49 protein-coding genes, 1 tRNA gene and 1 pseudogene (1 of these 51 running past the window's edge) are annotated in these 57,671 nt (G+C 41.9%); 20 read left to right on the top strand and 31 right to left on the bottom strand.

Annotation, left to right across the window (positions count from 1 at the left end; genetic code table 11):
• The 5 genes from afpA to EQO05_RS16140 form a co-directional block, all read left to right on the top strand.
• A protein-coding gene (gene afpA / locus EQO05_RS09575; RefSeq protein ID WP_128505969.1) for an archaeoflavoprotein AfpA crosses the window boundary here: on the top strand, positions 1–632 show its 3' portion. 4 nt of this gene lie to the left of the window's left edge; the window shows 632 of its 636 coding nt (coding positions 5–636); its start codon lies off the left edge, out of view; it ends in the stop codon at positions 630–632.
• 52 nt (positions 633–684) lie between these two features.
• Positions 685–1,191 (top strand): ferritin family protein, encoded by a 507-nt coding sequence (locus tag EQO05_RS09570; protein ID WP_128505967.1) that lies wholly within the window; start codon positions 685–687, stop codon positions 1,189–1,191.
• 23 nt (positions 1,192–1,214) lie between these two features.
• Positions 1,215–2,423 carry an FprA family A-type flavoprotein gene (locus EQO05_RS09565; protein ID WP_128505966.1) on the top strand — a complete coding sequence of 403 codons (1,209 nt, stop codon included), beginning with the start codon at positions 1,215–1,217 and terminating at the stop codon, positions 2,421–2,423.
• Positions 2,424–2,676: 253 nt separating this feature from the next.
• Positions 2,677–2,814, top strand: a complete 138-nt coding sequence (locus EQO05_RS15550) for a hypothetical protein (RefSeq protein ID WP_164888522.1) — start codon at positions 2,677–2,679, stop codon at positions 2,812–2,814.
• A gap of 367 nt (positions 2,815–3,181) precedes the next feature.
• On the top strand, positions 3,182–3,310 hold the full coding sequence (locus EQO05_RS16140; protein WP_255420847.1) for a hypothetical protein: 129 nt from the start codon (positions 3,182–3,184) through the stop codon (positions 3,308–3,310).
• Between the two features lie 463 nt (positions 3,311–3,773).
• On the opposite strand, the gene EQO05_RS09560 is transcribed toward EQO05_RS16140, so the two are convergent.
• The 9 genes and pseudogenes from EQO05_RS09560 to EQO05_RS09520 form a co-directional block, all read right to left on the bottom strand.
• Positions 3,774–4,367, bottom strand: coding sequence for a cyclase family protein (locus EQO05_RS09560; protein WP_240664536.1), 594 nt, complete (start codon positions 4,365–4,367; stop codon positions 3,774–3,776).
• A gap of 176 nt (positions 4,368–4,543) precedes the next feature.
• Positions 4,544–5,536 (bottom strand): isocitrate/isopropylmalate dehydrogenase family protein, encoded by a 993-nt coding sequence (locus EQO05_RS09555; protein WP_128505962.1) that lies wholly within the window; start codon positions 5,534–5,536, stop codon positions 4,544–4,546.
• A 64-nt stretch (positions 5,537–5,600) separates the two neighbouring features.
• Positions 5,601–6,161 carry a manganese efflux pump MntP family protein gene (locus tag EQO05_RS09550; RefSeq protein WP_128505960.1) on the bottom strand — a complete coding sequence of 187 codons (561 nt, stop codon included), beginning with the start codon at positions 6,159–6,161 and terminating at the stop codon, positions 5,601–5,603.
• Between the two features lie 455 nt (positions 6,162–6,616).
• Positions 6,617–7,063, bottom strand: coding sequence for a hypothetical protein (locus tag EQO05_RS09545; RefSeq protein ID WP_128505958.1), 447 nt, complete (start codon positions 7,061–7,063; stop codon positions 6,617–6,619).
• Positions 7,064–7,698: 635 nt separating this feature from the next.
• Positions 7,699–8,577: a hypothetical protein gene (locus EQO05_RS09540; RefSeq protein WP_128505956.1), complete on the bottom strand. Its 879-nt coding sequence runs from the start codon at positions 8,575–8,577 to the stop codon at positions 7,699–7,701.
• Between the two features lie 96 nt (positions 8,578–8,673).
• Positions 8,674–9,171, bottom strand: a complete 498-nt coding sequence (gene hacB / locus EQO05_RS09535) for a homoaconitase small subunit (protein WP_128505955.1) — start codon at positions 9,169–9,171, stop codon at positions 8,674–8,676.
• A 178-nt stretch (positions 9,172–9,349) separates the two neighbouring features.
• A complete protein-coding gene (locus EQO05_RS09530; protein WP_128505953.1) occupies positions 9,350–11,872 on the bottom strand; it encodes an oligosaccharyl transferase, archaeosortase A system-associated in 2,523 nt (840 codons plus the stop codon).
• A gap of 476 nt (positions 11,873–12,348) precedes the next feature.
• Positions 12,349–12,516, bottom strand: a pseudogene (locus tag EQO05_RS09525) (hypothetical protein); the annotation flags it as partial.
• Positions 12,517–12,712: 196 nt separating this feature from the next.
• Positions 12,713–13,867: a glycosyltransferase gene (locus EQO05_RS09520; protein WP_128505950.1), complete on the bottom strand. Its 1,155-nt coding sequence runs from the start codon at positions 13,865–13,867 to the stop codon at positions 12,713–12,715.
• Positions 13,868–13,945: 78 nt separating this feature from the next.
• Between EQO05_RS09520 and EQO05_RS09515 the strand changes: the two genes are divergently transcribed.
• From EQO05_RS09515 to EQO05_RS09505, 3 genes are all read left to right on the top strand, one after another.
• Complete coding sequence (locus tag EQO05_RS09515; RefSeq protein ID WP_128505948.1) at positions 13,946–15,046, top strand: glycosyltransferase family 4 protein; 1,101 nt, start codon at positions 13,946–13,948, stop codon at positions 15,044–15,046.
• Between the two features lie 104 nt (positions 15,047–15,150).
• Positions 15,151–16,212, top strand: coding sequence for a glycosyltransferase family 1 protein (locus EQO05_RS09510; protein WP_128505946.1), 1,062 nt, complete (start codon positions 15,151–15,153; stop codon positions 16,210–16,212).
• Positions 16,213–16,459: 247 nt separating this feature from the next.
• Positions 16,460–17,296: a glycosyltransferase family 2 protein gene (locus tag EQO05_RS09505; protein ID WP_128505944.1), complete on the top strand. Its 837-nt coding sequence runs from the start codon at positions 16,460–16,462 to the stop codon at positions 17,294–17,296.
• Positions 17,297–17,424: 128 nt separating this feature from the next.
• Here the strand turns inward: EQO05_RS09505 and EQO05_RS09500 are convergent, their stop codons facing one another.
• The 9 genes from EQO05_RS09500 to EQO05_RS15545 form a co-directional block, all read right to left on the bottom strand.
• Positions 17,425–18,627 carry a glycosyltransferase family 4 protein gene (locus tag EQO05_RS09500; protein ID WP_128505942.1) on the bottom strand — a complete coding sequence of 401 codons (1,203 nt, stop codon included), beginning with the start codon at positions 18,625–18,627 and terminating at the stop codon, positions 17,425–17,427.
• Positions 18,628–19,009: 382 nt separating this feature from the next.
• On the bottom strand, positions 19,010–20,164 hold the full coding sequence (locus EQO05_RS09495) for a glycosyltransferase family 4 protein (RefSeq protein ID WP_128505940.1): 1,155 nt from the start codon (positions 20,162–20,164) through the stop codon (positions 19,010–19,012).
• A gap of 174 nt (positions 20,165–20,338) precedes the next feature.
• On the bottom strand, positions 20,339–21,151 hold the full coding sequence (locus EQO05_RS09490; protein ID WP_128505938.1) for a glycosyltransferase: 813 nt from the start codon (positions 21,149–21,151) through the stop codon (positions 20,339–20,341).
• A 319-nt stretch (positions 21,152–21,470) separates the two neighbouring features.
• Positions 21,471–22,970 carry a flippase gene (locus tag EQO05_RS09485; RefSeq protein ID WP_128505936.1) on the bottom strand — a complete coding sequence of 500 codons (1,500 nt, stop codon included), beginning with the start codon at positions 22,968–22,970 and terminating at the stop codon, positions 21,471–21,473.
• A gap of 297 nt (positions 22,971–23,267) precedes the next feature.
• Positions 23,268–24,644, bottom strand: a complete 1,377-nt coding sequence (locus EQO05_RS09480; RefSeq protein ID WP_128505934.1) for a mannose-1-phosphate guanylyltransferase/mannose-6-phosphate isomerase — start codon at positions 24,642–24,644, stop codon at positions 23,268–23,270.
• A gap of 298 nt (positions 24,645–24,942) precedes the next feature.
• Positions 24,943–25,695 (bottom strand): arsenite methyltransferase, encoded by a 753-nt coding sequence (gene arsM, locus EQO05_RS09475; protein ID WP_128505932.1) that lies wholly within the window; start codon positions 25,693–25,695, stop codon positions 24,943–24,945.
• A gap of 33 nt (positions 25,696–25,728) precedes the next feature.
• Positions 25,729–26,061 (bottom strand): helix-turn-helix transcriptional regulator, encoded by a 333-nt coding sequence (locus EQO05_RS09470; RefSeq protein ID WP_128505930.1) that lies wholly within the window; start codon positions 26,059–26,061, stop codon positions 25,729–25,731.
• Between the two features lie 367 nt (positions 26,062–26,428).
• Positions 26,429–26,563, bottom strand: coding sequence for a hypothetical protein (locus EQO05_RS16135; RefSeq protein WP_255420846.1), 135 nt, complete (start codon positions 26,561–26,563; stop codon positions 26,429–26,431).
• Between the two features lie 76 nt (positions 26,564–26,639).
• Positions 26,640–26,780 carry a hypothetical protein gene (locus EQO05_RS15545; protein WP_164888521.1) on the bottom strand — a complete coding sequence of 47 codons (141 nt, stop codon included), beginning with the start codon at positions 26,778–26,780 and terminating at the stop codon, positions 26,640–26,642.
• Between the two features lie 590 nt (positions 26,781–27,370).
• Here EQO05_RS15545 and EQO05_RS09465 point away from each other — a divergent pair.
• Both EQO05_RS09465 and gltA read left to right on the top strand, forming a co-directional pair.
• Positions 27,371–28,216 carry a sulfide/dihydroorotate dehydrogenase-like FAD/NAD-binding protein gene (locus EQO05_RS09465; protein WP_128505928.1) on the top strand — a complete coding sequence of 282 codons (846 nt, stop codon included), beginning with the start codon at positions 27,371–27,373 and terminating at the stop codon, positions 28,214–28,216.
• A 17-nt stretch (positions 28,217–28,233) separates the two neighbouring features.
• Positions 28,234–29,643 (top strand): NADPH-dependent glutamate synthase, encoded by a 1,410-nt coding sequence (gene gltA / locus EQO05_RS09460; protein WP_128505926.1) that lies wholly within the window; start codon positions 28,234–28,236, stop codon positions 29,641–29,643.
• 113 nt (positions 29,644–29,756) lie between these two features.
• Here the strand turns inward: gltA and EQO05_RS09455 are convergent, their stop codons facing one another.
• The 3 genes from EQO05_RS09455 to EQO05_RS09445 all read right to left on the bottom strand — a co-directional run bounded on the left by EQO05_RS09455 (position 29,757) and on the right by EQO05_RS09445 (position 35,471).
• Complete coding sequence (locus EQO05_RS09455) at positions 29,757–30,164, bottom strand: NUDIX domain-containing protein (protein ID WP_128505925.1); 408 nt, start codon at positions 30,162–30,164, stop codon at positions 29,757–29,759.
• A gap of 469 nt (positions 30,165–30,633) precedes the next feature.
• On the bottom strand, positions 30,634–31,266 hold the full coding sequence (locus EQO05_RS09450; protein ID WP_128505923.1) for a sarcinarray family MAST domain-containing protein: 633 nt from the start codon (positions 31,264–31,266) through the stop codon (positions 30,634–30,636).
• Positions 31,263–35,471: a hypothetical protein gene (locus EQO05_RS09445; protein ID WP_128505921.1), complete on the bottom strand. Its 4,209-nt coding sequence runs from the start codon at positions 35,469–35,471 to the stop codon at positions 31,263–31,265. Before EQO05_RS09445 ends, EQO05_RS09450 begins: the two co-directional genes overlap by 4 nt.
• A 231-nt stretch (positions 35,472–35,702) precedes the next feature.
• On the opposite strand from EQO05_RS09445, the gene EQO05_RS09440 reads away from it, so the two are divergent.
• Positions 35,703–36,053, top strand: a complete 351-nt coding sequence (locus EQO05_RS09440) for a hypothetical protein (protein ID WP_128505919.1) — start codon at positions 35,703–35,705, stop codon at positions 36,051–36,053.
• Positions 35,998–36,507 carry a transposase gene (locus EQO05_RS09435; protein ID WP_128505917.1) on the top strand — a complete coding sequence of 170 codons (510 nt, stop codon included), beginning with the start codon at positions 35,998–36,000 and terminating at the stop codon, positions 36,505–36,507. Before EQO05_RS09440 ends, EQO05_RS09435 begins: the two co-directional genes overlap by 56 nt.
• 340 nt (positions 36,508–36,847) lie before the next feature.
• On the opposite strand, the gene EQO05_RS09430 is transcribed toward EQO05_RS09435, so the two are convergent.
• From EQO05_RS09430 to EQO05_RS09400, 7 genes are all read right to left on the bottom strand, one after another.
• Positions 36,848–36,919, bottom strand: a tRNA-Arg gene (locus tag EQO05_RS09430).
• Between the two features lie 265 nt (positions 36,920–37,184).
• Positions 37,185–37,727 (bottom strand): nitroreductase family protein, encoded by a 543-nt coding sequence (locus EQO05_RS09425; protein ID WP_128505915.1) that lies wholly within the window; start codon positions 37,725–37,727, stop codon positions 37,185–37,187.
• Between the two features lie 75 nt (positions 37,728–37,802).
• Positions 37,803–38,810: a ketol-acid reductoisomerase gene (gene ilvC, locus EQO05_RS09420; RefSeq protein WP_128505913.1), complete on the bottom strand. Its 1,008-nt coding sequence runs from the start codon at positions 38,808–38,810 to the stop codon at positions 37,803–37,805.
• Positions 38,811–39,095: 285 nt separating this feature from the next.
• Positions 39,096–39,581, bottom strand: coding sequence for an acetolactate synthase small subunit (gene ilvN, locus EQO05_RS09415; protein ID WP_128505911.1), 486 nt, complete (start codon positions 39,579–39,581; stop codon positions 39,096–39,098).
• Positions 39,581–41,347, bottom strand: a complete 1,767-nt coding sequence (locus EQO05_RS09410; protein WP_128505909.1) for an acetolactate synthase large subunit — start codon at positions 41,345–41,347, stop codon at positions 39,581–39,583. The genes ilvN and EQO05_RS09410 overlap by 1 nt, the downstream gene beginning before the upstream one ends.
• Positions 41,348–41,630: 283 nt before the next feature.
• Complete coding sequence (locus tag EQO05_RS09405) at positions 41,631–43,121, bottom strand: (R)-citramalate synthase (RefSeq protein ID WP_205793771.1); 1,491 nt, start codon at positions 43,119–43,121, stop codon at positions 41,631–41,633.
• A gap of 626 nt (positions 43,122–43,747) precedes the next feature.
• Positions 43,748–44,821, bottom strand: a complete 1,074-nt coding sequence (locus EQO05_RS09400) for a M42 family metallopeptidase (protein ID WP_128505906.1) — start codon at positions 44,819–44,821, stop codon at positions 43,748–43,750.
• A 463-nt stretch (positions 44,822–45,284) separates the two neighbouring features.
• Here EQO05_RS09400 and EQO05_RS09395 point away from each other — a divergent pair, with 463 nt between their 5' ends.
• The 6 genes from EQO05_RS09395 to EQO05_RS09370 all read left to right on the top strand — a co-directional run bounded on the left by EQO05_RS09395 (position 45,285) and on the right by EQO05_RS09370 (position 50,952).
• Entirely contained in the window at positions 45,285–45,638 is a 354-nt protein-coding gene (locus tag EQO05_RS09395; protein ID WP_128505905.1) for a prefoldin subunit beta, read from the top strand.
• Between the two features lie 137 nt (positions 45,639–45,775).
• On the top strand, positions 45,776–46,783 hold the full coding sequence (locus tag EQO05_RS09390; RefSeq protein WP_128505904.1) for a bifunctional oligoribonuclease/PAP phosphatase NrnA: 1,008 nt from the start codon (positions 45,776–45,778) through the stop codon (positions 46,781–46,783).
• Positions 46,784–47,272: 489 nt separating this feature from the next.
• Positions 47,273–48,577, top strand: a complete 1,305-nt coding sequence (locus tag EQO05_RS09385) for a phenylacetate--CoA ligase family protein (RefSeq protein ID WP_128505903.1) — start codon at positions 47,273–47,275, stop codon at positions 48,575–48,577.
• Between the two features lie 313 nt (positions 48,578–48,890).
• Positions 48,891–49,328, top strand: a complete 438-nt coding sequence (locus EQO05_RS09380) for an ACT domain-containing protein (protein ID WP_128505901.1) — start codon at positions 48,891–48,893, stop codon at positions 49,326–49,328.
• A gap of 269 nt (positions 49,329–49,597) precedes the next feature.
• Positions 49,598–49,951, top strand: coding sequence for a DUF2103 domain-containing protein (locus EQO05_RS09375; protein WP_128506060.1), 354 nt, complete (start codon positions 49,598–49,600; stop codon positions 49,949–49,951).
• A 23-nt stretch (positions 49,952–49,974) separates the two neighbouring features.
• A complete protein-coding gene (locus EQO05_RS09370; protein WP_128505899.1) occupies positions 49,975–50,952 on the top strand; it encodes a methanogenesis marker 12 protein in 978 nt (325 codons plus the stop codon).
• 39 nt (positions 50,953–50,991) lie between these two features.
• Here EQO05_RS09370 and EQO05_RS09365 read toward each other — a convergent pair whose 3' ends face one another.
• The 3 genes from EQO05_RS09365 to EQO05_RS09355 all read right to left on the bottom strand — a co-directional run bounded on the left by EQO05_RS09365 (position 50,992) and on the right by EQO05_RS09355 (position 53,033).
• Entirely contained in the window at positions 50,992–51,591 is a 600-nt protein-coding gene (locus tag EQO05_RS09365; protein WP_128505897.1) for a TIGR00288 family NYN domain-containing protein, read from the bottom strand.
• 402 nt (positions 51,592–51,993) lie between these two features.
• The gene (locus EQO05_RS09360; protein ID WP_128505895.1) at positions 51,994–52,416 is read right to left on the bottom strand and encodes a hypothetical protein; all 423 of its coding nucleotides are present in this window, start codon (positions 52,414–52,416) and stop codon (positions 51,994–51,996) included.
• Positions 52,410–53,033, bottom strand: coding sequence for a rhomboid family intramembrane serine protease (locus EQO05_RS09355; RefSeq protein ID WP_128505893.1), 624 nt, complete (start codon positions 53,031–53,033; stop codon positions 52,410–52,412). Before EQO05_RS09355 ends, EQO05_RS09360 begins: the two co-directional genes overlap by 7 nt.
• Before the next feature lie 1,615 nt (positions 53,034–54,648).
• Here EQO05_RS09355 and cdhA point away from each other — a divergent pair.
• Positions 54,649–57,075, top strand: coding sequence for a CO dehydrogenase/acetyl-CoA synthase complex subunit alpha (gene cdhA, locus EQO05_RS09350; RefSeq protein ID WP_128505891.1), 2,427 nt, complete (start codon positions 54,649–54,651; stop codon positions 57,073–57,075).
• A gap of 2 nt (positions 57,076–57,077) precedes the next feature.
• Complete coding sequence (cdhB, locus tag EQO05_RS09345) at positions 57,078–57,590, top strand: CO dehydrogenase/acetyl-CoA synthase complex subunit epsilon (protein ID WP_128505889.1); 513 nt, start codon at positions 57,078–57,080, stop codon at positions 57,588–57,590.
• Positions 57,591–57,671: the final 81 nt, after the last annotated feature.

The raw sequence follows: 57,671 nt of genomic DNA, 5'->3' as shown, positions 1-57,671 counted from the left end.
TAGAATCGTTAAATAAGGAAATTAAACGAATCGCATGGGGGATAACAGGTTCGGGAGACCAGATGATTGAGACATACAGCATTCTGGTAGACATCAAGAACCGGACAGGGGTTGAGGCAATGGTTTTTCTCTCCAAGGAAGGCGAGACCGTAATGAAATGGTATCATCTCTGGGACAAAATCCAGACCGATTTCCCAAACTTCAAGGTCGATGCAGGCCCCAATTCCCCATTCATTGCAGGCCCGCTGCAGATGGGATACTACGATTTCCTGCTGATAGCCCCGGCAACTGCCAATACTGTTGCAAAAATTGTGTACGGGATTGCAGACACCCTTGTTACAAATGCAGTATCTCAGACTGCAAAAGGAAAAACACCTATTTTCATCCTGCCTGTAGACCAGAAAAGGGGAAGTGTGAAAACCGCTGCACCCAGCGGCAGAGCTTTTGAGCTTACCATGCGCGAAGTAGATGTTACAAACTCGGAAAGACTTGCACGGATGGAAAATATCACAGTACTTGCAAGCCCCTATGAGATCTATGATATATTCGGAATTGAGCGGCCTTCTGAGGATATAATAGTAAAAGTGAAAGAACGAAAGAAGACGAAAGTTAAGAAAGAAGCAGGAAAATGAGCACTTTAAAATGGGAAATTGAAAAAATAAGGTATCAGAGGGGGTAAAGGATATGAATAGCGCGTATCGAAATGTAGTGGAGGAAGTAAAAAACCTCAAGGGAATTGAAGAAGCCGTAGCTCTGGCAATCGAGAGAGAAAAAGAAGCAAGGGACTTTTACCTGAGTAAAGCTGCTTCGATGGACGATCCTAAATTTAAAGAACTCTATGAGTACCTGGCAGCTGAGGAAGTAAAGCATCTTGGCTACCTAGAAAGCTATCGTGATAAGAGAGAGTTGCCCGCCATAAGTACGGAAATTCCTAGCGGTCAGTCTTTCACCCCTGAGTTTGATTTAGGGCGTACAAAAGGTGGGGAGGTCACGCTTGGAGATGCGGGCATCCTTCTTGCAGCCCTGAGGCATGAGAGAAAAAGCGAGGATTTCTATACTGAAGTCGCAAAAAGGGTTGAAGATGAAAGCCTGAAAAATTTCTTCCAGATGCTGGCAGGCTATGAAAGAGGCCATTACGAGATGATTGACAGCTTCCTGGATGAAGTTACCAGATTCAGAATGCAGACCTGAAAGGCAGCACGAGCTGTGAGTATATGGATGCGGAAGAAACAGGTGGAGTCGTCGAACTCTCCCGCGGAGTTTACTGGGTAGGAGCAATAGACTGGAATGGCAGGGATTTTCATGGGTTTACTACCCCTGGAGGAACAACCTATAATTCCTACCTTGTTATAGGGGAAAAGACAGCTCTTATAGATACGGTAAAGGCTCCTTTTACAGGGGAGATGCTAAGGCGCATCGGTCAGATCATCGATCCCTCAAAACTTGACTATATCATAATAAACCATATGGAGCCTGACCACTCCGGATCTCTGGCCGACCTTAAAAACCAAACAAACGCGAAGATTCTCATTACAAGAAGGGGAATCGATATTCTTAATGGTTATTTTAGGGACTCGGGCAGTGAGAATTGGGACATTGGGATTGTAGCAACTGGCGACCAGCTGGATCTGGGTGGGAAAACCCTCATGTTCCTGGAAGCTACAATGCTGCACTGGCCTGACAGTATGGAGACTTTTCTGAAAGAAGACAGGATTCTCTTCTCAAACGACGGTTTCGGGCAGCATATAGCAACCTCAAAAAGGTATGATTTCGAGGTAAGAGATATTCTCCCTGAAGCAGCCGAATACTATTCAAACATTCTCATGCCTTTTCATATACCTCTTCTTCGATATCTAGGAGTACTGGCCAGACTGGAAATAGAACCCCTGCAGATAGCTCCTTCTCATGGGATTATATGGAAGCAGGACCTGCCGAAGATCCTTGAGGCTTACAGATCATGGGCAAACGGTGAGGTTAAGGAAAAAGTGCTTGTGATATATGATACTATGTGGGGCAGCACAGAAATAATGGCAAACGAAATTGCCGAAGCTGTCCGGGTCGCCGGTGTGGAGGTAAAACTGCTTAATCTCCGGAAGAACCCGAGGAGCCATATCATGAAGGAGCTACTTGATGCAGCTGCCTTTGCTGTAGGTTCGCCGACCCTTAATAATGGGCTTTTTCCAACGGTCGGCGACTTCCTGGTATATCTTAAAGGCTTACGTCCCCGGAAGAAAAAAGCTATGGCATTCGGGTCTTACGGCTGGGGAGGAGGAGCGGTAAAAATAATAGAGCAGGAACTGAAAAACGCAGGAATTGAAGTATTTGAGCCCGGACTTCAGGTAAAGTACAGGCCATATGGAAAAGAACTGGTGAGATGCCAGAAGCTTGGAGAGAAGCTCGCAGCTGCCGCAAAAGAGCAGTAGTAATTATCCTGGCTGCCTTTAAAAACTTGTTCTGTCTAACTCTTCTCCTTTTAAAACTTATCTTATCTTAATTCTCCTTTTAATATTTTTCTTCGTTATATTCTATTTTTTTATAAATGTTTAAAATAGGCTTTCAGTCTCAGTAGCCATATAATCCGGAAATCTTTGCCCGGAATCCTTTAAAAATACTTTCACCTTGCTAGGCTGAGGTTAATAAATACTAAAGTAGTTTTGGAAATAGAGGTGTAATATAATGGAGGAAATATTCAAAGGTCTTGTCGAACGTGCGCAGTATTATGAGCAGTTTGAAAGTTACAGGAACATATACCCTTCGGAGTATTTTGAAGACTTGCCTGCACTTAGATTAAAGGCTCAGGCAATAAGTATATGAGATTGATTTATTAACCCCCAGCCCGAGGGTAGTTTGATTCACATAGTAAAAGCTGTAAATTAAAATGCTGCAAAGTCTCTAAAGAACTGGAACGTTGGGAAGTGAGTTTCAACAAAAAGTAATTTAAAAGTAAGCTTTAAGGAAGGTCAGAAAAAAATCGGCAGTACAGGAGAATATCCAGCAGATAAAAGGCGGAGAGAAACTCGCTTTCAACCGGTTCCATTTCAGCCTGAAAGTCCTGCCTCAATTCCACAGGATAAGTTTAGAGGTTGACATGTTATAACTATTTTTGGGAAGGTCTGCCGGCACAACGGCAAACATTTATAGGTATGAGAAAGAAATATCATGTGGGTCAGGGGGAATCCATATGAATGAGTTTTTTGAGGAGATAATCGAAAGAGCCCTTTATTATGAGCAGTTTGAACTTTATAGGGAGTATAAGCAAACCTTCCAGAGAAATCAAACGGGGAAAAACAAGTCCGGAAAAAAGGAATAATCAAGTAAGTGAAGAGGAAAAGAGAGCTTAAGTTTTAAACTTAAGAAAAACAGAAAAATACGCCAGACTTAAATAGGAAGGGCTTTCTGGAACAGGAAAGTTGCCCCTTCCAGCTATTTTTCAACACCTGCTTTAGTATCTTAAGATAATCTACCGGCTTTTGCAACTTATAGAATTCTGATTTTTACCTCAGATCTTTTATTTAGATCTTTTATTTTACAGTCTTTTATTCTATAGTTATCTTTAATTTTTATTTTCTTTTATCTTACCTGCTTTTTAACTCATTTTACCTGTTTCTTATGTGTATTTTAGCTGCTTTTTAACTCATTTTATACTATTTCTTATGTTTATTTTAGCTGCCTTTTGATTTTATTTTATGCTATTTTATGCTTTTATAATATTTTATACTATTACCATTTTATACTATTACCATTCTATGAATTCCTGTTACTTATAGTGCATATTACTCCTTAACCAGCATCACTCTCGCCGGAGCTCCATCTGTATTTATTCGGAGAGGCAGACCTAAAAATGTATACTCTCCTTCATGCACACCGGCAAGGTTGAGTCCTAAAAACAAAGTAGCGTTATTGATAAGGATTTCGCGGACTTCGTCGTCCCCTTCAGGTTTTTTAACGCTAAGATAATCAAATCCCAGGGTTTTGATTCCGGCATTGACGAGGTATTCAGCTGCGTCCATTTTAAGGTGCACGTAATTTTCAAGGAATTTCACGTAACCCAGAGCCGAGTTTCTGGTCTTTAGAAGCACTATCTCTCCAGGCTGTATTTCAAACGCTTCAAGATCCTGCCTGCGAATCTCGTTTTCCACATGAATAAGATCAAAGACTCTGCATTTTCCGTAAAAATGATCAAGAGGCAGATCAGCAGCTCCTTCTCTTCCTTCACGAAGATGCAGTCTTGATTCTACGTGAGTACCTGTATGACTTCCCAGAGTCAGGATAGACTCGTTTACCTTATCCCTGGGGATAGAGGCATATCTCTCAATAGAAGGTTCCGGCTTTCCCGGATATACAACCATTTCTTCCGTAATAGGCAATGAGACATCGAAAAATTGGCGCAGAACAAAACCCCCATTCATCCGTCAGTTATACATCGGAATTAGAGTGCAGTATTTTTGACAAAAGTCTAACTGCATCCTATTAGAAAAAGGGTCTAAAACATTAAAAGCTCTCCTCTGGCAGGAGGGATCACCAGCCTGCCTGATTGAACTTTTCACACATTTTTAACTATATATTCCGCAACCGCGTTTCCGACTTCTATTGTGCTTGCCGTTCCTCCAAGGTCAGGAGTGATGATTTTCTTTTGAAGCACATGGGCTATTGCCTCATCTATAATTCGGGATCGGGACTCCCCCATCCATTCCAGCAGCATCTTTACGCAGAGAATTGCGGCAAGCGGATTTGCAATGCCCTTTCCGGCAATATCGGGCGCGCTCCCATGCACAGGCTCGAAAAAAGCATATCTATCTCCTATATTGGCACTCGGGACAAGGCCAAGGCTTCCGACAAGAGCTGCACACATATCACTCAGGATATCTCCGAAGAGGTTTGTTGTAACCACAACATCATACCTTTCAGGGTGCATGATAAGGCTGTACGCCATCGAGTCAACAAGCATATCCCCATATTCTATGCCATAAGCAGCAGCGGTCTTCCTGCAAACATCGAGGAAAAGTTTGTCGGATTTGAGGACATTGGATTTATGGACAATGGTCAGCCTGTTCTTCCTTTCTTTTGCAAGCTTACAGGCGTATTCGGCAATCCGCTCGGACCCTTTTCGGGTGATGATTCTTTTTGTCCAGGAAAGTTCAGGTCCTATCTCCTCAATTCCCGAGTACAGCCCTTCAGTGTTTTCCCTTACAATAATAAAATCGAAGTCATTTCTGCCGGCAACTCCGGTTATGCCGGGGAGAGGTTTTACAGGCCTGATATTTGCATACAGATCCAGTTCCTTTCGGATGGTCAGGAGAACACTTTTATAACTCGGGTCCGGCACAGTGGTGACTGCCCCAAAGAGCACAGCGTCGCATCCTTTTATAGTATCGAGATCTTCACTCGACATTGCAGTCCCTGTTCTTTCCCATCGGGTGTAGCCGAGCTCCAGGGGCACTATCTCAAACTCAAGCCCGAAAGCATCAAGGACTTTGACAGCCGCAGGGATTACCTCCCTGCCAATCCCATCACCTTCGATTACAGCCAGTTTCATGCTAACTGCATCTATAGTTTGAGGTATATGAATCTGGCGTAAGTTTTTGAGATTCTGCGGCTTCTCAGATCCAGAGCAGGTGTTCGGCAAGAATCTTTACGCCGAGCCCTACAAGGATAAGACCTCCGATGATCTCGACTTCGTGCTCAAAGAAATAACCTATCCTGTATCCAAGGAGTGCACCGCAGAAAGACATGAAAAAGGTCACGCAGCCTATTATAATTACAGGCTCAAGAATAGGCGTATTTAGAAACGCAAAACTGATCCCCACAGCAAGGGCGTCTATGCTTGTAGCAACTGCGAGCACAAAAAGTACCGAATAATTAAGAGAACTTACCTTTCCTTCAGGACTTCCGTAAAGAGCCTCATAAATCATTTTGCCTCCGATAAAGGCTAGAAGCCCAAAAGCAATCCAGGGAGCATAGTCCGAAACAAAGCCGCTTACTGCACTCCCTCCAAGCCAGCCCAGCACAGGCATTAAAGCCTGGAATCCTCCGAAAAAGAAAGCCAGCTTCAGGGCATCACTGAGCCGGAAAGGTCTTATCGTAGTGCCACTGGACATAGAAACCGCAAATGCATCCATTGCAAGCCCAAGCCCTAGAAGGAAATTAGTCAGGAAAGACATCAAATATTTACTCCGGTTTCGTTTTACAAATTGTACAGATTAACATTTAAGGACGCGAAAACCCTCAGCATATGAGAACGTTTGAGAATCAAAAGCCGTATAGTTGTCTATATGACTTGATTGTCACCCTTTTGATGACCCATAAATCCACAATCAGATTTAAAGTTATGTCTTCGGAAAAGATAAAAACCCTTCTCAAAATACAAGCCTTTTCAAAAAAGAGCTTGTCCGCAAGCCTTTTCAAAAAAAGCTTGAGCGAAAACTTTTTCAAAAAAAGTTTTATCAAAAACTATGCTTTATCGAAAATAACGTAGCGGCGTGATCGACCGGCGAAACGCAAGCCTTTTTTGAAAAGGCTTGAGCGAAAACTTTTTCAAAAAAAGTTTTATCAAAAACTCATGCTTTATCTAGACCGGTATAACCGGAGCGTGATCGACCGGCGCAACGGTTTCGAGTCAACGGTTTCGGGTCAACGGTTTTGGGTCATACCTTCGTTTTAGACTTTCCTTTGTTTTAGACTTTCCTTCGACCGCGGATTTTAGTTTATTGCCCGACGGTTCAGAGCTCAATTTTCTATAAACTGTGTACTTACCAGTGCCGTCATAAGAAATGGCATATTTATAGTTGTGATCATCAAAAAACTTGAAGCCACTTCTATAAAATGACGGATATGCCACAAAGCGTGGAGGATCAATCGAATAACGCTGGTATATATTATCGTCGGCGAGAGTTTTGACCCAGTCAGGTATCACGTTCACCTGTTGATATTTCGCCTGAACATTACGTCCGAGGATTGAGTTATAAGCAATTGAAACCTGCACTGCAGCCATTATGAGCAAGATCTTTAGAATGAAAACCCCTGCAAGAACCCCGACAAGCCATGCAAGCATGAGCCAGAACATAGTATCAAATCCCTACACTTCAATTTTATTTTGTAACAGGAAAAGACAATGATTACATTAGATCGCTTAACTCTTGACGTTCCCATCTCGTCCCCTTACTTTGCGAGCGTCACCGTAAATTGATCCTTTAAATTTATGTACTTTATAGATAATAGGCTTTTCTAATTTTTACCTATTTCTTCTTTTTATTTACTTATTTGTGTATTCATATTTGATATTTTCAGTCAAGTTGTAGGTTGTTTCACAGGAAGCTGGTCAGGATAAGCCGGAGTAAGGTTAATAGATTGGTCAATAATTCTTGCCCCACTCGGCAAAGAACAAAAAGCTTATGACCCTGATTTGGGCTCATGGGCTAAATAAGAATATTCGCTTGGAAAATTCAGAACAATTCATAGAGGGTCTAAAAAAGAATATAAATTATTAGCAGGGAATGAGATTAAATGGAAAAAGCAGCAGATGCTGCGTATGGAGCACTGGTTTAAACCGAGGAGCCAGTATAAGTTTGGCTGAAGGTTTCGAGTAGGTACCTGCAATTCTATTTTTTCATTTTTAACTGTTCCGGGTACATGGTCTGGATAGACCATTGTTTCGTAATATATTCATTGCAGGCGATTGGAAAAGCTACAGTTAAATTTTCAAGGCTGCGTATTTGAATCCTCAGATCGCAGCTTCAGGCTGTTTACAAGGTTCCGGATAGCCTCAGCAACCTGGTACTCCGATGCTCCCCAGTGAACTACGGCGCCATCAAAACCCGAGATACTTACAAACCCTGAATTCTCGGACCTGCAGCAGCGCGTAATAAAAGATTTCGAGGGCACAACTATTTCGGACTTGAAAGGACAGATATTTACAAAGGAATACTCAAGTTGAGGAAAACGCATCTCAAAAAGGGTCTTTGAAATTTCGCATCCTACCAGCAAATGCCCATTTTCTGTGAGAACATCCGAATCCAGGCATTTTCCCTCCAGTCCTGATGCGCTGCACGGGAAAACGGTATTTTTCCCTTCGAATTGCCTGAGGTTAATTACCTTTTCGATAAACTTCACCTGCAGATCGCCAAAAATTCCACTGGCTTCAAGCCTTCGCACAACCAGTGAAAGCCAGGAAGGATAAGGAGGAGCAACGTCAAGGATTTCGAGTTCAAGAATGCTTGAGGGATCAGGCTTATGGACAAAAGTAACGTGCCGGTCCACACCTGTAAAGATTACCGTATTCACTTTGCCGGCACAGAGTCTTCCGGCAGTCTCGATCAGAAGTGTGCGGTCTTTTATGTTCAGTTCCCGGTCATATTTTACTATCTCTTCTCCCGAAGCTATAGTTTCGAGGGCTTCAACTTTCCTGAGCAGCCCCTCTCCATTTTTTTTCACGTGATAGACTGCATATTCGGAGCCGCCGGTCTGAGGGTTTTCCTTTTCGGCAATAAGGTAGTCAGTCAGAAAGTAGATTGGCTCTTCAGTGCCAGGGCAGGAAGATTTAGTCACGCCCACATGTTTATATTCATCAGGAAAAATCATAGGTATCGATTGTTTTGGAGGATCTGTTTTTTAGGTGATTGATTGCTTTGAATAAAAGTTAAATTTCAACTCAGTTCCAGTATTCATGGAACCAGGTTATTCCTTTTGCTCGTCCTGGATTTTCTTTCTGTGAGCTACAAGCCCGCCGTCAGCAAGTATCTGGAGCAGGAAATCCGGCAGTTTATTCCCTCTAAACGTACCTTTTCCCGGAACTATAACCTCGCCTTTTAACAGGTCAACCCTGATCTCGTCGCCTTCCTGGCATTCGACATCAGCTTCCATAAGAGGTAGCCCCACGTTGATTGCATTTCGGAAGAAAATCCTTGCGAAAGATTTTGCGACAACGCAGGCTATACCTGCGTGTTTTAAAGCGAGGGGAGCCTGTTCCCTTGACGAGCCACAGCCGAAATTGCTGCCTGCCACGATAATATCCCCTGGTTTTACCTTTTCTGCAAACTCGGGGTCAATGCCTTCCATTGCATGAGCTGCAAAAACCTGCATATCCTTAGTCCGCAGGTATTTTCCGGGAATTATCACATCCGTATCAATATCGTTTCCGAACTTCCACACTCGGCCTATTATAGGGGTTTCCATCACGCTTCACCTGCAAAGTAGGTTTTTTTAATAGTATATCTAGGTAGCGGGAAAAATTAATAAAGATTCTACAAATCTGGCTCAAAAGCAAGACGGACAATATAGAGCTAAGAAATAAAGGCATAAGGAAAAGAGGGAGAGGTGCAGGAGAGTAAGCAATAGCACACTCCGTACTGCTTTAGACCTTTATCTCTTCTCCGTTTAACACAGCCTCTTCACTTACTCTTACTTCTCTCGTTGTGTCGCCATAGCTCACCACGTAGGGTCCCACAGGTGCAGTATCGAACTGGGTTTCGCCGGCAATGGGACCTTCGGTTGAATAGGGCACTGTAAATTCGTACCTGCCCGCAGAGTCCGCAGTTGTTGATTGTGTGTACTCAAAGGTCCGTCCCTGCCCTGTAAGAATTGTAGTGCTTATTTTAACAATCTCATTGGAGGAAGCCGTACCTGTTATATTTGCACCTTTGACGTACTCGAAGACCTTGAGATAACCGGTATTTGTTTCAGGAATATTGCCTCCGGAGAAGAAATTGTAGACCTGCTTATATCCTACCTCATCGGTCTGATAGGCCTGGGTCTCATAGACCATACGGTACTGCTTCAAACCGTTTGCATCAAAAATGTGAAGTCTTGCTTCCATCGAGTTGAAGTATCGGGTCGAAGGTATATTCTGGTACCCACTCCCTGTCCAGTAAGGTTGAAAGTACCCTTCGGTATCGAGAGTCCACGCAGGCATTGCACCGAATATATCCGTAGCCATTCTGGCGTCAGACATTATGTAACGTGCTCCTGTTTTATCAGGCCGCGGGTCTACGGCTTCAAGCACGGCACTTGCCTCCCCTTCGGATTGGGCTGTGAAAAATGATGCAGCACCTGGCTGATTTTCCTCATCAATGCTTGTCCTGCGGCCTCCTACGCCTGCCTGGAAGGGATTAGCATTGGGCATCCGGTGACCGAAATATTCTATATAGTGACCGTAATCCCACCAGGACATAACACCGTATGCGGTATCAGGATACGCGAAAAGCTCACCGTCTTCAGGGGCTTCGTAAATGGCGTTGAAGTCCATTCCGGGATCAGGCGTGTTTGAACGAAGCCACAAAGTAGCTTCCAGCCAGGGTTCATTGGGCTCGTTTGAGCCTTTTGCCTGATACATTGCAGATCCGTACACCGGATAAATCAGAAATACTACTATAGCAAGAACTGCAAGAACCTGCTGTATTTTGATAAATTTAAAAGCATTAGGAATATCCGCAGGCGACCTTACATTACTTTTGAACTTCTGGTCAAGTTCACTCCATTTTACCCTGTCAAGCAGCAGTCCTCCCAGATAAGCACCCAGGATTGAAACATTTATGGAATAGTAATATGCAAACCGGTTCTGGCCGTAAATTGCAAGGAGAATAAAAAAGCTCCAGATAAGAACCAGTACTTCCTGGGGTTTTGGTCTTCTGAACAGGCTTGCAGCCAGAACTAGCATCCCGAGCAGAGAAGCCAGAAAACCTGTAGCAGTGAAGTTTGCAAAAGCCTTTGAAAGAGTGAATACGCCGCCCTGGTAGAATATGGAACTGGCCTCACCAATAGTAGAAGGCCCTCCCTGCTGAATCATGAAGACAGTTGTCGGGGCATGTATAATCAGGGAATAAAGCGAAGGAGACACGATTTTAGCAATCAGGAGTCCGAGAATGCCAGCTCCGAGAATTATAAGCGGGAAGTAATAAGCCTTTAACTGCTTTCTTTTGAACTCCCTTTCAAGGAAACTCAGAGCTGCAAAGCTTGCCATTGTTCCGAGTGCAGTCACCACATGGAACCATGAATAGTAATACAGGGAAAAACCCATATCAGGGTGCACAAAGGGAAGGATAAGTATTGCACTTACCAGAAAGGTAACAATGCCTGCAAACCCGAGATAATCACTCGATTCATTGCGGAAATTGTCAAGTATGTACTGGAATACGGCGTAAACAAGAGCTATTAGTAGGAAAAGAGACCCTCCTGGCCATGAAAGCTGGTAGGCGGAATACATCACACCAGCAACAACCGAGTATAGCAAAGGCTCTTTCAGGATATCGAAATTCTTATTGAACACGTCTTCAAGGCGCAGCTTTTTCTCCTTTGCCGAGATCAGCGCAAGCATGAAAAACATCATAAAGAAAGTGCTGAATAGTGATTCGGCAACATGATGATCCGTAAAACCGATCAGTGAACGGGACAGGAACTGCCCTGGAGCGAAGGCAATAAGGATTGCAGCCAGAAGCCCGGCTTTGCGCCCGCCAAGATGTTTCCCGATGTAGTAAACAGGGATAACAATAAGTGCACCCAGCACGGCAGGGAAGTACGCACCTATAGTATTAACAAGCTGGGGACTGGGACTGCCAGCCCCGAGAATCATGGAAGTAATCGCGATCATCTGATCGAATAACGGCCCGAAATGGATGTAACTCCCGTGAGGATAATTGGTCATGGGATTGTAAAACATCCTGTGGGGGTAATTTTCAAGCAGGACATTTAAAGTACGAATGTGGTACCAGGCGTCATTGGTCGCGAATTTTACGATCCCTCCAGGAAAAAAAACGGTATCCGAAGGAAGTGTTCTGACCCACAGAGATATAAAACCGATTATCGCAACCGCCAGAGTATAAGGCAAGCTGGATTTTATTCTGTCTTGGAATGATGATACAGGATGTTCCTGAGAACTCATAATAATCCCCTTTAAGAGGTAAATTTTTGCAATTAAATATATAATTTGTGGAAGAAGAAAATCAAATAAATAATATTGTTTTACTTAACAATTCAGTATGATTAGTTATAATCTTATCTAATTCGTGTTCAGGAGCTTCATACGATCTTTATACTGAGCCGATCAAGACAGTTGTCGAAAGGCGTTACAATATTCCGAACAGAATATTGTTTCTCTTAGCCGCCGACATCTATTTAAATCCGCCTATCCATGAAACAATAAGTCTTTTGGGAGACGCTTGCTAAAAGATGCGGCACTATTTTTCCACTCTGAGAAGCCCTTATACATGTGGATAACTTTATTAATACTATATAAAAGTATATGTAAATGGTGAATACTAATAATGGATATATAAAAGATACGTAAATATTCTGGAAAGTAGCAGATTGCTGCAAAAATCTCAAAAGAGATTTATCTCTTCTTAAATTTATCTCTTCTTAGATTTTAATCTCATCTCCATTTAATACAGCTTCTTCACTCACCCTTACTTCTTTTGTTGTGTCACCATAGCTCACCACATAGGGTCCCACAGGCGCAGTATCGAACTGGATTTCGCCGGCAATGAGGTCCTCAGTTGGATAGGGCACTGTTAATTCGTACCTGCCCGCAAGGAAAAAGTACACCGTCGGAGGGAAGTGTTCTGACCCACAGAGATATAAAACCGATTATCGTAACCGCCAGAGTATAAAGCCAGCTGGATTTTATTTTGTCTTGGAATGATGATACAGGATGTTCCTGACAACTCACAATGACCCCTTTAAGAATAAAGTTAAAAATTCATACACAACTACGGAAAAGAAATTAAATTGATCCTATTAATTCAATGTAACAGCTTATAATTTTATCCCATTTCTGATCCGGAGCTTCGTAATGCTTTCTTTCCCCAAACCGGTTGAGAATAGCATTCCGGATAGAATCAATATCTTCCGGGGGGACGAAAAAAGTTCCTTCATATTTAGCCATTGATTCTTTCAAACCGCCTACCTCAGAGACAACAACAGGCTTTCCAAAAGACATGGCAATATGGGCAATCCCGCTCTGAGAAGCCCTCAGGTAAGGTAGAACCACCACATCTGCAGCACTAAAATACACATTTATTCTGTCATCAGGAACATATTCATCTACCAGCGTGATACAATCACAAAAAGGAGAGGCTTTAATCTGGTCAAGCAATTCCCTGCGATCTTCCCAGATTTCCCCGACAATCAACAGCCGGCTTTTCTCAAGAACCTCCGGGGGTAACTGCTCAAAAGCCCTGATAAGATAGGGAATTCCCTTATACTTTCGAATCAAGCCGAAGGAAAGTATAACGAAATCATCCTTTATTGAGAGATTTCTTTTCGCTTCTTTTGTATCAAGCAGCTCCCCATACTGGTCATAAAGCCCATGTGGGATTACATGGATTTTTTCAGAAGGAATTGAGTATCTTTTTGCAACAAGCTGTTTGTCGGATTCGGAATGAGTAATATATGCATCAAGGTTTTTACGGAGCAGTTTTCCTGTTGCTTTTGAATATAAACGGATAGGAAGTATTGATTCTTCAAAAGGGTCCACGACTTCATGAAATTCTATAATCATTTTCGGTTTATGCAATAAACCTGCAAAAAGCTTCAGCAGAAGCTGCATATGTGCAACCGAGGAAGTCCACCATTGCAAAACAATAATATCCGGCTTTTGCACTTCAAGGAAATGGTATGCTTGAATCCAGGTCAGTGGATTGTTATAGTCCATGCCATCGAAAACAGGTATTTCGGGTGAAAAGTTCAGGGCGGAAATATTCTTTCCTACATGGGATTTTCCTGGAAAAAGAAAAGTTGGAAGCAATTGTCGAAAGCAGACAACCGAAACAGCTTTTTCAGCAGACATGGCATTTGCCAGACGAATAGTGTAATAACTGATGCCGCTCAAGAAACGTTTCGAAGGTCCAACTATGCAAATACTCCTGTTAGATTTCATTTGTCTAAACTATCACATTATCTTTATATTAAGCTAATGCATTACTCCGTATAGGTTCCAGAATAAGGAGGTTCAGCCTTGAAAATAGCCCAGATCTGTCCACGTTACTCTCCTGATATAGGGGGAGTGGAAACTCATGTTAAAGAAATTAGTGAGAGGCTGGTTAGAGCAGGGCATGATGTTGAGGTTATAACAACGGACCCCACGGGAAAACTGAATAAGAAAGAGACAATAAATGGAGTAAAAGTTATCAGGTTCGGGTCTTTTGCTCCGGGGAATGCGTATTATTTCGCTCCTCAGATCTATACTTACCTCAAAAAACAAGATTATGATGTAATTCATGCGCACAGTTATCATGCTTTTCCTGCATTTCTCGCATCGCTTGGGAGGCGTGGCGGAAAATTTGTATTCACTCCTCATTATCACAGGCACGGCCATACCGTATTCAGGAATTTACTGCATAAGCCTTACAGGCTTCTCGGGAAACTGATATTCTCCAGGGCAGACTCCGTAATATGCGTATCGGAATATGAAAAGAAGCTTGTAGAATCGGATTTCAAGATTGCCTCAAAAACCGTAAAAATCCCGAACGGAATAAATCTCAAAGAATTCGAAAACCTGAAAGTGTCTGAAAAAAACCAAAAAAGTAAAGTAAGGAGGGAAAAACTTCTTCTCTATGTAGGCCGCCTGGAAGAATATAAAGGGGTGCAGTATATTATCCAGAGTCTGCCTGAACTTCAGCATTTCCGGTTGAGAATTGTTGGGAAAGGACCATATGAGGCCGAGCTTCGTAATATGGCAAAGGGTTATGGGGTTGAGGGTAGAGTTGAATGGTTAAAAGACCTTTCAAGAAAAGAACTGCTTGAATGCTATGCCGATGCGGAGATATTTTTAATGCTTTCCTCTCATGAAGCGTATGGGATAACGGTTGCGGAGGCACTGGCTGCGGGAACTCCGTGTATAGTGGCAAAAGGAAGCGCACTTGAGGAATTTGTGGACGGAAGGAACTGCATCGGGATTGAGAATCCGGTTTCAAAGGAAAGGGTAGCCAGAGCTCTGAGAGAAATCAAGAGAAAGGAAAGAAAAGCAGATTCCGGGATAAATTCCGCAACAGATAAAAACATAATGGATTGGAATGAAGTCTCAGCAAGAATTGAGAAACAGTACAGACGGAATTAAAAAAAGATTATTCAGAATAAAAAATATTCAGGGAAAAAAATAATAGATTGCTCTTTTATAGTAAAAGAGTTTATAAATCATTCCGGGTTCTGGGGAACTGAAATATGGAAATTGATTATATAAACGGCCTGAATACAGAAGAAATATTTGGGATGTCAAAATATCAAAGTGAAATCCATAGCAGATTAGATAACGTCAAATTAAACCGGATAGAATATCCTGATGTATCTAAATTAACCGGGGTTAACAGAGTTGTCGAATATTTTGCATACCCGTTTATTGTGAAAAAGAAAATGGTTAAGGATAATATTAAGCATATAACCCGCCAGGATCTGGCATTTCTTCTTGAATTGGTAGATTTAAAAAAGACCATTGTTACCTGCCACGATATCATACCCATAGCATATTACGGTACCAGAAACCCGATCTGGAAACTTAATGCCAGAGGGCTGAGAAAAGCAGAAAAAATAATCACAGTATCCGAATTTTCTAAAAAGGACATCAGTAAGTACATAAAATATCCGGAAGAAAAAATAGAAATTATCCCCCCTGCCGTGGACCGCAGTTTATACTATCAAAACCGAAACCGGGCAATTTTGAAAAGATATGGTATTGGGGAAGATGAGAAAGTAATCCTGTATGTGGGAGCTGAAGAACCAAGAAAAAATGTTCAGTTCCTGGTAAACTCATTCAGCAAACTAAAAAATCGAATCCCAGAGGTAAAACTGCTAAAGGTAGGGATGCCAAACTATCTTGGAGTGAGAGAAAAACTCCTCAAACAGATAGAGTCCCTTAACTTACAGAAAGATGTTATCTTTACGGGATATGTGTCAGAGAGCGAACTTGCAGAAATATACAATGCTGTGGATTTGTTCGTGTTTCCTTCCTTATATGAAGGATTCGGGATGCCTCCCCTGGAAGCAATGGCTTGCGGGACACCTGTCATAACCTCAAATACCTCTTCACTACCAGAAGTTGTGGGGGATGCTGCCATAGTTGCAGATCCTTATGATGTAAATAAGCTTGCTGAAGAAATGTATCAATTATTAACTGATGATGGACTCAAAGAAGAGATAATCAGGAAGGGGCTTAAGCGGTCTAAGATATTTAGCTGGGAAGATTCTGCAGAAAAAACTTTAAAGCTGTATAAAGAGTTGCAGATATGATTCTACAGATATTTTTTTAATGACATAAACTAGAAATTGATCTCAAACAGCTACCTGAAAGAACTGAGTCCAATTCTGGTCATTGCCTTATAATTCATCCTAGAAATCTTTTAGCAAAAAATCCAACATTATCAATATAAAGGTTAGTACTTCTAGAAAGTTTGGTATAAAGAAACGAGTTGATGTCCTGTAATAAAAAGTTAAAATAAAGACTCAGACTTCAGTGCAAAGAATTGGTGAACAATTTATGAGCAAAAGTCCATTAGTATCAATAATTTTACCGACGTATAATAGAGCAGCTATTCTTGGAGTCTGTATCGAATCCGTCTTAAACCAGTCATATACAAATTGGGAACTTTTGATTTCGGACGATTGTTCAACTGATAATACGGTAGAGGTCATAAAACATTACGTGAGCCGAGATATAAGGATAACCGGTGTCACACATGAACAAAATCTGGGCCTCCCGCGTAATAGGAACACAGCTCTTTCGGCTGCTAAAGGTAAACTGGTGTTTTTCATTGAAGACGATCTGGTACTTCATAAGGACTGTTTAGAGAAACTTGTCAGCACTTACAATTCTTTTGACACACACAATATTGTCATTGTTCCAAGATTGATAGAAAATACAGAACCTGATCAAGAAGCTGTCAGGCGCAATGTTCCATTTTATGTAAATAGGCTCACTGGCGAAATTTTCAACAATTATGGACAGGACTCTGGAAGTGTGTTAGAAGTAGATATAGGACATGCCTGTTGTTTGTACCCAAGGGATAAGTTACAGGCCATAGGCGGATATGAAGAAGAAGCATACAAGGGCACATACTGCCGTGAAGAAAGCGACCTGAACATGCGGCTAATTAATAGAGGATTTAAGTTTTACTTTCAACCGGCTGCAGTAGCAGACCACAATAGAGTTGGTACGGGTGGTTGCAGGCTATCCGGGCGCTTAAGACAGACCTACTATTATGCCAGAAACCACATCATTTTTTTACTAAGAAATTTCGGAATCAAATCAACGTATATGATACCATGTTTCCTGATAGTATTAAGTCGCAGAATACTCATTAATAATTTCTTTTGAAAACCGTCTAAAACTGATTTCAGGCTGAAGACAATCTTTTTCAATAAAGAGTTGAGCATTATAAAATTTTCTTCACATTACTTATTTTTCTATCGGGTATCTTACATTATGTTTTAAAAATTGAGCAATTATCTTCCCCAGACTAGTTTTTTATATTTTGAGCAGAATTTTTCACAATTAAAGTTTATTTTTGCATATTCATAAGCTTCAGTAGAAATCCTATCTACCAGAAGTTCGTTTGAGACAAGTTCACTTATAATATTGCATACATTTTTTACTATAAGATCTTCACTATCATTTTTTACAAGAAAACCATTGTGCCCGTTGTGGATATGCTCTGAAATACCTCCTACGTCCGTGCTTATAGGTACGACGCCATAAGCCATTGCTTCCATTATGACTAAAGGAAAACCTTCATACTTCGATACGAGCAGCAATATATCAGAACTATTGTATATTTCTGAGAGCTTTTCTTCGTCCAGGATTTCTCCTAAAAAATTACAATACTTTCTATACTCATGAGGAATTGAATTTATAATATCTCCAACCAAGATAAATTCAACTGGCATTTCTTTTTGATGACAGAGGCAAGAAATTTCTCCTATAAGGTGTACTCGCTTTTCTTCCGAGCCACGACCCACGTACAGGATTCTTAATGTAGATCCTTTACTCTTCCTTCTGATTTTTTCTGGAACATGCACACAGTTTTCGATTAAGAAAATTCTTTCATTCATTTTTTCATTAACATCATTTGACAGGTACTGGTTCTTCAGATCACTCAATGTCCGTGTATTAATAACAACTCTTTTTTCTAATCTGTTAACATAGGGAAGGCTGAAGTTTTCAATTCCGCCCCCAAAAGCGTGTATGAGGTCTATACAGCGTATCTGAGGGTCCAGATATGGAAGTAGTCTGTAAAAAAGCAGGTTGTTACATCCGAACACTATGCAATTTCTGTTACTATTGAAAACCGTAGACAATACACCAACCCAAAAGTAGATCAAGAGAGGATTATTCAAATAACCAAGATTAAATATTTTAGCGTTTTGCATAAATTGTTTTTTTAGTGCAGAATTTTTTGATTTGTCCGCAAAAAATACGATAGGACTATACTCTTTAAGGCAACCAGTAATTTTTAGATGAACTTTCTCGGCTCCTCCAATATGATAGAAAGGAAAAAGGAAAAAAAGCTGTGATCTAAAAAATAGAGTAAAGAATGAGCCTGTAAATTTACCAGCTAGTATAAGAGGTTTCTCAAGAACTCTCTTTACATATGGAAATACTTTCGTTAGAATATCCGTTATATACCTGTATAAAATATTTTTTGACAAAGAGTAAGCCACCAATATGCTACTAATTTAATTACTATACTTCTGGCTTAATAGATTTATGTGAATTTTTATGTAGATTAGATGAATTCTAAACACAAAAAGATTTTTTTATTTGAGTTTTATTTCTACTAACAGAAGATAGAATAGGGTTAAAGCTTGAGAATACTTTAAGATTTCAATACTCATATTACATGTGAGCTATTCCTTTAACCAGAATTAGATCTTAAATATTCTCTTTTGATATTATCAATCAAAAATATCCTGTCTAAACAATAAATCATTATATACTACAATAAATTAAAAATTAATTAATTTTGGTTTAAAACCTGGTGTAAAAAAACGTGGATATTAATGTTTTAATTTTTCATGTTTAAAAAATATCTTAACTCGAATATCTGTCAATTATAGAAAGCATCTCTGCCACCACATTTTCCTCTCTGTACTTTTCACTTACAGATATCGCATTCTTTGAAAGCTTTTTATATGTTTTAAAGGACTCAAAAACCTGCTTTACTCTTTCTGCAATTTCCTCAGAGTTAACTGAAGATGTATAACCATTGTAGTCATTAGTTATAAATTCGGGCATTGCGCAATGATTTGCCCCTATGACAGGTAATCCAAAAGCCATTGCTTCAAAGAATACCTTCCCAAATGGTTCAAACCTGGAAGGCATAACAAATAATGAAGAACTCATATACATATCACTCAGCTCTTTTGAACTTATGTTACTATAAAGTTCAACTTCAGGAGTGCGATTTATGGACTTTTTAACCTGCTTTGGTAATAAATCCTGATTTGTTACAATTCTTAATTTCATATTTTTGAATTCATTTTTTATCTGTTGAAAGGCTTCTATAACAGCATCGACACCTTTTCTAATTCCTTCTTTACCTATGAATAATAATACAGGATTCTCGAATCTTTCCCTGAGAATTTCCTCGGTTAATTCCACTGTAGAATATCTGTGTCCTATTCCTGTAGTAAAGACTTTTCGCGGTTCACTGATATATGAACAGATATTTTTCCTGACCCATTCACTTGAAACAAATATACCCGCGGCATTTTCGTAAACTTCTTGTTGAATTTTTTGATTTTTTTCAAGTATAGATATTGGGATTCTATCAAGCATATAAGTTGTTTTCTTTTCTTTTCTCCATTTTAGAACTGTATTCGTATCAAGATCCTGGAGAGTAAAATAAGGTGTTTTATGGAATATAGCAAGGTGCCCAATTGTAATTATCGAATCTGGTTTCGGATTTGATTCATAAAATTCCAGGGCTTTTTTTTCGCAGACTCTATAACGTCTTGGATGAATAGAATCCTGAAGGGTACAAACACCCTTTTTATCAATATGGAGATAAGACAATTTGGAAAGATAATGGGTGATGAAGCTTTCATTTTCAAGAGGATTGACGTTACACGTATTGTGGAGTAATCCCATCTTTTTCAATGTTGTTGCAAGTTCATAAGGAGTTGCACTCCATAATTTTGGATCCCAGCAATCACCTTCACAGTATAAGTCAATTTTTCTTGTCAAAATCAAATACTCCAAATGTTATATACTTCGTTTTTTATTTGTAAAGTAATAGTTATTATATTTTTTTATATAGATATTATAAGTTAGGTATCAGATCAAAATTTTTTCTTTTCTAAAATTTCTTAAAATTAGTGTGATCCACTCGCAGTAATATATAAAAAGAATGTTTTCTTTTTAAGGGAACTTTATTTTTCTCATTAGACTGTGTGAGAACTTTCTTATATAGGCACATAAAAGCAAGTTTTTTGCCAGAACTAAGTATTTTCTATTAATTTTATCAACACTTTCATTTTCAACCCATGCAACGAAAGATTTCAAAACATTAGCTTTCAAGTCCCAGTAAGGAGGGCAGGAAGCTCTTATGCTATTTTGAGGCTCATCTCTATATATTAACAACGGCTCACTTACATAAGCAAAGTTTGTTAACGTAGCTATTCTCAACCATAAAGCATAATCCTCTCCTATTTTCAATATGTGATCTTCCGGAAAGTAATTAGATTTCTCTACAAGCTCTTTCTTAACTAAAACTGAACTGCAGATAATGCAATTATCTTTAAGGAGTAAAGGAAAAGATATTTGATCCTCAAAAATATCATCTACATATTCTCCTATGTACCCCTGTGATGGTATATACCGCATTGCATTGGTACAGGAGGCATCACATCCAATTTTCGTAGCATGTTTGAACTGTTTTTCAAGTTTTTCTGGCAGCCATTCGTCATCACTATCCAAAAAAGCTAACCATTCTCCTCTACTTGCTCGAATTCCTCTATTGCGAGGAATTGATGCAAGCCCATCTTTGCCGCCTTCTACCCATCGCACGCGAGGATCATTTATCAAATTAACCACTTTTTGATCGGGTGAACCGTCAACTCCACACACTAAGATTTCAAAAGGGGGAAGGGTCTGGTTTAAGGCGCTTGAAATAGCTTTACCCAGTGTTTCCGCTCTGTTCCAGGTTGGAATAATGACACTAATTTCAGTCATCGATCTCACATTTTTCCATTTAGTTCTGGTACTCAGCTATCCTCACATAGGAGTTTTAACTGCCTTCAAATAATTAACTGTATAATTTGAAAGATGATACCTATAGTTTCTCAAAATCATCTCATACGAGTCGGTTGTAGCTTAATTGAACTTATTCAAAGCTATAATTTCACCTTTCCAGAAGCTATTAGTGTTGGTTATTCAAATCCTAAATTTTAAAAAATCCTACGTTAATGGAGATACTGGAATTTATAAAAATGGTAATATTTCATCTGGATTATGGATATTAAGATCATATTATAGCTCGAATATAAATAACTCACAGCCAGCCTGGCCAAACAAAACCTATACCGATTTTCTCCACAATATCTCTCATTTCATGGTACACCTTTTTATCGAATTTCAATATCAAGAAACCGTATGTCATCCCGCCGAAAGCAACCGCCAGTATAGTAACCCAGATATTGTCAAGTGGTATAAACAAACGGTACCCACCTACGAGTACCCCCATTGCAATCGAAGATATCACGATATTCGACAGATTTTGATGTTCCAGTCTTATTGTAACATATCGGGATAAAGCACGCCAGGCGAGTAAGGCATTTAATGTCATTGTTGCCAGCGTCGCTACTGCTGCGCCATTTATTCCAATGAGTGGGATTAGCAATATATTTAATAAAATATTTGCCCCAACTCCGATTGCCGTAACCTTAAATGATTCTTGAGGATGATCCAGAGCATCCAGATACATCGTGAAAAAGTACTGGAATACATTAACCACCTGTACGGCAAGGAGTATTATCAATGTATGATAGCCCCGAACAAAGTCTGCACCATAGAATGAACCTAGTAAACGATCACCCAGCAGTACACCACCCACGAATACCGGAATTGCAAGTATCAGTGAGTAGCTAATTGCACGTGACAGTGACTCCTCTACAAGATGGATTTCATTGGTCTTGCTCCACTGGCTGATTCTGGGCCAAAGAGTCATCCTTATTGCGGTAGAACTAAATGCGGCAATAGCTGTGAACTGGAATACTACCCTGTAGATACCTACATCTTCATTATTCATGAAATATCCGATAAAGATAGTGTCAGCCTGTGAAAATACAAGCACTCCACTGGATGTCAAAAATAGCCAGAATGAAAATATGAACAGACTTTTTATATGGTCCCATTTGAAACGCACAAAATGCAGATCAAAGAAACGGAATTCGATTATTGCTGCTCCGATGATTCCAGCTACCATGCCCCCAGCCAGACCTGCGGTTTCATATCCGAGGTATATTGCCGGGACCTGGAATAGAACACGTAAGATGTTGTTTATGCCTTCACAGGTGTTGCGTATTCCCATTTTCCCCTTGCCGGCAACTCCACTGGAGATTGGACCTGCAATCATTGATACTAATAATAATATCAATAACCAGACAAATATTCCTGAATCAGTAAAGTCTGCAAAATAGTCTTTAAACACAAGTAAAATCAGTACTCCAGTTATCGTGAATACTAATCTCAATGCAAAATATGCGCTAAAATATGCATCGGATTCTTCACCTTCGCTGATGCGTTTAACCGCAGCTCCTCCAAATCCTCCATCAGTAATCATGCCGATGATACCATAGTATGCTAAAAACAGGAAATATGAACCGAGAACTCCAGCGCCTACTGTCTGTGCGAAGTACATAGTGCTCAAGAAGCCTATGGCTGTTAATGCAATCTGCCAGAACAGTGATACTATGCTCTGGCGCTGAATAGGATCTATTTTCAGGATGTTTGAAAAAATAGGAATTATATTAAACACAGCCCAGAAGATCATTTCTTTTTAGTTTATTTTATCGGTTAAGATTTAAGATTTCATCAATCGTCGGTTAAGAGCTCTCTTGCCCGTATTATCAATTATGGAGTAAAAATTATTTCGATTTCAAATAATAAATTAAAATCAATATTATTTTAACTTCGCACTGGTGTAAAAAAATAACTGGAAACTAATCTATCCCCAGGTACTATTTCTCTTGCAGCAGATGTGTTTTTGAAGCACGGTTGCATGCATAGCACCTGTTCTCGTAGTTCCAGCACTTATATAATCTATTTCCTATCCAGTAAAGGAGCCTGTTCAGCTCCTTCCGTAAACATCGTCAAACCTGACAATATCTGCTTCATCTACAAGTTCCCCTAACTGCACCTCGATGATCTCAAGCGGGACTTTCCCGGGATTTGACAATCGGTGCTTCTCTCCTGCGCTGATAAAAGTACTCTCGCCGGGTCTCAGGAAAAACTGCTGCCCACTGACTTCCACGCAGGCCATACCTTTAACAACTACCCAGTGTTCACTCCGGTGATAATGCAGCTGGAGGCTCAACTTATGGTCAGGAAGCACGGTAATATTTTTAATCTTATGCTCTGGAGAGGCTTCAAGTAAGGTATACGACCCCCAGGGTCTGTAAACGGTCTGCCCTATGTATGCCCTTTCATCTTTCCTATCTTTAAGTGCGGAAACAATATCCTTTACCTTCTGGCTGCTGGATTTAGGGCAGATTAACAGAGCATCACTGGTATCGACAATAACCATGTCCTTAATATCGATGAGTGAGACAATTTTGCCACATTTTGAATATACAAGGTTCCCATCGGAATTCAAAAGCAAAGGATCACATTCATGGATTACGTTCCCTACAGTGTCCTTTTCAAGCTCGTCATATATTGCTGCAAAATTCCCGAGATCACTCCATTTCTGCTCCAGTTTTACAACTGCAACCCTATTGGATTTTTCCATTATTCCATAGTCAATGGAAATTTTGTCAACGCACTCATAAATTTCATTTATATTTTTCCCACTCTCAAAACAGGCGAAAACCGAAGGTGCGTGTTTTTTAACTTCCTCAAAGAAAAGCCCTGTCTCGAAAAGAAACATCCCGCTGTTCCAGAGGCAACCTTCCTGAATGTATTTTTCCGCAGTTTCCAGATCCGGCTTTTCCCTGAACTCCGAAACCCGGTAACCTGACCCGCAGGCTTCTGAGGCTTTAATATAACCATACCCCGTATGAGGAAAAACAGGAACTACCCCGAAAGTAACCAGATAATCCGAAGCAAGTTCTTCAGCTGAAGAAATTGTCTGCATCGCAGTTCTGTCAAGGACGTGATCCGAGGAGAAAACTCCTACCACAGAGCGCCCAAATTTGTTTTCAATTTCTTTCATTCCGAAAAAGATCGCAGGGAGAGTATTCTTGCCTTCGGGCTCGATTAAGACATTCTCTGAAGGGATTGAGTACCCCATTTCCGTAATCTGTCCGATTACAAAAAATTTCTGAGCCTCATTCGTTACAACGAAAATTTCAGAAATTTCAGAAATTTCAAGGCACCGGAGGACTGTTTCCTGGAAAAGGGAAGTGTTCCCGAATTTTAAAAACTGTTTGGGATACATTTCCCGGCTGAGAGGCCAGAGTCGCGTTCCTGAGCCGCCTGCAAGAATTATTGATTTTATACCTGTCATCTCCTTTAGATATTGGTTAAAACGGATGCAATCTTAATAATCGAATTGAAGGTATATAGATTGATTTAGAAATGAAAATAATACCCATACCGCCGAAAAACACGCGATTAGAGCAATATATAATGAAAGTCATTAAATAAGCTTTGCCCGAAGAAGGATTTGACCTGTCATTCATTCAGTATTACGGAAGACATCCTTTCTAAAAAATAATGACCTGTAAAGATAAATGGAAAGAGATGCAAGGAAAAAAGAAAATAGAAAAAGAAGCTGTGATAAAGTATTATTTAGACTTGCGCTTTCAGTCTATCCATGCTTTCAGCTTCAGACTTTCCACAGGCAAACTTTCATACTGTCTTTCACTAATTTCAGGATCTTCGTTCAGGATCTCAACTGAGAACCCGGCGTCATTCAAAAGCCTTAGATATTCTTCTCTTAAGAGCGCACCTGCAACGCAGCCTGCAAGAAGATCTTTGTCATTCCTCAGGTCCTCGGGAAGTTCAGCCAGAAGCACCATATCCGAAAGATACATCCTGCCTCCCGGTTTTAAAACCCTGGAAGCTTCCCTGAAAACCTTTTCTTTATCCGGCGCAAGGTTAATCACACAATTGCTGATAATGATATCCACGGACTTATCCTCGACCGGAAGGGCCTCAATATCTCCAAAACGGAATTCAACATTTGAATAACCGTATTTAAAGGCGTTTGTCTTTGCTTTTTCAATCATTTCCGAAGTCATATCGACTCCGATCACCTTTCCTGAACTTCCTGTTTTCTCTGCTGCAAGGAAACAATCAAATCCTGCACCCGAGCCCAGATCGAGAACGACATCATCGGGTTTAATCTCCGCAAAAGCTGTCGGGTTGCCGCACCCAAGTCCCATATTTGCTTCCTGGAAAGAAAGGACCTGATCGCCTGTATAGCCAAGGGATTTTGAAAGCTCTGCGGGGCTGGAGCCTCCACAGCATGAACTGCCTGAACAGCAGGAACCTCCTGCCATTGCAATCTCCCCATATTTCTTTTTTATCACTGCCTTCTTTTCATCTGCATCCATAGTTTCACCTTCTTTTTTACCGACAACTTCTTCTTAATTTCTAACTTCGTCCTGGTTCGTGGAAAATGCCCCTGAACCATTCCGGCTCTCGCAGCAGGGTTTTATTTCTCCTATTCCAAGGACAAGTAACATTTTCCTGGTACTTTCATCCTTTATGCTGTAAATCACATTTCGACCTTTTTTTTCATACTTTAAAATCCCGGCTTCGGCGAGCACTTTCAGGTGCTTTGAAACCGTTGTCTGGTCCTTATCTGTAAGGGAAGTAACGTCACAGGCACAGTAACTGTTTTCCAGCAAGTAGGAAAGGATAGTGAGCCTGGTCCCGTCTGCAAGAGCTTTAAAAAATTTGACTTTACTTTCAAGCATAATTATATGGATATATGCGCATATATCCATATAAAATTTACGAAAATAATCGAAGATGATGAAAGAAGGTGCTTAAATTAAGAAAAAAAGAAGGACAGAGGAATAAAAAAGCAAGATCAGATAATGGAGAAAAATAAAGCAGAATAAAAGCAAGGAAAACAGAGTAGATAAAAAATTGGGCAGATAAGTAGAATAAAAATTGGGCAGATAAGTAGATAAAAAATTAGGAAAATAAGTGGAATAAAAAATCGAGAGAAAAAGGCAAGCAAAAAAGAAAAAAAACTTCAAAAGGAGGAAAAACAAAGGTTCAATCAAAACCCCTGCAAGGAATTTCCCTTTGTTTTTCCCTTCTCTGCCCCGAAAATGTTCAGGACTCTTTTTGTTCCCCATAGAGGGCCTTTCTATCCTCTTCATCGTACTTATCGCAGCTTACGAGAGGTTTTTTCCTGTCCTTGAGCTCTTTTTCCATTGGGCTCTGAGAATCGATATCGGTTTTCTGCACTATGAGCGACCCTCCCTTAACTCCTTAAATCTCACAGACTCTTAATTCATTTCAGCTAAAAATAGAAAGAGTGAGATTATTTGCAGGTGTCAAGAAGCGATCTCTTCTTGCCGCCCCGTGCTTCGGTAGGATGAATTGGATCGACATCAGCGACTTCTTCTCCTTCTTTTTCCTCTAATTTCTCTCCCTTTGTACCTTCTCTTCTTTCTTCAGGCATCTATTTAACCCCCATATAAGTTTATTCCAGTTGTGTTTCTCTTTTAATACGCCTGCAAGAACGAAATTATCCATTTGTATGTAACTATCCATTTGTATGTAACGCAACATAACGGATGAACTCCTTCTTCAGGCAAAGGTTTTAAACATTCAGGCTCAAATACGGCCATAAAGTTCGTTCAGGTTCTGGCTGTACTCAGGCATATGGCCATAGCTATCAGGTTTGCTCTATCCCTTCTCTACGCCAATCCACCTCCTGATTTAACCGTCTCAGGGATTACCCCTTAATTTATTATACCCACTAGATTTATTAAATTATTGCAAGAATGGTCAAAGAGTTGAAGAATATTTAGATTCTTTTTAAACAGGAAGTATTGAGATAGCGGGCGTTTAGAATTTAACAAAAAATGATCCAGACGGACAAAATAATTAAAATTATTTGGGAGAATATATATCCCATTAATCAGTATAAGGAGAGCGTCCAGACGGAAAAGCTCGGGATTTAAAAAAATCCGTGAGGGGATCCGCCATATCAAAATTTACCAATTCATTTGCTCAAAAAATTGCTTTTACTCAGGAAAATGTGATCCCATGGCATATAAAATATTGAAAAAGGAAGAAATTGCCCCGTCGGTGCACAGGATGGTAATAGATGCCCCTGACGTGGCAAAAGCTGCGAAAGCGGGACAGTTCATAATCCTCAGGATTAATGAGAAGGGGGAAAGGATTCCCCTTACGATTGCTGATTTTGAGAAAGATAAGGGCACAGTGACTGTAATATATCAGGAGATGGGCAAGACTACAAAACAGCTTGCAAAGCTCTCTGCAGGCGAATTTCTGGAAGACTTTGTCGGGCCTCTTGGCACCCCCGCCGATATCAGGAAACTCGGCACTGTAATTCTCGTAGGAGGAGGCGTAGGGGTTGCCCCTATTTATCCCCAGGCAAAAGCTTACACCAGAGCAGGCAACAGGGTAATTTCCATTATAGGAGCCCGGAACAAAGATCTTCTTATCCTTGAAGACGAGATGAAAAATGCCAGCTCCGAACTGTTTATCGCAACCGATGACGGCTCAAAAGGACACCACGGGTTTGTGACCGACATCATGAAAAGAATACTGGACAGCGGTGATGAGGTTGCAAGAGTTGTGATTATCGGCCCCCCAATAATGATGAAAGTAGGAGCAGGAGTGGCTTCTCCTTACGATGTTGAAATCCTGGTCAGCCTTAACTCGATTATGGTGGATGGAACAGGAATGTGCGGCGGCTGCAGGGTTACAGTTGACGGAAAGACAAAATTCACCTGCGTTGACGGGCCTGAATTTGATGCACGGAAGGTCGATTTCGTGGAGCTCATGAACAGGCTTGCAATGTACCGCGGCGAAGAGGCAAAAGCCGTGGAGAAGTATGAAGAGGAATGCAGGTGCGGACTGCACTGATAAGGAGAGGATGAAAAATGCAAGAATTACAAGATGAAAAGGCAGGGAAAGTAAAAAAAGAAAGGACCCCGATGCCAGAACAGCCTGCCGAGGAGCGCAAAAAGAACTTTAATGAAGTCGCTCTCGGCTATACAAAAGAAGATGCTCTTGCCGAAGCCTCCCGCTGCCTCTCCTGCAAGGAACCAAAATGTGTAGAAGGCTGCCCTGTAAATGTGGATATTTCTGGTTTTATAAAACTGATCTGTGAGGAAGATTTTTCAGGGGCAATCGAGAAGATTAAAGGCACAAATGCCCTTCCCGCCATCTGCGGCCGCGTCTGTCCCCAGGAAACTCAGTGTGAAGCTCTCTGCGTACTCGGGAAGAAAGGGCAGCCAGTAGCGATTGGAAGGCTCGAACGTTTCTGCGCCGATTACGAGCGCCAGCAGGGAGTGAAAGTCCCTGAAATTACGAAGCCGACCGGAAAGAAAGTAGCCGTTGTCGGCTCAGGCCCTGCAGGGCTTACTGCCGCAGCAGACCTTGCAAAGCTGGGTCACAAAGTAACAATTTTTGAATCCCTGCACAAAGCCGGCGGAGTGCTGAGTTACGGCATTCCCGAATTCAGGCTGCCAAAAGAGATTGTACGGCAGGAAGTTGAATACATCAAGCAGCTAGGGGTTGAGTTCAAACCCAACTATATAATTGGCAGAATCAAAACCCTGGACGAGCTCTGTGACGACTTCGATGCGGTCTTCCTGGGCACGGGCGCAGGCCTCCCAGGTTTCATGGGAATCCCAGGGGAGAACTTCAACGGTGTATATTCCGCAAACGAATTCCTGACCCGTGTAAACCTCATGAAAGCCTACGATGCTGAGTACGATACAGAAGTCAGGCTCGGGAAACATGTAGTGGTGGTCGGAGGCGGAAACGTGGCAATGGACGCCGCCCGGTCAGCCCTCCGCCTGGGCGCGGATGAGGTCAGCATAGTCTACCGCCGCGGAGAGGACGAGATGCCAGCCCGCAGGGAAGAAATCGAGCACGCTAAAGAAGAAGGCATAACCTTCAGGCTCCTTACAAATCCTGTCCGCATCCTCGGTGACGAGAAATTCAATGTTACAGCCGTCGAATGCATAAAAATGGAACTTGGCGAACCTGACAAGTCAGGCAGGAGAAGCCCTGCCCCTGTGGAAGGCTCGGAATTCACAATCCCTGCCGATGTTGTGGTTATCGCAATCGGCACCTCCCCGAACCCCATTATCTTCAAAGGCTCAGAAGGCCTTGACCAGAACAGGAGAGGCACCGTAGTTGCAGATGAGGAAACCGGCGCAACCTCCAAGTGCGGAGTCTTTGCCGGCGGAGACGTGGTAACAGGCGCAGCAACCGTTATCAGTGCAATGGGCGCAGGCAAGAAAGCCGCAAAAGCAATTGACGAATTTTTGAAAGAAAAGTGAGACCAGAGAAATCTGGTTTCTTTTTAATTTTAAGTTTGAAAGCTGCTAAGTTCTGCAATATCCTACTTTTTTGAATCAGGTCGAGTAAAATCTCAACTATTTACATATGCATTTCAGACCTTCGCCCTTTTAAACTCATAAAATCTATCGATTATTTCCTTTGTCGTTCTGGAAAGTCTGATTTCCGAATTCGGGGAATAATAATCCACGTATTTTACTTCATTGAGTGGTCGTGCAATACCGCTTGCATTTATCAAACATACGGTGTGGTAGTCTTTAAAGTACACACCTGAATATCCTCTTTGCACATGCCCTGCATGCTGGAAAAGAAATCTGACATCAGTCACAATTAATCCGGTTTCCTCTTTCAGTTCCCTGACAGCCGCCTGAGTTATTGATTCTCCTTTATTCGTCCCTCCGCCAGGGAGAACATACAGTCCTCTCCTACCGGCAACCACCAGTATGCCCCTGGGAGTCTCAATAATTGCAGTGCTTCGTATTCGTTTCTTTGTCTTTAGCATGCAGTACACTTTCTAACAGTCTGTCTTATTCAAAATTAAGTAGTAGAGCTTCAGAGGTTTGAGAATTCAGATTAATAAAAATCGTAAGAAATCATAGAAATACTTGTTGTTATTTAGACTAAATTATTAAGAAACAAAGCAGGACTATTAATGTATAAGACGCATCAAAAACTAATAAGAGATTTTCCAGTACCATTTTGAAAGAACAACTAATCTAGAGTTTATCCCAAAACCTAATTTAGTCTCATTATTACTACTAAGATTACAAATCCAGGGTTTGATATCTCTTTGATTTCATATTCCGTGGATACTTTCTTACGTGATTCTATCCAACTAAAGAATCTTCTACTGCACTTTTCTTTTTGTATCCTTCCTTATTTATCTTTAGTCTCGAGTTCATCAGATTCAAAAGGCAAGTTAATTGAATAGAGTAAAACTTAAAAAATAATTTAATCGCTCGCCAGAACTTCTACTGGCGGTAGAATCTGAAGAATACTAGCGCAAGCGCCAGAATAGCAGTTAATAAACTGAAAGCTGGTGCAGATGCCGTCGAGGCAGATGAGTTATCTGAGGCTGACTGGCCTTTTGTGGTTTGATCTTCGGATTTAGGTTGCTCAGAAGTAGGAGTTTCACCTTTGTAGTATTCGTTAGAGATAGTGCAGTAAGCAACTGTAAAACCACTGTTCAGTACTGGCTCTGGATTTCCTTTTTCGAGGAGAGAGTAACGGAAGTTAATTGGAAGCGACCCACCTGCCCATCCCTTAGTTGGTTTAACTGTCCACTCAAAAACATAAGATTCATATGGTTTTAGCTCGACACTGGAATATCTGTTCATTTGGGAAGGACCATAAATAACTTCAAAGTTACCACTTCCAATCTCTGATATCTGTCCAGATAATTTATATTCCTGATAAACTGTTACGTTAACTTTTACATTAAAAGGCTCTCCAATTTTTAAAGCAGGTGTTGCAACTACATCACTTGGTAAAATTTGATCATTAAAATATACATCAATTTTTCCGTATTCACTTGTTGCAGTTGCACTATTTTGTAAAAGCAATAAACTGATAATTATCCCAAATATTATATTTCTTTTCTTCACAATAATTCCCCATACTTTTTCATTAAACTCTCATATCCAACCGATTGTTCAGACCTGTCACCCTCTTTATCTCCAACTCCCTTCACACCAGGACCAACAACAGTAGCAGCATATCCTGAAAATTTGAAATTAATCGGACTGTTAGTTCCCAATTTCAGACTATACCCTCTTTCGTTAACTTTTATAGGATCGAAAATCTCTGAGTATTTTCTTATATATTTCTGCCCTTTATGTCCAAAATAAGGTTTAGGAATTACCTCGTTATCGTTATCAATAACAGTAAACTCTTCATATTCTCCAATTATCTCATAAGTCCATACGTTAATTGTAAAAACCCAGTGTGGTGGCAACACAGGCAGCCCACATGGAACAGTTGCCATCGTTCTATCAAGTCTTTTTAAAACTTTACTCTCTAGCTCCCCTGAACAAGTGTCAACAGTCTTATTTGCCAAATTTTTCAACTCATTATCTACTCTCCCAAAACCGGAGTCGAGAAGTTCACCTCTGCTTACTGTAACTGCACAAATACCGTTCGCAACCCCAATTCTAATGTCAGTATCCACCCTATTCAAAGTAGCCTCAAGTTCATCAGGTTCTACAGGTGGACTTAAACTTCGGATCTCGGTTTTTATTACAGAGGTAATTTCGACTGCAAGTTCATCAGTAGTTGATTTTTGAATTATTTGGTCGTCAGAAAGACTGTTCAGGTAACTTGCTGTAGCCACTCTAACCTCGTCTTCTTTAATCCAGCCTGAAATAACCGGGTTTGAATTCACCTCTTCGACTACATTCTCAGTTACCTGAGACCTCATTTCCTGCACATATGTATGCTTCAAATTGTAAACTTCAGTGTTGAGTCGAGTTGTATCCAAAGAAATGTTCTGTTCGCTAAGATTTTGCTTAAACAGGAAGACCTCTGCATTCAGATTGGAAATACTCTGGCTGATTTGCTGAGAAGTTTCGGTTTTTACGTACTCGTCGCTTGAGGCGATACCATCTGCTATTTCCTCTGAAATTCCGGTTGTGAAAATACAGGTATTTCGGATGCCAAGAGGATAAATCGTTCTCTTGCTCATCGGATCGACCCACTCATATTCCTCTCTCAGGTCAAAATCAGGATCATGATAAAGATAGTTGGGTTTCTGGTCAACAATGATTGTCAGATTTTCTGTCCAGTTGTATTTGCTCTCCGGCTGACCGGTAACAGTCATTGTGGAGATTATTCCCATATCTTCACCAAGAACTGAAGCAGCCCTTTCCACTGCCGGATTGTTAAAAAGAGTCATAGGACCTGAGGTTACACTGTCAAATGAACTGGTATCAATGCCTTTTTTCTCAAGAGCTTTAAAAATGTAAGAATTGAGATCAGAATCCAGTTTACGGTTTTTTCGGTCAATATCTTCTATCAGCCTGTTATAAGCTTCATTTTTTGCAATGTACCGGGCAGAATCGCTTGAAGCGTATATTTTTCCTGACGATGTGAGGCACTGCTCTCTGTTCACGTAAGCTTCCCTGTATTTTTGCAATTCTGAAATGAGTTTTTCGGCAGTTTCTACCTGCAAATCTGTAGGGTCCTGCCCAGGAGAATCAATAAGAGAATAATTAAAGGTAAGATTGTTCTTTTCTACCGAATCAAGCATTGCCAGGACTTCTTCTGCCATAATTTTGTGTAGCCAGGATGGGATGTCACAATTCACAGCATGTTTGGACAGGTATTGCCTGTCAGGGTAAGCCCAGAATGTGCTTTCGATTGCCCTTAAATCCAGATACTCGTCCCTGTATTTATCCGCAGCATCAGAACAGCATGGATCGAATCTTTCGCTGTCATTTGCAATATCTGTTGTATCACCTGTACTGTCCAGATACAGAGTTGTTTCCCTGTATTCCCTTTCTATGGGATCAGAATAGGTTGACAACCCGATATACCCACCTGCCGGAGGTCGCTTGTGGTAAACAACTGTCAGTTTTTCAGCTTCAGTTTCAGTATGGGAAAGCGATTCTATATTGGTTTTACTAATAGTTTGAGAGTCTGAACCATCTGACGTATCATAATGCGTGACCGTTGTATAGTTTCCGTCAGGCAGCTGCTCTCTGGTTTTCCATTTGTAAGTATAATCGTAACTGTAGTCGATCTTCCAATTTGTTACTACTTTGTAAGAGATATCGTACCTGATTCGCCAGTCAAAAACATGGTCTTCGCAGTTCAGGTAGCCCTCGCTCCGGTTTTCAACTGTCAGGGTATCATTACCTGCATAGGAAAAATGGGGTTCGATTTTTACATCGGCAATGTTAACAGAAGACAGGCTGACATCTGCCGATGTGACCGACCAGCTCGATACAGTCCCTTCCGGAGGCTCGATTGAAGGGTTTAAGGATTCGGAATAGGATCTTCCGGTCGAATCCCTCCAGGAGTAAGAAGGCACAAGAGACCCGATATGAGTTCCTGATGCCAGATAGTTTGAGCTCCAGCTAACGGTTTGACCGCTAAACGAGACCGAATCCGGATTGAAATTTGCAATAACTTCAGAGGCAACCGGATCAGGAGAATCAAAGCCATCTCTCAGAATTTGCCCCTGAACCGATGCCATATAAACGCTGTCCGTAACTGCGTGGATAAGATCAGGATTTTTTTCTGTCCATACATGGTCGTTGAAAACCCAGCCGTCAATAACTCCGTCGGTATAATTGGAAGCTGAAACTTCAATTTTCGAATATTCGGAAAGCTGTTCAAATGAAGTATTAGTCTCTCTCAGGGATTCTTCTATGCTCTTTTCCACGTCCAGGGAAAAGGATTTGTTCTGTGCAAGCGAATCGTAAGTTGTTGTCAGGTTTACGCCTTTATCCTGCTCATAACGAGAGATTGAAGCATTCAGCTTACTGTTAGAGCCAGATGGTAATTTCCCCCTACCTGAGGTGCTGCTTGAGGTAGAAACGTCTTCATAAAGAACTTTTCCGTTATAGTAGGTTGTATAGGTTAGAGCCAGGGGGTCAACCGAGTCAAAAATTCTTTTCTGAGTATAGAGCATGGCTCCATTGATCGAGCTTGAAAGAGCGGGATTTGTCAGGATGTTAAGAGGCCCGTTTGCGTAATGCTGCCAGGGCCCGTAGACAAAAGTCCTCAGGTTTGTCGCCCCGAGCACAAGGTTTGATGTTGAATCAAGGCTTGAGGTGTTTCCAAGCTCGGTTTCATATTCCCTGACAAGTTCTTCAAGAAGCGGTTCCCTTGAGGTAATCATCGTGGAGAGTTTCATGCTGCGGTTGAAGCTTTCTCCTGACTCAAGGTTAACAAGGGTATAATTCAGGACTGGTATCTCAAAAACGTAATAAATAGTATAATTTTTACCTGCAGGAGTGTTATAATCTGTATCAAAAGCGGGGTTTGTGTCAGCGTAATTCTTATTTTTGCCGCCAGATGAAATTTCCCTTTGCAGAGTTCCTGTTACTTTCTTGATTTTTATCTGCTCGGGCTTTATGTACGACTCCACATTGATTGCGTATTCCCTGAAGGTGTGGCTGTTTCCCTGGTAATTTACAGAAAGCAGCCTGTTAAAAGCGTCTGCTGTTATATCTTTTACCGGGCTTATTTCAATTACGAACCAGTCCGAGGCTTTTAATTCGTTGCCGTAATAAAGCTCAATTGAGGCATATCCTGAGGCTGCGGAATCCGGAATTTCCACATTTTCCTGAAGTGAGACTTTCCGGAAAAAACCGGTTGCCTGGCCGTAGTTTATACTTTTTATTTCATAGCCTGAAGAATCGTTGACAACCAGCCTGATGTCGCGGTTTTTCCAGAGAGCTTCAATCTTGCCCCAGATATCCGAAGGCAGGTTTATGCTGACCTGAAGTAAATCTCCTTTCTCTAGATTCTGGTTTTGCGGGATGACCAGAAAACCGTCTTCAGAGGACCTGTCAGCCGTACTGCCTTCAGGCAGGATTACAGGATGTTCGCCCTGCCATTCAAGGGCTTCCATTCCTGCATAGTTCAGGCAGCGGGCAAGGTCGAAAGAGGCAAGGTTGATGGCACTTTTTTCCGGATCAATGTTCCCGGTCGTATAAATGGTTTCTGCAACCTCGCTGTCTATTTTTAAAAGGTAAACCGAAGTAAAGGTCGCAATAAGCAGGATGAAAATCCCGATTACGGCGTAGGGAATATAGGCACAGGTATCCTCAATAAAGAATGAAAAATTGTAAGGTTTCCCGGCCATCAAACTCTTCCCCAAAACAAGTAAAAATCACTGGAACAAAAAATTATTAGAGTCTCAACAAATAAATAATTTACTTCTAAAAGAAAAACCAATTGAAGAAAAAAGCCAATTAAAGGTCAAGAATTCAAAGAATGAAAGAATACTAACAAGAAAAAACAAAGCTGCTGATAAGGAGAAAAAATTAAATATTTTCCAGCGCTACTTTGAAAAGTATAATTAATTTATAGGGAATTGAGAAAAAAGGACTTTGTAGAACTTATTGACCTCATGAATAATATAAAGGAAAAACTTGACCTTGATAAGGTTCCTCATTATACTACTCTTCAAAAGTTTGTGTCCAGAATCCCTTCCTCATTGTTTAACCTAATTTTGTCAAAAACTCTAAAACTATTTTATTCACATGGAGAAAATGCTTCTATTACAGCAATTGACTCAACTGGATTTACGAGTTCATATGCGAATCATTATTATTCTAAAAGGACAGGGAAGCTCCGAAGGAGCTTCCTTAAAACTTCAATATCAGTAGATACTGATAAAAAAAATAATATTAGGATGGAAAATCAGCCAAAAAACAGATCATGATGTCAAGCATGCAAAGACTCTGATAAGGCAATCAAACAAGTTAAGAAAGTCTCAATGTTATGTTATGGATAAAGGGTATGATTCCGAAGAAATTCATACTCTAATAAGAGAAGAGATAAAAGCAGATTCAATAGTACCTTTAAGAGAAAGGAAAAGAAAGAGAATAAACGGAAAATATAGAAAGCAGTTAAAAAAACAGTTTGACAGAATCACATACAATCGAAGGAATATAGTAGAGACAATAATATCTGTCGTAAAAAGGAAATTTGGAGAAACATTAAGAGCAAGAAAGGTTAGAAATCAAGTAAAAGAAGTAAAAGTTAAACTGATAGTCTATAACATAAACAAAAAAGTAATAGAAATAATATGGATTGAATTAAGGATTTCTACAGAGCCATGTAAAGGACATATTCTAAAAGACAACAGCGAACCTGAGAATATTCAGAATTTCTGAAATGCATTAAAAATAAATCAGAGATTTTCCAGCACTATTTTCAAAAGTATAATTAAAGCAAGAACTAGAATAAAAGTCCACACCAGAGGCAAAAGAATTCTCAGCAAAAAGTACAGTATTATCGCTATAAGAATTAACTGAACTAAAGATATTTTCCTTCCGGCACGCAAAAAGCGGCGATTCCATCCTCTAGCCATTATATAAACACCTTTAAAACTAAGATCCTGTTTTATTATAAAACTGATGTATTGTTTTTTATATTTCATTTCAGACTTTATAAATTTTGTCCAAAAAACAATAAAAACAAACCCAGACCACTAAATAGGCAGTTAAAAGTAAACAGGTCTGCTGGGAATCGAACCCAGGTTCGGAGCTCCGGAGGCTCCAGTGATATCCGCTACACTACAGACCTTCATGTGAAAAAGTTCGAATCTGTGAAAAATTCGAATTGGTTAACTGGCAGATAAAACTGTGATCAGTCAACTGGCTGTTTATAGTGCCAAATAGCTTATAAATTTATCCCCAATAATGGAATAATTATCCTCAGACAGACAATGAAAATAAATCTTAAGATAAATTAAGCCGGGTATTCCCGGACTCTGCGTGATAAAATTTCAGCTTTTACAGTGGAGAGGTCGGAGAATTTACTCTCCTTACTTTTCACATTAGAATCAAGGTTACTCTTCCCATTTACGCCCGTACCTGTCATCAGATACGATTTCGGAAAGAGGCTTGCGTGTAGAAGTCCTTTCTTTCGGGACAGGTTCTCCGATTGCGAGCACTGCCATGAGCTCAAGTTTTGAAGGGCAGTCGAGAATTGAATTGACTTTCTCATTCTGGTTCAGGATTTCTCCGAGCCAGACTCCGCCAAGCCCAAGATCGCATGAGGCAAGGAGCATATTCTCGATTGCAGCCCCTATTGCCTGGACATCCTTCGTCCTGTTATACGAAGTTTCGGTATCCAGAAAAGCGGCAATAAGCAGAGGAGCCCCTGCAACTATACCGGAATAATGCGTACATTCCGAGAGCTTATGGATAGTCTCCCGGTTGCGGATAACGATAAAGCGCCAGGGCTGGTTGTTCAATCCGGAAGGAGCCCAGTGGCCTGCATCGAGGATTGTATTGATATCTTCCTTGCCGACGGGTTTGTCCGTAAACTCCCGGACGCTTCGCCTGTTAAGGATAGTGTCTATGACTTTGTTTTCTCCTGTTACTGGCATTATTTCCCTCCGGATTAAAATTTCTACTTCCAGATTAATGAATTTTCTGTTTACAGGCTGTCAGATGCAGAAAAATCAGTCGTCATCAATCTTTTTGTTAAGCCAGGGGATATTTGCACGAATTTGCTTTCCGACGACTTCGAGCTGGTGCTCCTTTTCCTGGCGCTCCATTGCTTTGAGTACAGGGTGGTTAACCATGCCTTCGAGCACGAATTCCTTGGCAAATTCGCCGTTCTGGATTCTTGCCAGGGCTTCATACATGGCTTCACGGGATTCCTCATTAATGATCCTGGGTCCCACGGTCATGCCTCCGTACTCTGCGGTGTTGGAAACCGAGTGCCACATCCTCTCAAGCCCGCCTTCATAGATAAGATCCACAATGAGCTTGACTTCATGGCAGGTTTCGAAATATGCCATCTCGGGCTGGTATCCTGCCTCCACAAGCACCTCAAAAGCGGTCTTGATGAGGGATGAGATTCCTCCGCAAAGGTCAACCTGTTCTCCGAAAAGGTCGGTTTCGGTTTCCTCACGGAAGGTGGTTTCATAAACCCCTGCCCTTGTTGCACCGATCCCTTTAGCATAAGAAAGAGCAATTTCTCTGGCGTTTCCGGTTGCGTCCTGGTAGACTGCAATCAGGCCCGGCACTCCGATACCTTCGGTATAGGTTCTCCTTACAATATGTCCGGGTCCCTTGGGGGCGACCATGAAAACATCAACATTTTTCGGGGGTACAATCTGGTTGTAGTGGATATTGAAGCCGTGTGCGAAAGCGATAGCATCCCCGGCTTTCAGATTGGGCTCGATTTCTGAATAATAGACCGACGCCTGTTTTTCGTCCGGAAGGAGGATCATGATAACATCTGCAGCTTTTGCAGCTTCTGCCACAGACAGGACTTTAAGGCCGTCACCCTCGGCTTTTGCCCAGCTTGAACTTCCGTTTCTGAGCCCGACAATAACATTAAGCCCTGACTCGTGAAGGTTTCGGGCATGAGCGTGACCCTGGCTTCCATAACCCATTATCGCAATAGTCTTGTCCTTAAGTGCATCAAAAGTAGTTTCGTTATCATAAATTATCGTTGCCATACTTGATTCTCCTGATAAGTTTTCAGTTTTTGAGCAAAGCTTCTCACATGTCTTTAGGAAGCATACAATTATGAACTCAATTTGCTTTCCCTAGAACTAAATTGCTTTAAGTCAATTCTCAAAAAGTTGCTTCTTTGGAGAGGGGCAGCTTTTTGAAGTTACAGGAAGCGCCTGAAATCTCAAGCCTACCTTTAACAAAACCCCCGGGGGTTTTAAAACACTTCCGGCGGCCCCAATCTGTGAAAAATAATTAAGCAGCTACCTTTCTTTACCTGCCCTTAATATTTAAACCTTCTTTGGACCGCGGACCAGGGCAATCTTGCCTGTCCTTGCCATCTCCTTAATCCCGAACTGCCTGAGAAGTTTTTCGATTGCCTCAATTTTGGCTTCATCCCCGGTTACTTCGACAGTCATTGACTTAGGAGCTACATCCACAATTCTTGCCCTGAAGATATCCACAATCTGGATGATTTCGGAGCGTGTACTGGCATCGGCTGCTACCTTAATCAGAGCGAGTTCCCTTTCTACGGTTTCATCGCCCCCGATATCCGAGACCTTTATTACATCCACTAGCTTGTTAAGCTGCTTTGTAACCTGTTCGAGCACATGGTCATCTCCGTGAACCACAATAGTCATCCTGGAGATCTCCGGGTCCTCGGTAACTCCCACAGCCAGGCTGTCGATATTGTATCCGCGCCTTGAGAAAAGCGCAGAGACCCTGGAGAGGACTCCTGACTTATTTTCCACAAGGACTGCAAGCGTGTGTTTCATCAGTGTTCCTCCAGGTCAAGCACCCTGTCTGCTGTTGCAGCACGCAGGTCAGGCATGGCGCACGGGGTATCTGCATGTCCCTCAGGGTCAAGGATTTCGTTGATTGCTGCTCCTGCCGGTACCATAGGATAAACATTTGCCTCACACTCAACAATAACCTCAACAACAGCAGGTCTGCCCGAGTTGACAGCTTCTTCGATTGCGGGCCGTACCTCGGACGGCTTTTCCGCACGCAGTCCAAGGGCTCCATAGGCCTCGGCAAGCTTCACGAAGTCAACGCTGCCCTTGATGAAAGTGTGAGAATACCGCCTGTCATAGAACAGTTCCTGCCACTGCCTGACCATACCCAGGTAACCGTTATTCAGGATAACGGAGACAACCGGAATATCATTCTGGACTGCAGTTGCAAGCTCCTGGGAATTCATCTGGAAAGAACCGTCGCCTGCGATATTGATAACAGTCTTATCCGGCCTGCCGACCTTTGCTCCTATGGCTGCGGGGAAACCGTACCCCATTGTGCCAAGCCCGCCTGATGTGATGAAAGTGCGTGGCTTCTTATATTTAAAGAACTGAGCAGCCCACATCTGATGCTGCCCGACTTCGGTAACTATAATCGCGTCCCTGCATGCCTCGGAGATTTGCTCGATGACAAACTGAGGCATTATAACATCAGGTGAAACCTGGCTATAGCTAAGGGGATACTCTTTCTTCCAGTGGTCTATTTTCTCAAGCCATGCCCCGGAATTGCAGCACCGGATGTATTTATTCAGTGATTTGAGTATCTGCTTTGCATCTCCGACAATTGGAATATGAACTTTCACGTTCTTGGAGATCTCGGCAGGGTCAACATCAATGTGAATAACCCTGGCGTTGGGAGCAAAGGATTCGAGTTTTCCGGTCACTCGGTCATCGAATCTCGCTCCCACAGCAATAATAAGATCGGACTCCTGGACAGCATAGTTTGCGTATTTGCTTCCGTGCATTCCAAGCATCCCAACATACAGGGGATGCTCTGTCGGAATTGAGCCAATTCCCAGAAGAGTGGTGGTAACCGGAGCACTGATCGTCTCGGCGAGTTCCACAAGTTCGGCACTTGCATTAGAGCTGATAACTCCGCCGCCTGCATAAATTATAGGCATGCAGGAATTTGCTATTTCTTCGGCAGCGCGTTTAATCTGCTGGGTATTGCCTTTGTACGTTGGCTTATATCCTCTGAGCTCTACTTTGTCAGGATAGTAGAAGTCAATCTCAGCGTTCTGTACGTCCTTTGGAAGGTCAATTAATACCGGGCCAGGCCTTCCGGTAGAAGCGATATGGAAAGCTTCCTTTACAATTCTTGGGAGCTCGTTTGCATCCTGTACAAGGTAGTTGTGCTTGGTAATGGGCTGGGTAATTCCCGTAATATCGGCTTCCTGGAAAGCATCGTTACCTATCAGGAACGTAGGGACCTGACCTGTTAAGGCTACAATAGGTACTGAGTCCATATATGCGGTAGCAATGCCTGTTACCAGATTGGTTGCTCCGGGACCTGAAGTGGAAACACAGACCCCGGTCTTTCCAGTAGCACGGGCGTACCCGTCCGCAGCGTGAGCTGCTGCCTGTTCATGGCGCACAAGTATATGGCGCAGATTTGAATCATAAAGTTCATTATAGAAGGGAATGATCTGCCCTCCTGGATATCCGAAGATGGTGTCAACCCCTTCTTCTTCCAGGCACTTTATCAGAGCCCTTGCGCCATTAACTTTTTCTGTTGACCCGGTTGTCATTATTTAACTCCTATTTCTCTAATTGAAACCTAGATTTAACTGGATACTCACCCTGAAGTGAGATGCTTCCAGTAAGGGTGTGTCTATCAGAAATACTTATCTCTGACAGGCTTTCGTTATGAATTTTCCGAATACATCATAATCGATCATGTTATATATGGATAAGGGTTTTTCCTGACTCCAGAAATGACAGAGGTATCTTATTTCAAAATTTCTACAGCAGGAAAAAGAGAGAGGACAGAAAAGTCCTCCTGAGAAATTTTTAAGATTCATCCTTCTGGAATCACTCGACCCGGATAAGACGGTTCATTCCATTCATTACGGCTTCCACGGAAGCCATAATAATGTCGGTTCTGGCTCCACTTGCAGTAACTACCTTTCCGTCCTTGGAAAGTTTTACCCTTACTTCAACAAGGGCATCGGTTCCGCCAGTAATCGAGTCTACGTGATATTCTTCGAGAATGATATCTTCCGCACAGGAACTTACAGCTCTCCGGATGGCATTGATTACAGCGTCCACAGGCCCGTTTCCGATTCCTGCCTGTACTATAGCCTTATCTTTTACGTTAAGTTTTATCGATGCCGTTGGAGTCACCCGGTTTCCGGATACAATGGTAAACTCTTCCAGCTTTACGAGGGGTTCTTTATAGATATCAAGTACGGTTTCCGCAATAGTCTGCAGGTCAGCATCAGTTACATGCTTTCCCTGGTCTCCCATCTGCTTGACCCTGTTGAAAATCTCCTCGGTCTGGGCATCATCGGCTTCAAGCCCCATTTCCTTTAAGGCAAGGGATATCGAACTCCGACCTGCATGTTTTCCAAGTACGATCTGCCGCTGTCTTCCGATATACTCGGGACTCATAGGTTCATAGGTTGCCTTATCGGCCAGAAGGCCGTGAACATGGATGCCTGCTTCGTGAGTGAATGCATTCCCGCCTACAAGAGCCTTATTGGGGGATACCGGAATGCCTGTAAGCCGGCTTACAAGCCTTGAAATCCGGTAGATCATCTCATGTTTGATACCTGTATCATATTTATATAGCCATTCTAAACTCATGACTACTTCTTCCAGAGATGCATTTCCGGCTCTTTCTCCTAACCCGTTTATGGTTACATGGGCCTGTTTTGCCCCTGCCGCAAGCGCAGCAACCGTGTTTGCAGTTGCTAACCCGAAATCGTTGTGGCAGTGAATGCTTATAGGGGCTTTCAGAGAGGAAGACAGGTCCCGGAAAAGCTCGGTAGTTTTTTCAGGTACCAGAAGTCCTACAGTATCGCAGAAGCATAACCTGTCAGCGCCTGCAGCTATTCCATCGGCATAGATAGCCTTCAGGAATTCAGGATCTGCGCGCGAGGCATCTTCTCCGCTCAGTTCCACTATCAGGCCGTGGTCCTTGGCATACTCAGTTACTTCAGCTGCGATCTGCCGTACCGCGTCCCGGTCCTTTTTAATTTTCGTTCGGATATGAAGGTCCGAAACAGGTGATACAAGGTGGATAGAGTCAACGTCACACTCCAGAGCATGGTCAACGTCGGACTTTACGATCCTGCAGTAGCTGCAAATTTCGGCATCAAGTCCTGCGTTTGCAACAGCCCTGATAGATTCCCTTTCACCTTCGGAAGTGATTGCAGAACCGGCCTCAATTACCGAGACTCCCATCTCATCAAGGGCCCGGGCAATTAAAAGCTTCTTGTCCTTCGTCAGGGCAACGCCAGGTGTTTGTTCACCGTCTCTCAAAGTAGTGTCCAGAAAGCGGATGTTTTCGAATAATACAATCCCTCAGTCTTTGTTCTATTAATATAGGTTTATTAGACTTCTTCAGTAATTCGGAGATAATATCAAAATAAGATACTTATTATATTATAATATTATGTCCAATTTTGCAACTTTATTTTATTATACAAATTACATATATTTTTCTCAGGAACCCGGCTTTTTCAGAAAGATCTCCAGGTTTTGCCGTGGCGCTCTGAAAACTCTTCTTCAATAGTAGACCATAGTATTTTTAGTTTCCAGTTAACAATTAACATAATATAGAGTGTAGGCTCATCCCAAAACTCAAAATTACTTCATTATAATACTACATTCTTAATAATCAATCGAGTTAAAGTTCTCATTAATAAAAGGATAAACTGCTTTCAAGAAGACCGCAATAAGTACATTTTTATTATATTATTAAAGATGTATTAATCGGCTTTCAAATCGTAATGAATAGGATCAGAAAACAAAAAAGATAGCGCACTGCAGAGCTGCAGCTCTGCTAAAGCGCTATTCTGGTATAAATGCTGCAACTTTAGAATTTTGCCCTTTTTAGCGAAGCGAAAAGGATCTCGTGCTGCTACGACTACATCGCAATTCCCAGAAAATGAAGATTTTCTGTGATCCCGAAGCGGAAGTCGGCTTTAAAAATATCTGCCCACGTTTTCCACTGCTTTTACGATTAAAGAAACGCAAGCTTCAATGTCTGCCGTATCCAGAACCTCAACCGGGGAATGGATGTAGCGGGTGGCTATGCTGACCGTACCCGTAGGAATACCTTCTTTTGTGAGGTGTATTGAGGTTGCATCGGTTGTGCCCCCGGACCCAACTCCAAGCTGGTAAGGAATCTTATTTTCAGCGGCAGTCTCTTTAAGCCACTTAAGAATCTGCGGATGAACTAAAAGCCCTCTACCGGATGCATCGGCTACGGTAATTACAGGTCCCTTCCCGAGTTCAAGGGAAGAGTCGATTTTAGTAATGCCGGGATGGTCTCCAGGAATAGTCGTATCAAGGGCAAGCGCAATGTTCGGACAAACCCCAAAAGCACAGGTTTTTGCACCCTTCAGCCCCACCTCTTCCTGGACGGTACCTACGGCAAAGAGATTCGCTTTGATTTTATGTTTGGAAAGCCGTTTCATGACTTCAATAAGGATTACCAGGCCTGCACGGTCGTCAAATGCCTTTGAAGTTACCTTTCCGTTTGCCAGGGATACAAACTCCCGGTCTAGTGACGCTGTCGTACCTATCTCAATTCCCAGGTTTTCAGCATCCTCCCTGTCTTTTGCACCTATATCGATGAACATATCATCCAGCTTCACAGGCTTTTTCCTGTCCTCATCTTTCATTACATGAGGAGGCTTGGACCCGATAACTCCGGGTATCGAACCATTTTTGCCGTGAACTACAACTCTCTGGTTAAGAAGGGTCTGGTCAAACCATCCCCCAATCCCGACAAACCTTAGGAAGCCATTATCATCAATGTACCTGACCATAAGCCCTATTTCGTCCATATGGGCAGCCAGCATTATAGAAGGGCCTTCTCCTTCTTTGACAGCTATGAGATTTCCCATGCAGTCTCTCCGTACAGTATCAACATAAGGTTCAAGCTCCTTTTTAAGCAGTTCTCGGATATCATGCTCAAAACCTGAAATTCCGTGAGCATTTGTAAATTTTTCAAGTAGAGATTTTATTTCTGTAAGGTTTTCGCTTTCTTCCATTTTCGAAGGTCTCCTGCATATTAGTCGTTCAGAGTTTAAATTAATCTTAATGAGACTAATTGTAATTTAATGAAGATAATTATAATTATCCATCTATGATTATCATATGTTAAACGATCTTTTGTTAAACGTTTTTTTGTTAAGTCAGTTTTGATAAACGATTTTTTAAATTAGTTTTTACAATCATTTTTTGATAACTGATCTTTTATATATTACCTCTTGCCAGGGAAATTTTATCAAGTTTCGGAATCAGGGCTAATTAAGTCATTTTGGGATTAATTAAGCCGTTTCCAATCCAGATTAATGATTATTATACTATCTATCTATTAAGATTATGTTACCTGAGTTTCCGGCAGGCGAGTTCCAGATTGATTTCAAGTGCCGAAAGAGGATTTTTCGAAAGCTGGAAGGACAGAAACATTAAAATCCCTTCAGGTTTATTGAGGACTCAGGTGAAAATCAAATGAGTGCAGAATTACCCCCTCAAGTTCAGAACCAGATTGCACAGCTTCAGCAGATACAGCAGCAGATACAGGCTCTGTCCATGCAAAAATCACAGATTGAAGCTATGCAAAAAGAGTCCAAGATGGCTCTTGAAGAACTGGAAAGGCTCGCTGACGATGCAATAGTTTATCGCAACGTAGGGGAGCTGGTAATAAAAACGAGCAAAGGGGAGTCTATAACAAAACTGAAAGATAGGGAAGAAACGCTCTCACTCAGGCTTCAGTCCATAACCAGGCAGGAAGAAAGGCTGACTTCTCGATTTAAACAGCTTCAGGAGCAGATCCAGCAGGCATTGGGCACCAGAGCAGAATAATTTTATTTTTTATTCCCTCATATGGAATAGGAAATAAAAGTATGGCTTTGGTAAATTCATACAGAAATCATGCCGATTTCCCGAAATTCTTGAATCCGGGAGATCAATGCCTCTAAAAACGATAGCCAGAGTAGACAATGGAAGTTGATGAAGCGGAGTTTTTCAACCGGCTCCTTGACTATCGAAACATTTTGTATTTGTGCCACCGGAATGCAGATCCGGACGCGATTAGCAGTGCTTTTGCCCTTTCAGAAGCGATCGGGGGTACTGTAGGACTTGTGGACGGCTGTAATCGTGTAGCGTCTGTGCTTATAGAAAGACTCGGGATTGAAGTCGTGGACAAGCCCAATCCTGCTGATTACGGTTTTGTTGTTGTGGTTGATACTTCGACAAAAGCCCAATTAAATGATCTGGAGCTTACGAGATATTGTGTGATCGATCACCATACAACCACAGCTCTGACAGAAAAAGCTGAATTTTATCTGCACAGGAACAGTACCTCTACCGTAGAAATAGTTTACAATATTTTGAAAGCAATGGGCGCACCGATTAATCGGCGGGTGGGTATCGGGATGCTCACAGGAATTGTAACTGATACAGGACATTTCAAACATGCATCTGCAGATACGTTCCGGACAGTGGCAAAAATAATTGAGGATAGTGGCGTTGAGTACGGGGAAGTGCTAGACCTTATGGCTGCTACCCCGCAGGACATTTCCATGCGGATAGCTATCCTGAAAGCTGCCAGCCGCGTCGAACTTGATAGAGTACAGGATATGTTGATCGCATCTTCCCATGTTAGCTCTTTTGGAGGCTCGGCATCCTCCATGCTAATTAATATTGGAGCTGATGTTGCTTTTGTTGGCACAGTCAAAGGCGAGAGCGCCAGAATAAGTGCAAGAGCGAAACGTGACGCTGTAAACGCCGGAGTTAATCTTGGCCAGCTAATGGAAGATATAAGTAACGAGTATAGCGGCACAGGCGGAGGGCATTCCGGAGCTGCCGGAATCGACGTGGTTGCAGACATGAAAGAAGTGCTCGATAAATGCAGGGAAAGGACAAAGCAGATTCTTGAAGTCTCGTTTGGAGCAAGGTCAAAAGAGACATCTTTAGAGGATGAGATCGAAGAGCTTGAAGATGAGTGATTTTTAAAAGTAAAGGAATTATACTTCAGGATATACTTCAAAAATCCCGTACTCCATAATATACTTCAAATCTACCCTGCCCCAAAGTATCGGAACCTACTGATTTTATAATCACGGCCAGGAGTAAATTTACTGACTATTTTAGAACCTACAGCGGATTTTACCGGCAGATCCTTCTCTTTATGCAACTAGCTTTCAAGTCAACTTAAGAAATTTTTTTCCAGCTTAACAGCTAATATTTATATGAGAATCCAGCTTAATCTTCATATTAGTCAAGCTTAATCTTCATATTATATTTGCCGGCAGTATATATCCGCTGGATATCTGAGACTCCGTAGTAAGAAGGTTAGATTGAAGATAGAAGAGAGAACCGGAACTGAAGCATGGCCTTAAAGAGGCATTAAATGGGATATATAACCGAAAAAATAAGCTGAAAATATCGGGCCTGGGATAAAGAGCCCAATCATAAGATATACAGAGTGTGAAAAAATGCCAGAATACTGGGATCCTGAGATAGAGATGATGCCTGTAGAGGATTTAAAGAAGCTGCAGGAAGAAAAGTTGAAACAACTTGTACATTATGTGTATGAGCGCTCCCCTTTCTATAGAAAAAGGTTTGATGAACATGGTGTTAAGCCGGAAGACATCCAGACTCTTGAGGATGTCAGGAAGTTGCCTTTTACAGTTAAGCAGGATCTCAGAGATACCTATCCGACAGGTATGTTTTGCGTCCCGAATACGGAGCTCACCCGTTTCCATGCCTCATCGGGCACAACAGGCAAACCGACTGTAGTAGGGTATACCCAGAATGATATCGATGAATGGGCTGAATCCCTTGCAAGGGGATTTACTTCTGTTGGAATGGGAGAGGATGATATTCTCCAGGTAAGTTACGGGTACGGGCTTTTTACAGGTGGACTTGGTGCTCATTACGGAAGCGAGAAGCTGGGTGCAACCGTACTCCCGACAAGTTCCGGAAACACCGAACGTCAGCTTGAACTGATGAAAGACCTTGAGGTCACTGCTATAGCCTGCACGCCTTCGTACTTCCTTTTTATGATCGAGACTGCAAGAAAATTAGGTATCAGCCTCAGGGACGAAACGAAGTTGAAAATAGGCTTTTTTGGGGCTGAACCCTGGTCCGAGGAACTCAAGAAGCGAATAGAATCCGAATCCGGAATAAAAGCATATGATATTTACGGAACCTCGGAAATGAGCGGTCCCCTTTTTACCGAATGTTCAGCTCAGTGCGGAATTCATATCTGGGCAGACAAATTCCTGGTTGAGATTCTTAACCCCGAAACCGGAGAACCTGTCCCTGACGGAGAGATCGGAGAACTTGTTATCACGACCCTCACCAAAGAAGCCCTTCCTCTGATCCGCTACAGGGTAAAAGACCTTACAAGAAAACTTTCGGAGCCCTGCCCGTGCGGAAGAACCCACCCGAGAATTACACGCATAAGCGGCCGTTCGGACGATATGATTATTGTGCGCGGCATCAATGTGTTCCCCGGACAGGTGGAATCGGTCCTGATGAAGATTCCTGAGGTCGGAAACCATTTCATGATTATTGTAGACAGGATCGGACCCCTTGATTCCATGAAAGTCCAGATTGAAATGCATGAGTCGGCTTTCAGCGACAAGATGTCAGACATGATGGCGCTTAAAAGGAAGATTTCAGGTGCCCTGAAGAGCGTACTGAACCTTGCTGTCGAGGTGGAGCTCGTGGAACACGGCTCTCTGCCCCGCTCGGAAGGAAAATCAAAGAAGGTTATCGACAAACGAAAGATTTGAAAAATCCTGGAAATTGAAAAAAACCTGCAGGACAGGTAAGGTATATTCTGCAGGTTTTTCTTTTTTAGTTCTGGGATCTCGGAGTTTTCTTACAATTCAGAGCCAGATATAAAATGAAGTTACCGGGTGCAAAATAAAATTACCGGATATAGAATAAAACTTCCAGACATCAAATAAATTAACTGGTTATAAGTTTGAAAACCACATGTAAACTTAAAATATACATAAAAGCTTATATTATACTCAGGTAAAAAGATTAGATAAGGAAATAAGAGAAAATAAGAACAAGCAATATAAGGACATGGGTGCTGGAATGGAAGATAAAATCATAAAGCAGATTTCCCTCTTTGCGGAAAATAAGCCTGGCAGACTTGCAAACGTTGCAGACAAACTGAAAAGCGCCGGCATAAATATAAGGGCATTTACCATTGCTGAATCCGGAGACTTCGGGATAATCCGCATGGTTGTGGATAGGTCCGAGTATGCACACCGTGTACTCCATAAGGAAGGGTTTACCGTTTCTGAAACTAGCGTGCTGGGAATCGAAATGGAGGATGTGCCCGGCAGCATGTCCCGTATTGCGGAAGTGTTCGGAAGGGCAAAGATCAATATTGATTATGCATATGCTTTTGTCACCAGGGAGCAAAAAGCCCTTTTAATAGTAAGGGTTAACGATATTGAAAAAGCGGTTAAAACGCTTGAAGAAGAAAATATCAAGCTCATAGGTATGAAAGAGCTTGAAAAAATCTGATTTTAATGAAAAGCCGGATCTTCCGGAAGGTAAAGTAATTTTAGAGGAAAAACAATAGAACGATCCAGAATTCTGCACATTGTGTTTTCGAGATTCTGGAACGGCTTCTTTTTACGGCATCTGGCTTCAGGGCAGGACTTTAAGAGATCATAGCCTGAAGGACTTTTTTAACTTCTAACCGGATAAATAGATAGACATAATAAATATAAAAAGAAATAAATAAGAGAAGAAAAGAGTCACCAGGAGAATAGGTTACCGGTTTGACAATAATGACGGAAAATAAGATTAACTTACAGGAAAACACACAAAACTCATCAAAAAATAAGCTTGGTGGAGTCCATACGACAGTAATAGGGGGAAGGGCTGGTAAAAAACTTGTAAAAATGATAAGCCAGCACCCCGAGATAAAAAAGCTAATCCCGTCTGTAATTTCCGTAAAAGGCATTGCAGGAGGAAGTCTGACTGGAAAGGTGCTGCGTGCGGATGCGAGAGGGAATCTAAGGCTATTGCTCTCTGAAGGCAGGAGTTACCAGGAAATAAGACTGGTAACAACAGTTGGGACCGCCGAAGAGGGAGACAGGATTATGAACGAACTGAATGAAATTTTAAAAACTGCCCTCTGAGGCGTTAAAGGAGAGAGAAGTAATTGGCGTTTATAGGGATTGATCATGGCACAACTGCAATGCGTTTTGCTCTGATAGAAAGGGAAAAAACCCTTACCTTTGAGCTTGGGAGGGCTGAGGCAGCTGCCATGTCCGAAAACGAAATCCTTACCTCTGTTGAGGAGAATTTTGGAATCCTGCGCGAGTCGATTGACCTGATTGCACTGACATACTCGATGGGAGATGGCTTCTCCGCAATTAAAAATGTAAGGAACCTGGAAGGAAGGGGGCTCAAGAGCATTGAAGGGGCTGGAAAAAAGACAGGTGGAGGCACAAGAGTTTTTGATGCCATCAGGAACTCGGGAATTCCATCGATAGCTATCCCCGGCCTTCATGCAGAGAGCAAGGTGGATCCCAGAATGAAAGTATTTTCCCATCTCACAAGCCCGGAGAAGCTTGGAATTGCTTACCATATCCTCTGCCTTGGCTATGAGAATTTCGTGGTCTCTGATATAAGCTCAAATACTGTTACTCTTGCCGTTGCCGAGGGGAAGGTAATTGGTGCAATTGACGCCTGCATATTTGCCCCGGGCGTCCATCACGGTCCTCTTGACCTTCAGGCTATCAGGAATGTAGATAATGGGTACTGCACTGCAAACCAGGCTTTTATAGAAGCAGGAGCTCTGAAGATGACCCCATATAAAGATAGGGAAGAATTGCTCAGTGCAGCCGGAAGAGAAGAAAGTCCTGCCCTTCTCGCCCTTGATACTATTGCACTGTTTGCGGCTATGGAAATCGCCTCAATGCAGCTTCTTCTCAGAGACTATGAGACAATCGGAGAGATCTTTCTTGCAGGATCAGTAGGCGAATCCGGATATGTGCAGAAAAAAATCCGTGCACACCTGGGGCAGGAGTGCCAGTGTCTCGGAAAGTGGCATGCTGCAATAGGCTGTGCCGAGATAGCGCGGGACGTTTTTGCCGGAAAAAAAGATATCCTTGGCGTAGATGTCAACTATCCTTGAAAAAGTGGGAAAGGAATATCAGAAAAGGGCAGGTATAATTCAGGTCTTCTCCACATAGGTCTTTTCTACGGCCCCTTCATATATACTGTCCTGATATTCCGCAGCGTCAATTTTTCCTTCACCAGGGGCAATTCCATCAGACTCATCATAACTGCTCATTCTGTCTTTTTTCATAAGGATGACATAGTCCGCAGAATTCTTGAGCGCTGTAGAAAAGCCGGGTTCAACCCCGAAAATAATAGTCTCTTTGCCATGTTCATTTGCTTTGTTCAATAGCGGCTTGAAGTCCGCATCCCTGGTTACGATCGCAAGGGTATCGATGTTAGGGTTATATACAAGCTCCATACCCTCTACCGCGAGCCGCACATCAACATCGCTGGAACAAATTATAGGCTCAAGCCCATGATTTTCAATAGCTTCCACAAGCTTGTCAGACGCGTACTGGTTAAGGAAAACACGCCCGATTTTGATATTTCCATAGTCTTTCAGGACGTCCCTTATCTCCTCGAGATTTACATCAAATTCTTTTCTGAGAATATTCGGACCATCCACTAGAAGTCCTATTTTCCGCCTGCCAACTTCCTTTTTCGAGCGGAGGTATTTTGAGATGGAATCAATTCCGCTTTTTACAGGTTTCATTATCAATGTCCTCTGTGATCTTGCAGTTCACGGAACCTGCACTTTTTATACTTGCTTCATGTGAACATACAGCACCAATTCTGGGGGAAAGCTACACTTCCAGCAGCCCTCCAATCTGCCGGTACAGAATTCATGCATCAGTCATCAGCTTTTGAGTTTAAAGTTCCGAATCTTTAAGATTTAAATCTTGATACCGCAATTTGCATACAATCCGATGATATCTAATATCTGCTTCTCTGTAGTAAAACATTTGCATATTAAGGCAATCTAAATTTGTAACTTTGCCCCTCTGTAATTGAATGTACTAAAAAACCGGAGACTTATCCTGCGAAAAGAACGGAAAGAAAATTTCTGCAGGAAAAAGAACACTGATTTATAAAGCATAGAATATAATTCATAGAATTATAATTTATCGGAAAAGGGTCCCTTTTTGACTTCCCGGATAACATACGGAGATTCCTTGAGTTCAAAGATGTTTTCCGTCTTTCGTCCTTTTTTACGCCTTAAGTACTGAATTTCCCCGAGTTTCTCCAGAAAAGCCTCATAAACTTCCATGAATTGCTCAAATTCCAGGTCAGTAAGCTCTATCAATCCCTCTCTGCCAGCAAGCCAATCATAGACCTGGAGAAGGACAATCTCCCTTATCCGTTTCAGATTTTCATCCTCAGGCAATTTTTCAAAATATAGAGTTTTCTTTAACTCTGGAGACCAGGCTGCAAACAGCCTTCTGTAGTTTAAAACCTGGATCGGGATTTTCTCTCCGGGCTCAGGTTTCGGATAGTAGTATGTACCCTCTAGAAGGTTATCCCCTTCCAGATTTACCACCTGCCCAGGTATCTGGATTTTGCAGAGTTTTCCTGAATTTTCTTTATACGAAGTCCCATATAAAGGCCGACAAAGAGACCGCTAAGGTGGGCTGTATGGGCTATCATATCCGATGAGCCAACCATAAGAAAATCGAAGAGAGCAAAAAGCACAAGGGCATGTTTTAGCTTCATAGGGATAAAGTAGACGTAGACACGGATATCCGGCTCAAGCATTGTAAGGGCTGCAAAGACCCCGTAGATCGCGCCGCTTGCTCCAACCATCGGGCCAGGAGAGATACTGAAAATTGGCCGGCTTAGAAAAGTGTACCCTATTGCCGACAGAATTCCGGCAGTGAAGAAAATCGCCAGAAGCTGCCTGTTGCCGACCCGGGTTTCCAGTGCAGTCCCGAAAAAGTACAGGACGAGCATATTGAATAAAAGATGCAATGGACCGGTGTGAAGAAACATGTATGTGATAAGCGTCCACGGCTTTGTCACAAGAGAACTGGGGTCAAACTGAAAGGCATTTATGTAAAAGTAACCTATGCCCGGAACCATTTCCACGAAGAATGAAAGCGTGCAGAGAATAATGATTACTATAGTCGGGCTTGCCAGAATAGAATCTTTACCTGCCATCTGTTCCACCTCCGGGGATATAAGATGAATTAAGATCAAACATATTTCCAATTACTCTCCGGTCTAGTATAGTATAAAACTACGTCAATCTGAGGCAATAAGAACACCTCATGTGCAACCCAGATAAAATGATCCCGGCTTAAGGTGATATCAGTAGTATCATTTTCATTGATTTGAGAATTGAAATTCTCCCAGATATTAGTATACAATAACGCTGTTAGCATTTGTATATAATGTATAACCTTCGCAATACAGAATTACACATGGTAAGTTGTATTGTGATCATTAATCCCTCTAGCCTGGGGATAACCCTATTCTTGAAGGTTGAAATATATGACTCAATACTTGAAATATATGTATATGCTGCAATTTATGAAGTAAAGCATTAATTCAAAGAACAGGCTATGGAGCCGCATTCAATGATATGATTTATACTTCAAGATAAAGCCTGTAAATTCCGGGCACTCTAGTTTAGATGCTCACTTTAATTATAGAATTCTATTTTGAGAGACATTAGATTGAATAAACCAATTTCTTTTCGCCCCAGACCCTCAATGGATAAGTCCAGAGCTTAAAGCCCAATGAGAGAGCAGGAACTTAACCTCTGTAGAAATGTTATATTATAACCTCTGTAGAAAAGTTATATTATAATCAGTAAGGTGTCTATTCAAGAATGGATTATATCCAAAAGTGGATTTATTCGGTAAGGAATCAATCTTATTTTAATTGAAATAAAAATTATTTAAATTGGAAAATATAGTTATTAATATTCAAACGAGAAAATCATATTTATGCTTTTCCTGAGAAAAACACAAAAATAGTTTACGGCGTTTACTTTATAAAGCCGCATGACAATGCTAAGACTATAAATAATTTTCCATTTATTTATTAAGTATATAATTATAAAATTCGAAGTATTTTTTTGAATTATATAATCACGAAACGGATAAGTTTTGTTTAAGGATGATACCATTGTACAGTAACAAATATGTACATAATTTTCTGTTTTAAAAGTGAGAAAAATTTGAGATTAATAACAATTAGTAGCACTAGAAAAATAAACACCAGTAGTGTAAAGAGTTTTGATAGAAAAATGCCACCAGGTGCCACTGATATACTTTTTTCATACAAGGATTGAGTAAATTTGAGAAGTATGCAAATTGTGAGTATTCCATTTTACCCTTGTCGAAATAGCATGTTACAAATTAGAAAATGTTATATAGATTTGGTACGTTAAGACATTTAATTAGTGTTTATTATCCATCGATAGCGACCCCTCATCATGGTTAAGGTCTAAATCGCTGGCAAAAACGGTTTTTTTTGAGATAGAGGGCGTAAAAAAGGATTTGAAGAGAAATTAAGCCCTAAAAACGACTTTAGCAAGGAAATATTTCCTACAAAAACGATTTTATTTGAAAAAACGCTGGTTAAGTGCTTAATAGCTGAAAGAAACAATCAAAAGCGTTTGCCAGAGAAGTATTATTAAACGGTTGTAACTTAAAGAAGACGGCAAAGAGAAAATATAATTAATAATCATTAAGAATATGCCGGATACTATAAATTGCAATCGTCTTGGCGAAGTCGACTTTAAACAAATTTAGGAGGTAAAGCTCAAATGAGCAAACTAACTACCGGGAGTTTTTCTATAGAAGATCTGGAATCCGTTCAGATCACTATTAACAATATTGTGGGAGCAGCAAAGGAGGTTGCCAAAGAGGCAAAAGAGGAAAAAGAGCTGGGACCAGTGGGTCCGACCCCTCTTGCAGGCATGGCATCTTACAGGAATGACTGGAACTTCCTCCTGCTTAACCGCTATGAGCCTGTCTTGACCCCCATGTGTGACCAATGCTGCTACTGTACTTATGGACCCTGTGACCTTTCTGGAAACAAGAGAGGTGCCTGTGGTATTGACCTGGCAGGCCACACTGGAAGGGAATTCTTCCTTCGTGTAATTACAGGTACTGCATGTCACGCTGCTCACGGGCGCCACTTGCTTGAACATGTAATAGACATCTTTGGAGAAGACTATCCCCTCAATCTTGGAGAATCAAATGTCCTGACTCCAAACGTTACAATCTGTACGGGGTATAGCCCAAAGACCCTTGGAGAATGCAGAGCTCCAATGGAGTATGTTGAAGAAGAGCTCACCCAGCTCCTTGCAACCATCCACGCAGGTCAGGAAAGTGCGGAGATTGACTACGACTCAAAAGCTCTCTTCAGTGGAAGCCTGGACCATGTAGGTATGGAAGTTTCCGACATTGCTCAGGTATCGGCATACGACTTCCCGAAAGCTGACCCTGAAGCCCCACTCATTGAGATCGGTATGGGAGCAATTGACAAGTCCAAGCCGCTCATCGTTGCAATCGGACACAATGTCGCCGGTGTAACTTATATTATGGACTACATGGAGGACAACAACCTTACCGATAAGATGGAGATTGCCGGGCTTTGCTGTACAGCATTCGATATGACAAGGTATAAAGAAGCTGACAAGAGAAAGCCGTATGCAAAGATCGTAGGTTCCCTGGCAAAGGAACTGAAGGTTATACGCTCCGGAATGCCTGATGTCATTGTTGTTGACGAACAGTGTGTCCGTGGTGATGTTCTACCAGAGGCTCAGAAACTCAAGATACCTGTGATCGCCTCCAATGAGAAGATCATGATGGGTCTGCCTGACCGCACTTTTGCAGATGTGGACTCAACAATCGAAGAGCTCAAATCAGGGGCAATTCCTGGTTGCGTAATGCTGGATTATGAAAAGCTCGGAGAGCTTGTCCCGAAGCTTGCAGACGTAATGGCTCCGATCCGTGACGCAGAAGGCATAACCGCAATTCCAACTGATGAAGAATTCAAAGTTTACATAGACAAATGTGCCAAGTGCGGAGAATGCCTGCTGGCATGTCCCGAAGAGCTCGACATTCCAGAAGCCCTGGAATATGCAGCCAAGGGAAGCTACGAATACCTTGAAGCAATCCATGATAATTGTATAGGATGCCGCCGCTGCGAGCAGGTCTGTAAGAAGGAAATCCCAATCGTTAACGTGATTGAGAAGGCTGCACAGAAGGCTATCAGTGAGGAAAAAGGCTGGGTCAGAGCCGGCAGAGGTCAGGCGAGTGATGCAGAAATCAGGAAAGAAGGCCTGAACCTTGTTATGGGAACTACCCCTGGTATCATTGCAATTATTGGATGCCCGAATTATCCAGCCGGTACAAAAGATGTCTACCTTATCGCCGAAGAGTTCCTGAAGAGAAACTATCTCCTGGCTGTAAGCGGTTGTTCCGCAATGGACATTGGTATGTACAAGGACGAAGAAGGCAAGACCCTTTACGAAAGGTACCCAGGTACATTCGCAGGCGGCGGACTGCTTAACACCGGTTCCTGTGTATCCAATGCACACATCAGCGGAGCTGCTGAGAAAGTTGCCGGAATCTTTGCCCAGAGAACTCTGGCAGGAAACCTGGCAGAAGTTGCAGACTACACTCTTAACCGTGTAGGTGCCTGCGGACTTGCCTGGGGTGGATACTCGCAGAAGGCAGCTGCAATCGGTACCGGATGTAATATCTATGGTATTCCGGCAGTGCTCGGCCCTCACGGTTCCAAGTACAGGAGAGCCCTGATTGCCAAGAACTATGATGAGTCCAAGTGGAAAGTTTACGATGCAAGGAACGGCCAGGAAATGGCAATCCCACCAGCACCCGAATTCCTCCTGACCACAGCAGAGACCTGGCAGGAAGCGATTCCGATGATGGCAAAAGCCTGCATCCGTCCGTCCGATAACAGCATGGGCAGGTCCATAAAACTGACCCACTGGATGGAGCTTTCCAAGAAGTACCTCGGTGTAGAACCCGAAGACTGGTGGAAGTTCGTCAGAAACGAAGCCGATCTACCACTTGCCAAGCGTGAAGAACTCCTTAGGAGACTCGAAAAGGAGCACGGCTGGGAAATTGACTGGAAGAAGAAGAAAATCATATCCGGTCCGAAGATCAAATTCGACGTCTCGGCACAGCCAACTAACCTCAAGAGACTTTGCAAGGAGGCCTGAAGATGGTTGACACTACCAAGAATACCAAGCTCTTTACCAGCTATGGAGTGACAACTGCCAAGACAACCACTCCTGAGATAGCAGCTAAACTGATCTCAAAAGCAAAGAGGCCACTTCTCGTGGTTGGGACCAAAATCCTTGACCCGGAGCTTCTGGACAGGGTAGTAAAGATTGCAAAAGCAAAAAATATCCCAATTGCAGCTACTGGAAGCTCTATGCCCGGCTTTGTTGACAAGGATGTCAATGCCAAGTACATCAACCTGCATCAGCTTGGCTTTTATGTGACTGATTCTAACTGGCCAGGGCTTGATGGAAACGGAACCTATGACACACTCATTGTTTTAGGACACATAAAATACTACATCAACCAGGTATTGTCCGGAACAAAGAACTTTTCAGATGTCAAAGCAATATCAATTGACAGAAACTACATCCAGAACGCAACCATGTCCTTCGGAAACCTGAGTAAGGCAGACCACTATGCTGCCCTGGATGACCTTATTAACGCATTATAATTTAATTTAGGAGGCGAAATATAATGGCAGAATTCCCATTTGAGATTTCCCCAATGTTTGAAGGAGAAAGAGTAAGAAAGG

Origin of the sequence: Methanosarcina sp. MSH10X1 (genome assembly GCF_004099695.1) — an archaeon.
Classification (GTDB): domain Archaea; phylum Halobacteriota; class Methanosarcinia; order Methanosarcinales; family Methanosarcinaceae; genus Methanosarcina.
Note: the sequence above shows the minus strand (reverse complement) of the source record. Positions and strands in the feature narration are given on the sequence as shown.

Excerpts from the sequence above, each read along its gene's own strand:
- EQO05_RS09375 (WP_128506060.1), top strand. The coding sequence starts at position 49,598 with ATGACGGAAAATAAGATTAACTTACAGGAAAACACACAAAACTCATCA.
- ilvN (WP_128505911.1), bottom strand. The coding sequence starts at position 39,581 with ATGAAACACACGCTTGCAGTCCTTGTGGAAAATAAGTCAGGAGTCCTC.
- EQO05_RS09365 (WP_128505897.1), bottom strand. The coding sequence starts at position 51,591 with ATGAAACCTGTAAAAAGCGGAATTGATTCCATCTCAAAATACCTCCGC.
- EQO05_RS09485 (WP_128505936.1), bottom strand. The coding sequence starts at position 22,970 with ATGATCTTCTGGGCTGTGTTTAATATAATTCCTATTTTTTCAAACATC.
- EQO05_RS09555 (WP_128505962.1), bottom strand. The coding sequence starts at position 5,536 with ATGAAACTGGCTGTAATCGAAGGTGATGGGATTGGCAGGGAGGTAATC.
- EQO05_RS09410 (WP_128505909.1), bottom strand. The coding sequence starts at position 41,347 with ATGACAACCGGGTCAACAGAAAAAGTTAATGGCGCAAGGGCTCTGATA.
- EQO05_RS09505 (WP_128505944.1), top strand. The coding sequence starts at position 16,460 with ATGAGCAAAAGTCCATTAGTATCAATAATTTTACCGACGTATAATAGA.
- EQO05_RS09400 (WP_128505906.1), bottom strand. The coding sequence starts at position 44,821 with ATGGAAGAAAGCGAAAACCTTACAGAAATAAAATCTCTACTTGAAAAA.
- EQO05_RS09470 (WP_128505930.1), bottom strand. The coding sequence starts at position 26,061 with ATGCTTGAAAGTAAAGTCAAATTTTTTAAAGCTCTTGCAGACGGGACC.
- EQO05_RS09550 (WP_128505960.1), bottom strand. The coding sequence starts at position 6,161 with ATGTCTTTCCTGACTAATTTCCTTCTAGGGCTTGGGCTTGCAATGGAT.
- EQO05_RS16140 (WP_255420847.1), top strand. The coding sequence starts at position 3,182 with ATGAATGAGTTTTTTGAGGAGATAATCGAAAGAGCCCTTTATTATGAG.
- EQO05_RS09355 (WP_128505893.1), bottom strand. The coding sequence starts at position 53,033 with ATGGCAGGTAAAGATTCTATTCTGGCAAGCCCGACTATAGTAATCATT.
- cdhB (WP_128505889.1), top strand. The coding sequence starts at position 57,078 with ATGGTTGACACTACCAAGAATACCAAGCTCTTTACCAGCTATGGAGTG.
- EQO05_RS09380 (WP_128505901.1), top strand. The coding sequence starts at position 48,891 with ATGGAAGATAAAATCATAAAGCAGATTTCCCTCTTTGCGGAAAATAAG.
- EQO05_RS09390 (WP_128505904.1), top strand. The coding sequence starts at position 45,776 with ATGGAAGTTGATGAAGCGGAGTTTTTCAACCGGCTCCTTGACTATCGA.
- EQO05_RS09385 (WP_128505903.1), top strand. The coding sequence starts at position 47,273 with ATGCCAGAATACTGGGATCCTGAGATAGAGATGATGCCTGTAGAGGAT.
- EQO05_RS09455 (WP_128505925.1), bottom strand. The coding sequence starts at position 30,164 with ATGCTAAAGACAAAGAAACGAATACGAAGCACTGCAATTATTGAGACT.
- EQO05_RS09510 (WP_128505946.1), top strand. The coding sequence starts at position 15,151 with ATGGAAATTGATTATATAAACGGCCTGAATACAGAAGAAATATTTGGG.
- EQO05_RS09465 (WP_128505928.1), top strand. The coding sequence starts at position 27,371 with ATGGCATATAAAATATTGAAAAAGGAAGAAATTGCCCCGTCGGTGCAC.
- EQO05_RS09445 (WP_128505921.1), bottom strand. The coding sequence starts at position 35,471 with ATGGCCGGGAAACCTTACAATTTTTCATTCTTTATTGAGGATACCTGT.
- EQO05_RS09540 (WP_128505956.1), bottom strand. The coding sequence starts at position 8,577 with ATGATTTTTCCTGATGAATATAAACATGTGGGCGTGACTAAATCTTCC.
- EQO05_RS09570 (WP_128505967.1), top strand. The coding sequence starts at position 685 with ATGAATAGCGCGTATCGAAATGTAGTGGAGGAAGTAAAAAACCTCAAG.
- EQO05_RS09395 (WP_128505905.1), top strand. The coding sequence starts at position 45,285 with ATGAGTGCAGAATTACCCCCTCAAGTTCAGAACCAGATTGCACAGCTT.
- ilvC (WP_128505913.1), bottom strand. The coding sequence starts at position 38,810 with ATGGCAACGATAATTTATGATAACGAAACTACTTTTGATGCACTTAAG.
- arsM (WP_128505932.1), bottom strand. The coding sequence starts at position 25,695 with ATGGATGCAGATGAAAAGAAGGCAGTGATAAAAAAGAAATATGGGGAG.
- cdhA (WP_128505891.1), top strand. The coding sequence starts at position 54,649 with ATGAGCAAACTAACTACCGGGAGTTTTTCTATAGAAGATCTGGAATCC.
- EQO05_RS09520 (WP_128505950.1), bottom strand. The coding sequence starts at position 13,867 with ATGAAATCTAACAGGAGTATTTGCATAGTTGGACCTTCGAAACGTTTC.
- EQO05_RS09545 (WP_128505958.1), bottom strand. The coding sequence starts at position 7,063 with ATGTTCTGGCTCATGCTTGCATGGCTTGTCGGGGTTCTTGCAGGGGTT.
- gltA (WP_128505926.1), top strand. The coding sequence starts at position 28,234 with ATGCAAGAATTACAAGATGAAAAGGCAGGGAAAGTAAAAAAAGAAAGG.
- EQO05_RS09530 (WP_128505953.1), bottom strand. The coding sequence starts at position 11,872 with ATGAGTTCTCAGGAACATCCTGTATCATCATTCCAAGACAGAATAAAA.
- EQO05_RS15550 (WP_164888522.1), top strand. The coding sequence starts at position 2,677 with ATGGAGGAAATATTCAAAGGTCTTGTCGAACGTGCGCAGTATTATGAG.
- EQO05_RS09425 (WP_128505915.1), bottom strand. The coding sequence starts at position 37,727 with ATGCCAGTAACAGGAGAAAACAAAGTCATAGACACTATCCTTAACAGG.
- EQO05_RS09480 (WP_128505934.1), bottom strand. The coding sequence starts at position 24,644 with ATGACAGGTATAAAATCAATAATTCTTGCAGGCGGCTCAGGAACGCGA.
- hacB (WP_128505955.1), bottom strand. The coding sequence starts at position 9,171 with ATGGAAACCCCTATAATAGGCCGAGTGTGGAAGTTCGGAAACGATATT.
- EQO05_RS15545 (WP_164888521.1), bottom strand. The coding sequence starts at position 26,780 with ATGCCTGAAGAAAGAAGAGAAGGTACAAAGGGAGAGAAATTAGAGGAA.
- EQO05_RS09490 (WP_128505938.1), bottom strand. The coding sequence starts at position 21,151 with ATGACTGAAATTAGTGTCATTATTCCAACCTGGAACAGAGCGGAAACA.
- EQO05_RS09565 (WP_128505966.1), top strand. The coding sequence starts at position 1,215 with ATGGATGCGGAAGAAACAGGTGGAGTCGTCGAACTCTCCCGCGGAGTT.